Annotated in this window: 44 protein-coding genes and 1 pseudogene (2 of these 45 cut by a window edge); 38 read left to right on the top strand and 7 right to left on the bottom strand. The window is 68.1% G+C overall.

What is annotated here, in order from left to right:
• The 14 genes from FAB82_RS19075 to FAB82_RS19010 all read left to right on the top strand — a co-directional run.
• Window positions 1-1,234 carry the 3' portion of a replication-associated recombination protein A gene (locus FAB82_RS19075; RefSeq protein ID WP_136536131.1) on the top strand. The gene continues 134 nt to the left of window position 1, outside the view, so only the last 1,234 of its 1,368 coding nucleotides appear in the window; the start codon falls outside the window, past its left edge; it ends in the stop codon at window positions 1,232-1,234.
• Window positions 1,231-1,809: a hypothetical protein gene (locus FAB82_RS19070; RefSeq protein WP_136536130.1), complete on the top strand. Its 579-nt coding sequence runs from the start codon at window positions 1,231-1,233 to the stop codon at window positions 1,807-1,809. The genes FAB82_RS19075 and FAB82_RS19070 overlap by 4 nt, the downstream gene beginning before the upstream one ends.
• A 173-nt stretch (window positions 1,810-1,982) precedes the next feature.
• A complete protein-coding gene (locus FAB82_RS19065; RefSeq protein ID WP_136536129.1) occupies window positions 1,983-3,062 on the top strand; it encodes an RNA-guided endonuclease InsQ/TnpB family protein in 1,080 nt (359 codons plus the stop codon).
• Between the two features lie 163 nt (window positions 3,063-3,225).
• Window positions 3,226-3,732: a DUF948 domain-containing protein gene (locus FAB82_RS19060; RefSeq protein WP_136536128.1), complete on the top strand. Its 507-nt coding sequence runs from the start codon at window positions 3,226-3,228 to the stop codon at window positions 3,730-3,732.
• A 15-nt stretch (window positions 3,733-3,747) separates the two neighbouring features.
• Window positions 3,748-4,038 carry a hypothetical protein gene (locus tag FAB82_RS19055; RefSeq protein ID WP_136536127.1) on the top strand — a complete coding sequence of 97 codons (291 nt, stop codon included), beginning with the start codon at window positions 3,748-3,750 and terminating at the stop codon, window positions 4,036-4,038.
• Window positions 4,039-4,060: 22 nt separating this feature from the next.
• Window positions 4,061-6,739, top strand: a complete 2,679-nt coding sequence (alaS, locus tag FAB82_RS19050; RefSeq protein WP_136536126.1) for an alanine--tRNA ligase — start codon at window positions 4,061-4,063, stop codon at window positions 6,737-6,739.
• A 7-nt stretch (window positions 6,740-6,746) separates the two neighbouring features.
• A complete protein-coding gene (gene ruvX / locus FAB82_RS19045; protein ID WP_136536125.1) occupies window positions 6,747-7,226 on the top strand; it encodes a Holliday junction resolvase RuvX in 480 nt (159 codons plus the stop codon).
• A 96-nt stretch (window positions 7,227-7,322) separates the two neighbouring features.
• Window positions 7,323-8,513, top strand: a complete 1,191-nt coding sequence (locus FAB82_RS19040) for an endolytic transglycosylase MltG (protein ID WP_246039732.1) — start codon at window positions 7,323-7,325, stop codon at window positions 8,511-8,513.
• Window positions 8,513-9,322: a shikimate dehydrogenase gene (locus tag FAB82_RS19035; protein WP_136536123.1), complete on the top strand. Its 810-nt coding sequence runs from the start codon at window positions 8,513-8,515 to the stop codon at window positions 9,320-9,322. Before FAB82_RS19040 ends, FAB82_RS19035 begins: the two co-directional genes overlap by 1 nt.
• A complete protein-coding gene (locus FAB82_RS19030) occupies window positions 9,319-9,714 on the top strand; it encodes a thiol-disulfide oxidoreductase DCC family protein (RefSeq protein WP_136536122.1) in 396 nt (131 codons plus the stop codon). The genes FAB82_RS19035 and FAB82_RS19030 overlap by 4 nt, the downstream gene beginning before the upstream one ends.
• Before the next feature lie 111 nt (window positions 9,715-9,825).
• Window positions 9,826-10,233, top strand: coding sequence for a hypothetical protein (locus FAB82_RS19025; RefSeq protein WP_136536121.1), 408 nt, complete (start codon window positions 9,826-9,828; stop codon window positions 10,231-10,233).
• The gene (locus FAB82_RS19020; RefSeq protein ID WP_136536120.1) at window positions 10,230-11,159 is read left to right on the top strand and encodes an HTTM domain-containing protein; all 930 of its coding nucleotides are present in this window, start codon (window positions 10,230-10,232) and stop codon (window positions 11,157-11,159) included. Before FAB82_RS19025 ends, FAB82_RS19020 begins: the two co-directional genes overlap by 4 nt.
• Before the next feature lie 51 nt (window positions 11,160-11,210).
• Complete coding sequence (locus FAB82_RS19015) at window positions 11,211-12,209, top strand: ABC transporter ATP-binding protein (RefSeq protein ID WP_136536119.1); 999 nt, start codon at window positions 11,211-11,213, stop codon at window positions 12,207-12,209.
• A 44-nt stretch (window positions 12,210-12,253) separates the two neighbouring features.
• Window positions 12,254-13,051, top strand: a complete 798-nt coding sequence (locus tag FAB82_RS19010) for an ABC transporter permease (RefSeq protein ID WP_136536118.1) — start codon at window positions 12,254-12,256, stop codon at window positions 13,049-13,051.
• On the opposite strand, the pseudogene FAB82_RS19005 reads toward FAB82_RS19010, so the two are convergent.
• Window positions 13,023-14,296: pseudogene (locus tag FAB82_RS19005) on the bottom strand (RNA-guided endonuclease InsQ/TnpB family protein). The gene FAB82_RS19010 and the pseudogene FAB82_RS19005 overlap by 29 nt on opposite strands.
• A gap of 137 nt (window positions 14,297-14,433) precedes the next feature.
• Here FAB82_RS19005 and FAB82_RS19000 point away from each other — a divergent pair.
• The 17 genes from FAB82_RS19000 (at window position 14,434) to FAB82_RS18920 (ending at window position 30,604) form a co-directional block, all read left to right on the top strand.
• Window positions 14,434-15,228, top strand: coding sequence for an ABC transporter permease (locus tag FAB82_RS19000; RefSeq protein WP_136536116.1), 795 nt, complete (start codon window positions 14,434-14,436; stop codon window positions 15,226-15,228).
• 1 nt (window position 15,229) lies between these two features.
• The gene (locus FAB82_RS18995) at window positions 15,230-16,054 is read left to right on the top strand and encodes an ABC transporter permease (RefSeq protein WP_136536115.1); all 825 of its coding nucleotides are present in this window, start codon (window positions 15,230-15,232) and stop codon (window positions 16,052-16,054) included.
• Window positions 16,044-16,847, top strand: coding sequence for an ABC transporter permease (locus FAB82_RS18990; protein WP_136536114.1), 804 nt, complete (start codon window positions 16,044-16,046; stop codon window positions 16,845-16,847). Before FAB82_RS18995 ends, FAB82_RS18990 begins: the two co-directional genes overlap by 11 nt.
• 1 nt (window position 16,848) lies before the next feature.
• Complete coding sequence (locus FAB82_RS18985; protein WP_136536113.1) at window positions 16,849-17,637, top strand: ABC transporter permease; 789 nt, start codon at window positions 16,849-16,851, stop codon at window positions 17,635-17,637.
• Entirely contained in the window at window positions 17,627-18,430 is an 804-nt protein-coding gene (locus FAB82_RS18980; protein ID WP_136536112.1) for an ABC transporter permease, read from the top strand. Before FAB82_RS18985 ends, FAB82_RS18980 begins: the two co-directional genes overlap by 11 nt.
• A gap of 1 nt (window position 18,431) precedes the next feature.
• Window positions 18,432-19,256, top strand: a complete 825-nt coding sequence (locus FAB82_RS18975) for an ABC transporter permease (RefSeq protein WP_136536111.1) — start codon at window positions 18,432-18,434, stop codon at window positions 19,254-19,256.
• 1 nt (window position 19,257) lies between these two features.
• Window positions 19,258-20,043: an ABC transporter permease gene (locus tag FAB82_RS18970; protein ID WP_168801668.1), complete on the top strand. Its 786-nt coding sequence runs from the start codon at window positions 19,258-19,260 to the stop codon at window positions 20,041-20,043.
• Window positions 20,044-20,274: 231 nt separating this feature from the next.
• Window positions 20,275-21,201 carry a serine protein kinase RIO gene (locus FAB82_RS18965; RefSeq protein WP_136536109.1) on the top strand — a complete coding sequence of 309 codons (927 nt, stop codon included), beginning with the start codon at window positions 20,275-20,277 and terminating at the stop codon, window positions 21,199-21,201.
• Between the two features lie 81 nt (window positions 21,202-21,282).
• Window positions 21,283-23,178, top strand: coding sequence for an excinuclease ABC subunit UvrC (uvrC, locus tag FAB82_RS18960; RefSeq protein WP_136536108.1), 1,896 nt, complete (start codon window positions 21,283-21,285; stop codon window positions 23,176-23,178).
• Between the two features lie 81 nt (window positions 23,179-23,259).
• Window positions 23,260-24,159, top strand: coding sequence for an RNase adapter RapZ (rapZ, locus tag FAB82_RS18955; protein ID WP_136536107.1), 900 nt, complete (start codon window positions 23,260-23,262; stop codon window positions 24,157-24,159).
• Between the two features lie 155 nt (window positions 24,160-24,314).
• On the top strand, window positions 24,315-25,232 hold the full coding sequence (locus FAB82_RS18950) for a gluconeogenesis factor YvcK family protein (RefSeq protein WP_211116681.1): 918 nt from the start codon (window positions 24,315-24,317) through the stop codon (window positions 25,230-25,232).
• 3 nt (window positions 25,233-25,235) lie between these two features.
• A complete protein-coding gene (gene whiA / locus FAB82_RS18945; RefSeq protein WP_136536105.1) occupies window positions 25,236-26,222 on the top strand; it encodes a DNA-binding protein WhiA in 987 nt (328 codons plus the stop codon).
• Between the two features lie 249 nt (window positions 26,223-26,471).
• Complete coding sequence (gene gap, locus FAB82_RS18940; RefSeq protein WP_136536104.1) at window positions 26,472-27,470, top strand: type I glyceraldehyde-3-phosphate dehydrogenase; 999 nt, start codon at window positions 26,472-26,474, stop codon at window positions 27,468-27,470.
• 4 nt (window positions 27,471-27,474) lie between these two features.
• Window positions 27,475-28,671, top strand: a complete 1,197-nt coding sequence (locus FAB82_RS18935) for a phosphoglycerate kinase (RefSeq protein WP_136536103.1) — start codon at window positions 27,475-27,477, stop codon at window positions 28,669-28,671.
• Window positions 28,672-29,457: a triose-phosphate isomerase gene (gene tpiA, locus FAB82_RS18930; protein WP_136536102.1), complete on the top strand. Its 786-nt coding sequence runs from the start codon at window positions 28,672-28,674 to the stop codon at window positions 29,455-29,457.
• A gap of 207 nt (window positions 29,458-29,664) precedes the next feature.
• Window positions 29,665-29,913 (top strand): preprotein translocase subunit SecG, encoded by a 249-nt coding sequence (gene secG, locus FAB82_RS18925; protein ID WP_136536101.1) that lies wholly within the window; start codon window positions 29,665-29,667, stop codon window positions 29,911-29,913.
• 340 nt (window positions 29,914-30,253) lie between these two features.
• Complete coding sequence (locus tag FAB82_RS18920; RefSeq protein WP_136536100.1) at window positions 30,254-30,604, top strand: RNA polymerase-binding protein RbpA; 351 nt, start codon at window positions 30,254-30,256, stop codon at window positions 30,602-30,604.
• Between the two features lie 136 nt (window positions 30,605-30,740).
• Here the strand turns inward: FAB82_RS18920 and pgl are convergent, their stop codons facing one another.
• From pgl to tkt, 6 genes are read right to left on the bottom strand one after another with little or no spacing between them, the layout of a single operon-like run.
• Entirely contained in the window at window positions 30,741-31,490 is a 750-nt protein-coding gene (gene pgl / locus FAB82_RS18915) for a 6-phosphogluconolactonase (protein WP_136536099.1), read from the bottom strand.
• Window positions 31,487-32,428, bottom strand: coding sequence for a glucose-6-phosphate dehydrogenase assembly protein OpcA (locus FAB82_RS18910; protein WP_136536098.1), 942 nt, complete (start codon window positions 32,426-32,428; stop codon window positions 31,487-31,489). The genes pgl and FAB82_RS18910 overlap by 4 nt, the downstream gene beginning before the upstream one ends.
• A gap of 13 nt (window positions 32,429-32,441) precedes the next feature.
• Window positions 32,442-33,983 carry a glucose-6-phosphate dehydrogenase gene (gene zwf, locus FAB82_RS18905; RefSeq protein ID WP_136536097.1) on the bottom strand — a complete coding sequence of 514 codons (1,542 nt, stop codon included), beginning with the start codon at window positions 33,981-33,983 and terminating at the stop codon, window positions 32,442-32,444.
• A gap of 3 nt (window positions 33,984-33,986) precedes the next feature.
• Window positions 33,987-35,603 carry a glucose-6-phosphate isomerase gene (locus tag FAB82_RS18900; RefSeq protein ID WP_136536096.1) on the bottom strand — a complete coding sequence of 539 codons (1,617 nt, stop codon included), beginning with the start codon at window positions 35,601-35,603 and terminating at the stop codon, window positions 33,987-33,989.
• The gene (gene tal, locus FAB82_RS18895) at window positions 35,600-36,721 is read right to left on the bottom strand and encodes a transaldolase (RefSeq protein ID WP_136536095.1); all 1,122 of its coding nucleotides are present in this window, start codon (window positions 36,719-36,721) and stop codon (window positions 35,600-35,602) included. Before tal ends, FAB82_RS18900 begins: the two co-directional genes overlap by 4 nt.
• Window positions 36,722-36,767: 46 nt before the next feature.
• Window positions 36,768-38,849 carry a transketolase gene (gene tkt / locus FAB82_RS18890; protein WP_246039714.1) on the bottom strand — a complete coding sequence of 694 codons (2,082 nt, stop codon included), beginning with the start codon at window positions 38,847-38,849 and terminating at the stop codon, window positions 36,768-36,770.
• A 262-nt stretch (window positions 38,850-39,111) separates the two neighbouring features.
• Here tkt and FAB82_RS18885 point away from each other — a divergent pair, with 262 nt between their 5' ends.
• The 7 genes from FAB82_RS18885 to FAB82_RS18855 all read left to right on the top strand — a co-directional run.
• On the top strand, window positions 39,112-40,098 hold the full coding sequence (locus FAB82_RS18885; protein WP_136536093.1) for a heme o synthase: 987 nt from the start codon (window positions 39,112-39,114) through the stop codon (window positions 40,096-40,098).
• 48 nt (window positions 40,099-40,146) lie between these two features.
• Complete coding sequence (locus FAB82_RS18880) at window positions 40,147-43,479, top strand: DUF4132 domain-containing protein (protein WP_136536092.1); 3,333 nt, start codon at window positions 40,147-40,149, stop codon at window positions 43,477-43,479.
• A 92-nt stretch (window positions 43,480-43,571) separates the two neighbouring features.
• Window positions 43,572-46,886 carry a DUF4132 domain-containing protein gene (locus FAB82_RS18875; RefSeq protein WP_136536091.1) on the top strand — a complete coding sequence of 1,105 codons (3,315 nt, stop codon included), beginning with the start codon at window positions 43,572-43,574 and terminating at the stop codon, window positions 46,884-46,886.
• Window positions 46,887-46,905: 19 nt separating this feature from the next.
• Window positions 46,906-50,019, top strand: coding sequence for a DUF4132 domain-containing protein (locus FAB82_RS18870; protein WP_136536090.1), 3,114 nt, complete (start codon window positions 46,906-46,908; stop codon window positions 50,017-50,019).
• 9 nt (window positions 50,020-50,028) lie between these two features.
• On the top strand, window positions 50,029-53,370 hold the full coding sequence (locus FAB82_RS18865) for a DUF4132 domain-containing protein (RefSeq protein WP_136536089.1): 3,342 nt from the start codon (window positions 50,029-50,031) through the stop codon (window positions 53,368-53,370).
• A 67-nt stretch (window positions 53,371-53,437) separates the two neighbouring features.
• A complete protein-coding gene (locus FAB82_RS18860; protein WP_136536088.1) occupies window positions 53,438-56,806 on the top strand; it encodes a DUF4132 domain-containing protein in 3,369 nt (1,122 codons plus the stop codon).
• A gap of 69 nt (window positions 56,807-56,875) precedes the next feature.
• On the top strand, window positions 56,876-57,671 hold the start of the coding sequence (locus tag FAB82_RS18855; RefSeq protein ID WP_136536087.1) for a DUF4132 domain-containing protein. The gene runs 2,459 nt beyond the window's last position; only the first 796 of its 3,255 coding nucleotides appear in the window; the start codon lies at window positions 56,876-56,878; its stop codon lies off the right edge, out of view.

Genomic DNA, 57,671 nt, shown 5'->3' with positions numbered 1-57,671 from the left:
CGGCCAGGACCATCTCCTGACGGCGGGTTCGCCGCTGCGGCAGGTAGTCGAGGGCCGCCAGCCGATGTCGGTGATCCTGTGGGGCCCACCGGGATCGGGGAAGACCACGATCGCCCACCTCGTCGCGACCTCGGACGACCGGCGATTTCGGGCGATGTCCGCGCTCAACTCCGGCGTCAAGGACGTGCGCGCCGCCATCGATGAGGCCCGCCGCATCCGCCGCACCGGGGGACCGCAGACGATCCTGTTCATCGACGAGGTCCACCGCTTCACCAAGACCCAGCAGGACTCCCTGCTCGGCGCCGTCGAGGACCGCACCATCACCCTCCTGGCCGCCACCACGGAGAACCCCTACTTCTCCGTGGTCGCCCCGCTGGTCAGCCGCTGCGTCCTGCTGACCCTCCGTGAGCTCGACAACGAGGACATCGGCAAGCTCATCGACCGCGCCGTCGCGGACGAGCGCGGCCTCAGTGGCGGCGTCCACCTGACCGACGACGCCCGCGACCACCTCGTGCGCACCGCCGCTGGCGACGCCCGCAAGTCCCTCACCGCCCTCGAAGCCGCCGCCGCGACCGCAGGCGCCGAGGGCGAACCGCAGATCACGGTCGCGGTCGTCGAGGCCGCCATCGACACGGCCGCCGTGCGCTACGACCGCGACGGCGACGGCCACTACGACGTCGCCAGCGCCCTCATCAAGAGCCTCCGCGGCTCCGACGTGGACGCCGCGATGCACTATCTGGCCCGCATGGTCGTGGCGGGGGAGGACCCGCGCTTCATCTCCCGGCGCCTGGTCATCTTCGCGTCCGAGGACATCGGCATGGCCGACCCGACCGCCCTCCAGACCGCCACCGCCGCGGCCACCGCCGTCGAACGCATCGGCATGCCCGAGGCCAGGCTGGGCCTCGCCCAGGCCGTCGTCCACTTGGCCACCGCCCCGAAGTCCAATGCCGTCACCACCGCCATCGGCGAGGCCATCGACGACGTCCGCAAAGGCAAGATCGGCCCCGTGCCGCCGGACCTGCGCGACGCCCACTACAAGTCGGCCGCTCAACTCGGCCACGGCAAGGCCTACGTCTACCCGCACGACGACCCGCGCGGCGTCGTCCCCCAGCGCTACGCCCCCGACGTGGTCGCCGGGCGCGACTACTACCGGCCCACCCGCCACGGCCAGGAGGCCGAGATCGCGGGCCGGCTGGAGAAGCTGCGGCGCATCGTGCGGGACGAGGGACGATGACGCCGGACCCGACGCCGCGCCCGAGCCGCCGCCCGTCCGACCGGCTCGGGGCCGCGCTGGAGGGGACCGGCTCTCGCATCGAGCGGCTGCGCATGTCGGTCCTGGCGATCGGCGTATCCGCGATTCTGCTGGTGCTCGCGGTCCTGTGGGCGGGCCGGGCGTTCTCGCTCGATCCGACGCGCCGGGCCGCCGACGAGATCGAGGTGCCCCCCTGGGCCGCCATGAGCGTCTCCGACGAGACCTACGGGAGCCGCTGGTGCCTGGGGGAGTGCCGGGTGCGGATGCGCACCTGGACTTCCGAAGGGACCGTGGAGGACACGGCGCGCGAGTACTGGAAGGCCGTCTTGGAGGCGGGTTGGGTTCCGGCCGACAAGGAGCTGTGCGTCGGCGGCGTGGGCGAAGAGGGCTGCTACGTGCGCGACGAGCTGTACCTGGAGCTGTGGGTCGTCCCGGTCGAATGCGGGGACCGCTACGAGCTGTGCGTGGGCTCCGAGGTGACGGCCGTGGTGACCTCGCAGGCGGCGCTGCCGCGGCTGGCCGAGGACCGCCAGATCGCGCAGGAGGCCACCCGTTAGGCGACCCGGGTGTCGCCGACGATGGATAGTGGAGCGACTGCGCTCTTGGAACGGGCGCGTGATTTCGTCGCTGAATGACTGATATAGGCAAGCGTGGCGATCCCGGTCACATTGTTGCTTGATCAAGGGTCCGGACATGCGGGATTGTCACAGGCGGGTCGTAGCTTGGCGTAATGGCAAGGTTTCGCATGTATCCGACATCTGGGCAGGAGCAGCAGATGTTGCTGCACTGCGCGCAGGCTCGGTATGTGTGGAACCTCGCGGTGGAGCAGCGTTCCTTTTGGGCCCGGCATAAGGGTGCCTCGCCGGGGTATGTGGAGCTGGCTCGGCAGTTGACCGAGGCTCGGGCCGCGAGTGAGTGGTTGCGTGAGGGGAATGCGGAGGTGCAGCAGCAGGCACTTCGTGATTTCGATCAGGCGGTGAAACGCCGGTTCACTTCCGGGTTCGGTGAGCCGAGTTGGCGGAAGCGGTACCGGCACGAGGGGTTCCGGGTGATCGGGATCGACCGTATCCCCGAGTTCGAGCCGGACGGATCACCGAAACTGAACGCCAAGGGCAAGCAGGTCATGGCCCGCTCTGTGGCGGTGCAGAAGTTGAACAGGCGTTGGGTGCAGGTGAAGGTGCCCGGGTGCGGGTGGGTCCGGTTCCGGCTCACTCGCCGTGATCTTCCTGCGGCGAAGACGTTCCGGGTCACCTGGCGGCGCGGGCAGTGGCATGTGGCGTTCGCCGTCATCCTTGAATCGGTCGATCCTCCGGGTACCGGTGGAGTGGTGGGGGTCGATCGGGGCGTGGCGGTCACTGCCGCCTTGTCGGACGGTCGGAAGCTCACCTGCCCGCAGTTGAACGATCGTGAGTGCGCCCGGCTACGGAAGCACGAGCGGCGTGCCGCTCGCGCCCCGAAGGGCTCTCCGCAGAAGGCTGGGTTGAATCGGGCAATCCTCGCTCAGGGGTGGGGCCTGCTGCGCACCCGCACCGAGCAGAAAGCGCCCGGCCGGGTCGAGGATGTCCCGGCCCCGTATACCAGTCTGCGTTGCTCCGACTGTGGATGGATCGAGAAGGACTCGCGCAAGAGCCAAGCCGAGTTCTCCTGTGTCTCCTGCGGGTTCACGTGCAACGCCGACACCAATGCAGCTATGAACGTCGCGGCAGGACAGGGCGGGGTACCCCGCCCCCGGTCTTCGACCGGTGCCGGAGGGACGACAGCCCGCCAGGGTTCGAGCGTCCGTGAACCTCAGCGCCCACCACCACGGTGAGTACTGGAATCCCCATCCCCCTGGGGGATGGGAGGATGCCAATGCGTGGTCTGTCCGTCTGATCAAGGTAAGGTCGACACCGCGCCGTTCGAGCGCGACACCTGGAATTCGTCTGAGCCGCTCCGCCTGAAGCGGCCGAAGCTTCATTCACAAGGGGGAGACTGTGCCTGAGGAGACGCTGGCAGCCGACTGGACCACTGGAAGCCTGTGGGAAGTGGGCATTCTGCTCGCCGGACTCGGGTTCTTCCTGTTGTGCGTCATGCTTGCCTTTCGATTGATCGCCAAGGCGACCACGACGCTCAACCGGGTCAACAGCACTCTCGACAAGGTCGACCACGAGATCGGGCCGCTGCTGCGGAACCTGAACGTCACGGTCGACAATGTCAACGGTTCGTTGGGCCAGGTCGAGGGCGAGTTGGAGAAGGTCGGGACCATCACCGGCAATGCCGCCCACATCTCTTCGAACGTCGCCAACATCACGACCCTGGTCACCGCCGCCGTCGGTTCGCCGCTGGTCAAGGCCGCCGCGTTCGGTTTCGGACTGCGTTCGGCCGTGAAGAAGCGCGGGCAAGAGGTCGACGAGGACCAGGTTCGCCGGATGGTCGAGGCATCCAAGCAGACCAAGCGCGAGCGCAAGCAGGCCGCCAAGGCCCGCAAGCGCGCGAAATAAGCTTGAGGAGACGCAATGTTCAAGCGGATGATCTGGGTAGGCATCGGCGTGGCCGTCGGCGTCGTGGTCGTGCGAAAGCTGACCAAGGCAGCCGAGAAGGTCACTCCCGGCGGGGTCGCAGACCGCGTGAGCGGCGCCGGTGCTGAAATGAAGGAATCGTTCAGGGCTTTCTGGGCCGACGTTTCCGAGGCGAAGCGCGCCAAGGAGAACGAACTGTTCGATGCGATCGAGCGAGGCGAGGACATCACTCCCCTGCTCGAAGACGAAGACGAATACGACGCTGAGACCATCCCTGGTCGGCAGTAACAAGCACTGAGGGAGGTGCCCCATGGAGACCGCTGAAATCCGACGCCGGTTTCTGAAGTTCTTCGAGTCCAACGGCCATACGGTGGTTCCCAGCGCACCCCTGCCGGCCATTGACGACCCGAACCTGCTGTTCGTACCCGCGGGCATGGTCCCGTTCGTGCCCTACTTCCTGGGCCAGGCGACGCCGCCGTGGAAGCGGGCGACGTCGGTGCAGAAGTGCATTCGCACGCCCGACATCGAAGAGGTCGGCAAGACCTCCCGCCACGGCACGTTCTTCCAGATGAACGGCAACTTCTCCTTCGGGGACTACTTCAAGGAAGAGGCGATCCGCCAAGCCTGGGACCTGACCACCGGTCCGGTCTCCGAGGGCGGCTTCGGCCTTGACGGCGAGAAGATCTGGGCCACCGTCTACCTCGACGACGACGAGTCGATCGACATCTGGCACAAGCAGATCGGGCTCCCGCTGGACCGGATCGTGCGCCGCGGCCAGGTCGACAACATGTGGTCGATGGGCATTCCCGGCCCGTGCGGGCCGTGCTCGGAGCTGTACTACGACCGCGGGCCGGCCTACGGTCCCGAGGGCGGGCCCGAGGTCGACGAGGACCGCTACCTGGAGTTCTGGAACCTCGTGTTCATGCAGAACATCCGAGGCGAAGGCCCCGCCAAAGAGGGCTACGAGATCCTCGGCGACCTGCCGAAGAAGAACATCGACACCGGCATGGGCATGGAGCGGATGGCCGCCCTGCTCCAGGGCGTCGACAACATGTACGAGACCGACCAGGTCCGTCCGCTCATCGACAAGGCCTCGGAGCTCACCGGGAAGCGCTACGGCGTCTCGACCTCCCAGACCGCCTCCGAGTCCCACCCCGACGATGTCCGCTTCCGCGTCATCGCCGACCACGTCCGGTCGAGCCTCATGCTCATCGGCGACGGCATCGTGCCCTCCAACGAGGGCCGCGGCTACGTGCTGCGCCGCATCATGCGACGCGCCATCCGGGCCATTCGCCTGCTCGGCTACGACAAGCCGGCCCTGCCCGAGCTCCTGCCGGTCGCCCGCGACTGCATGAGCCCGTCGTACCCCGAACTCGCCGAGGACTTCGCGCGCATCTCCTCCTACGCGTACAACGAGGAAGAGGCGTTCCTGTCGACGCTCAAGCGCGGCACGGAGATCCTCGACCTGGCCGTCGCCGGGACCAAGCAGGAGGGCGGGAAGTCCCTGTCGGGTTCGAAGGCCTTCGAACTGCACGACACCTACGGCTTCCCGATCGACCTCACCCTGGAGATGGCCGAGGAGCAGGGCCTGGCGGTCGACCGCGAGGGCTTCACCCGCCTCATGGGCGAGCAGCGCGCCCGCGCCAAGGCCGACGCGGTCGCCCGCAAGAGCGGGCACGTCGACCTGTCGGTGTACCACGAGATCCGCGACGTCTCCGGCGAAAGCCAGTTCACCGGTTACCTGGAGGACTCGCGCGAGACCGACGTGCTCGCCATCGTCGGCCAAAGCGGCCGCGTCCGCGACGCCGAGATCGGCGAGGAGGTCGAGATCGTCCTCAAGTCGACCCCGTTCTACGCCGAAGGCGGCGGCCAGCAGGCCGACTCCGGACGCATCACCGTCGGTGGCGGCGAGGTCGAGGTCTACGACGTGCAGTCGCCGGTCTCCGGTCTGATCGTCCACAAGGCCAAGGTCATCAAGGGCGGCATCGTCGAAGGCGAGACCGCGTTCGCCCAGATCGACCGGCGCCGGCGCGGCGCGATCAGCCGCGCCCACACCGCGACCCACCTGGTGCACACCGCGATCCGGCACTTCCTGGGCGAATCGGCCACGCAGGCCGGCTCCATGAACGCGCCCGGGCGGCTCCGCTTCGACTTCAACACGCCCGGCCAGGTGCCCGAATCGGTGCTCCACGACGCCGAGCAGCAGGTCAACGAGATCCTGGAGAGCGACCTCGAAGTCAAGGCGTTCACCACCTCGATGGCCGAGGCCAAGGCGCTCGGCGCCATGGCCCTCTTCGGTGAGAAGTACGGCGAGGAAGTCCGAGTGGTCGAGGTCGGGGACTACGCCCGCGAACTGTGCGGCGGCACCCACGCGGACCGCTCCGGACAGCTCGGCGTGGTCAAGTTCCTCTCCGAGGCCTCCATCGGCTCCGGGGTGCGCCGCGTCGAAGCGCTGGTCGGCATCGACGCCTTCCAGTTCCTCGCCCGCGAGCACGCGCTGGTGAACCAGCTCGCCGGTCTTTACAAGGTCCCCTCGGACCAGGTTCGCGACCGCGTCGAGACCACCATCGCCCAGCTCAAGGACGCCGAGAAGGAGCTGTCGCAGCTGCGCAGCCAGATCGTGCTGTCCAAGGCCGCCGAATACGCGGCCGAGGCCAAGCAGATCGGCGGCGTCCGCGTCGCGGTCGTCAAGGCCCCCGACGGGACCAAGGGCGGCGACGTCCGCAACCTCGCGACGCAGATCCGCTCGCACCTGAGCGACGCCGAGCCGGGCGTCGCGGCGGTCGTCGCGACCGCCGGCGGCAAGGCCAGCCTCGTCGTCGGCGTCAATGCCGCCGCGAAGGCCCAGCACCTCAGCGCGGGCGAGCTCGTCAAGTCGGCCCTGTCCGGTCGCGGCGGCGGCAATGACGACATCGCCCAAGGCGGTGGCGTCCCCGCCGAGCAGGCCGACCAGCTGCTCGACGCCATCGTGCGCGCGGTCGCCGAGTAAACCCGGCATGAACGAAGAACAATCCGGCCCCGCCGCCACCCAGTGGCGGCGGGGCCGTCGTCTCGGCGTCGATCTCGGCAAGGCCCGCGTCGGCGTCGCCGTCTGCGACCCCGATGGGATTCTCGCCACGCCCGTTGCGACGGTCCGTCGCGACATGCGAACCAGCGGCGAGGACATTCCCAGCGATATTCGTGAAATCGGCGAAATTGCTGGTGAATACGATGTGGTCGAAATCGTTGTCGGCCTACCCGTTACCCTTTCGGGTGAGGAGGGTCCGGCCGCCGAGCACACCCGAAACTGGGTGCGACGGTTTGCCGACCACGTCTCTCCCGTCCCGGTTACCCTGACCGACGAACGACTGACCACCGCAGTCGCCACCCGCGCGCTGAACGCGAGCGGCGTGCGTGGAAAGCGGAAGCGCTCCATCGTCGACCAGGCCGCGGCGGTGGAGATCCTCCAGAACTGGTTGGACCATCGGCGGAGGTAACACAAGATCATGCTCGGCGAACTGGGCTCTGAACAAGGGCAAGCGAACGAGCCGCGGCGGCACCGCCGACGCGAATCGGGTACCTCCTTGATCGCCATGACCGTGGTCGTGGCCCTGTTCGCCATCCTGGGCGTCGGCGGGTGGTGGGCGTACAACAACGTCATCAAGGAACGCTTCCTCGCCGAGGACTTCGAGGGCGCCGGCAACGGCACCGAAGTCGTCGTGGACATCAAGGACGGCATGTTCGTCACCGACATCGGGGACATGCTGGCCGAGGAGGGCGTGGTGGCCTCAGCGCGGGCCTTCACGAACGCCTCCTCCGACGACGGCAACTCCGGCGAATCCATCCAGGTGGGCAGCTACACCCTCCAGGAGGAGATGTCGGGCGTGGCCGCGCTGGCGGCACTGCTCGACCCGGCGAACCGCGTCGCCGGCGGCGCCACCATCCCCGAGGGCTTCACCTCAATGGAGGTCTACGCCCAGCTCTCCGACTTCACCGGCGTCCCGATCGAGGACTTCGAGGAGGCGGCGAAGGACCCGGAGGCGCTCGGCGTCGACCCGCTCTGGTTCGAGGGCTTCGGCGAGCGACAGGTGAAGTCCGTGGAAGGCTTCCTGTTCCCCTCGACCTACGACTTCAACGAGGACTGGTCCGCCGAGGACATGCTCAAGGCCATGGTCGCCAAGTTCAACCAGACCATCGATGAGATCGGATTCCTCGACGCGCTCAAGGACATCCCCGACCCCGACCCTGATTTCGACCCCAGCGCGCTCTCCATGCCCGACCAGGAGTACGACCCGCCCACCGACGGCGAATACCGGGTCGACCCGTGGATGGCCCTGCAGATCGCCTCCATCGTCCAATCCGAGTCCGGCGTTCCCGAAGACGACGCCAAGATCGCCCAGACCATGTACAACCGGGTCAACTTCGACTGGATCACCGGCGGCGAGATCCGCTGCAACTGCTTCCACAGCGAGGCGATCTGGAACTACGGGCGCCAGCTCGACGGCGAAGAACCCATCACCTCCGGCGAGGACATCGACTGGGAGACCCTCATGCAGGACGGTGAGAACCCGTGGGCGCCGAACGCGAAGGAGAAAGCCGGCTACCTGCCCAGCGCGATCTCCAACCCCGGTGCCGTCCAGCTCGAAGCGGCGGCGAAGCCCGAGGCCGGCGATTGGCTGTACTTCGTGACCGCCTTCGAGGACGGCCGGGCCCTGTTCGCCGAAACTTATGCCGACCACCAGGACAACGTCGAAACCGCCAAGGCGAATGGAATGATCAAGTAATGCAGGCGGCAGTACTCGGCAAGCCCATCGCGCATTCGCTGTCGCCGGTCGTGCACAACGCCGGGTACGTCGCCGCGGGCCTGACCGACTGGACCTACACCCGGCACGAGTGCGACGAGCCGTCGCTCGCCTCGTTCGTCGACTCGCTGGACGAGACCTGGGCCGGGCTGTCGCTGACCATGCCGCTCAAGGAGATCGCGCTCGTCGTCGCCGACGAGGTCACGCCGGTGGCCGAGGCGATCGGCGCGGCCAACACGCTGGTGCTGCGCGGTGGGAGGTGCCTGGCCGACAACACCGACGCGCCCGGCATGGTCGACGCGCTCGCCGAGATCGGCATGGAGTCGGCCGACGAGGTCGCCGTGCTCGGCGCGGGCGGATCCGCGCGGGGCGCCCTGGCGGCCGCCGCGCAGTTGCATGCGAAGTCCGTCACGGTGTTCGCGCGCCGCCCCGAGGCGATCGCCGAACTCGAACCGGTAGCCGAGCGGCTCGGTCTGGAACTGCGCGCCGCGAGTTGGGACGAGGCCGTCATCGCCGGCCGCAGTGACCTGGTGGTCTCCACCGTTCCCAAGGGCGTCACCGACAATCTCCGCGTCGACTGGAAGCCCAGCGCCGTCCTGTTCGACATCGTCTACGACCCCTGGCCCACCCCGCTGGCGGCCTCGGCCGAGGCCGAGGGCGCCCGGGTGCTCAGCGGCCTGGAGCTACTGTTGACCCAAGCGGTCCGCCAGTGGACCCAGTTCACCGGGCTCGCACAGGCCCCGGTGGAAGCGATGCGCGAAGCCCTCTACACCGCAGCGAGGCTGAGATGACGAAGCCGGTCTTCCTCTACGACGGCGACTGCGCCTTCTGTTCCACCAGCGCGGAGTTCATCGAGCGCCGGGTGCGGAACGACGCCGACGTCAAGCCCTGGCAGTGGATGGACCTCGACGCGCTCGGCGTCACCCAGCAGGACGCCGAGGACGCCGTCATGTGGATCGAACCGGGCTTCGTCAAGTCCGGGCCGGACGCGATCGCGGTCCTGCTGCGCCGCGCCCAGTGGTACTGGAAGCCGCTCGGCTGGATCGCCTCGCTCAAGCCGGTCTCGTGGGCCGCCTGGCCCGTCTACCGGCTCATCGCCCGCAACCGTCACCGTCTGCCCGGCGGCACCCCCGCGTGCTCGCTGCCGCAGGCCGAACGGGACCGTTTGAGCGCCGCCGAATAGGGTTCGCTCGCGGAAATCGCGGTTGCGCTGCTATGTAATACTGTCCCGGTGCCAAACGACCATACCGGGAATGCACCCCTGACTCGTACTGGGCGAGTCGTACGCGTTGCCGTGACACTCACCGTTGTCGCCCTCTGCCTTCTCACCACCTTCTGGGGCGCGGACGACCACTTCCCGTTCACGCCCTTCAAGATGTACTCGTTCTCCCAGGACCTCGACGGCTGGGCCGACTCGACCCGCCTCGAGTACATCAACACCGAGGGCGAGCACTTCGGCGTCAACGACCAGACGACCGGCTTCCGTCGCGCCGAGCTCGAAGGCCAGCTGGGCCGCTTCCGCGAGGACCCCGAACTGCTCGCGCACCTCGCCGAGGCCTACGAGAACGCGCACCCTGACCGGCCCGAGATCGTCGGCGTCGAGATCTACATCCGGTGGTACGAGATCAAGGACGGCTACCAGACCGGCGCCGAGGAGAAGGTCCTCGAAGTGGCCTGGTACGAGGAGGGCTACCAGCCGTGACCACGCTGAGGACCGCGACACGGAACTGGTTCTTCCCGCCCACCGCGCTCGGACGCGTCGCCGCCATGCGCTTCCTCGCCGGCGTCTTCCTGATGGTCGAGTGGTGGGCGTACATGCCCTACATCTTCATGCACCGCTTCGTGCCCGAAGAGCTCTACCAGCCGCTGATGATCGGGCGGCTCCTGCCGATCCCGGCCCCGAACTACTGGATCGTCACCGGCACGCTCATCGTCATCCTCGCCTCCGCGCTGCCGATGATGTTCGGATACAAGCCGCGCCTGTTCGGCTGGATCCTGTTGGCCGCCTACATGGAGTGGATGATCATCGCCAACTCCTACGGCAAGGTCGACCACGCCAGCTTCGGCTTCATGATGCTGCTGGCCATGCTCCCGCTGATGCCCGAGGCGAAATGGGGCGACACCGAGACGCTGTCGGAACGGGTCGGCTGGGGCTTCAACCTGGTCCAGATCGCCGTGGTCTTCACCTACTTCCTGTCGGCGTTCGCGAAGTTCCGCTACGGCGGGTTCGGGTGGGTCAACTCGGGAACCCTGACCTGGGCGCTGCTGCGGCGCGGCACCGATCTCAGCTCCTGGATGCTCGACTACCCGTGGATGCTGCGGGCCTCGCAATGGGGCATCGTCATCTTCGAGCTGCTGACGCCGATCGTGCTGTTCGTCGGCAAGTGGAAGAAGATCCAGTACGCCATCGTCGCGTTCTTCTTCTGCTTCCACATCACCGTCTTCGCGGCCGTCACCATCAGCTTCCTGCCGCACGTGTTCGCCCTGTCGTGCTTCCTGCCGCTGGAGCGGATCAACCCGCGCGACCTGGCCCGCAAGGCCCGCAACCGGCTTCGCCGCAACGGCGCCGTCCCGCCCGCGCAGAGCAAGGGCGCGGAAACGAAGGAGGAGGCGGAGCTGGCGTCCTGACCGCCGGAAAACCAGTAGCCCCCGGCCACCGGTTTTCCTTATGGTCAGTGAATGCCGATTCTCGAAGCCAGCTCCCTCAGCAAACGCTTCCGCCGCCCGGACAAGGAATCCGGGTTCAAGGGTGCCGTCAAGCACCTGATGCAGCGCAAGTACAAGAACTTCACCGCCGTGGACTCGATCGACCTCCAGATCGAACCGGGCGAGGCGGTCGCGTACGTGGGTCCCAACGGCGCCGGGAAGTCCACCACCGTCAAGCTGCTGACGGGGATCCTCAAGCCCTCCGACGGCACCGTTCGGGTGATGGGTCGCGACCCGCACGTCGAGCGGGTCGCCAACGCCCACGACATCGGCGTCCTGTTCGGCCAGCGCACCCAGCTGTGGTGGGACCTGCCCGTCGAGGAGAGCCTCAAGCTCCTCAAGCACATGTACGGCGTCTCGGACGCCGACTACAAAGCGCGGCTTGAGAAGTTCGACGAACTGCTCAACCTCGGCGAGTACCTGCCGGCCCTCGCACGCACGCTCTCCCTCGGCCAGCGCATGCGGGCCGACCTGGCCTGCGCGCTCATTCACGCGCCCAAGATGGTGTACCTGGACGAGCCCACCATCGGGCTCGACATCTCCGTCAAGGACCGGCTGCGGGCCTTCCTGCGCCAGATCGTGGACGACGGCACCACCCTGCTGCTCACCAGCCACGACCTCGCCGACATCGAAGAGGTCTGCGAGCGGATCGTCGTCATCGACGAGGGCAAGATCGCCTACGACGGCCCGATCGAGGAACTCAAGGCCCACTACATCACGACCAAGGCCGTCAACCTGGTGTTGGCCGAACCGGCCGACGTGCCGGCGCTGGCCGAGAAGTTCCCCGACTACGACTGGGCCGCAGGTGAAGCCGCCAGCGAGGTCACCGTCACCTACGAGCCGGCCCGCTTCTCGACCGCCGAGGTCCTGGGCGATCTCACCGCGCAACTGCTGCCGCGCGACCTGTCGCTCTCAGAACCCAGCATCGAGGACGTCATCCGCCGCCTCTACGCGGGAGAGCTCACCAAGTAGCCCGCCACCCTTCCTCCGATCGACCGAACCGGAGATTCCGCACCGTGAGTCATACCTTTGCGATGGACCGTGCCTTCGCGGCGATCGCGCTGCGCCGCAAGCTGGCCTACAAGCTGCACTGGGTGTTCGGCATCGTCCTCGGCGGTGCCGGGCTCCTGGTCGGCCTCGCCATGTGGAGCAACCTGCTGGGCTCGGGCGAGATCGCCGGTTACGACTGGGACGCCATGCGCGCCTACCTGATCATCGGCTTCTTCACCGCGACCATCGCGTTCGGGGGAGAGGACTGGCTCATGGCCGACCGCATCCTGGACGGGCTCATCGCGGTGGACCTGACAAAGCCGGTCGACTTCCAGCGGGCCCGCGCCGCCGAGTTCATGGGCGCGCTGGTCTCCACCGTCCCGACCGCGGTATTCGGGACCGTCGGCGCGTGGCTGCTGTTTCGGCCGCCCGGACCGGTCACGCCGCTCGCGGGGGCGCTCACCGCCGTGAGCATCCTGCTCATCCTGCCGCTGTCGTTCGGGATCACGTACCTGTCGATCCTGGTGTGCTTCTGGACCAAGCGCTACCTCGGCATCATGTGGCTGCGCGAAGCCCTGCTGAGCTTCTTCTCCGGCATGATGATCCCCTTGGCGCTCATGCCGAACTGGATGCAGGTCGTGGCCTGGTCCATGCCGTTCGCGCACTTCACCACCACCCCGGCGAACATCTACCTCGGCCGCGTCGACACGTTCGGCGCGCTGGGTCTCATCGCCGCCGAGATCGCCTGGGTCGTGGGCCTGTGGTTCGCCGGACGGTTGATCTTCAAGCGGGCCATCAAGAAAGTGACGGTGCACGGAGGTTGACTTCCTCCACTCCCTGCCAGGAGGGGATTCCAGCTGTCGCCAGCTGGGATTCCTGTTTCATCGACAGTTGCACTCACCCTAGGAGGGTTCGTGTCTGACACCGTCTCCGCAGGCGTTTCGCCTCTCCGCCAGCCCGGCGGCGAGGATGTTCTTGGCGGCGTTGACGTCCCGGTCCTCGACATGCCCGCAAGTCGGGTCAGGGCAGGTGAAGGTCCGCTGCGACAGCGGCATGGATTCGACCAGGGTTCCGCACACCGAGCAGGTCTTGGACGAGGGCAGGAACCGGTATATGACCACGAGGTTGCGGCCGTACCAGTCGGCTTTGTATTCGAGCATGCGCCGGAACGTGGACCAGGAGGCGTCTTGTATCGCTCGGGCGAGCGTGTGGTTGGCCAGCATGCCGTGCACGTTCAGGTCCTCGACGGCGATCGTTTGGTTTTCGCGAACGAGCCGGGTCGTGAGTTTATGCAGGTGGTCGGCGCGTCGGTCGGCCACACGCGCGTGAGCGCGGGCGAGCTTCACCTTGGCTTTGCGGAAGTTGGCAGAGCCTTTCTGCTTGCGGGAGAGTTCGCGCTGTCGCTTGGCGACGCGGTCGCGGTCTTGGCGTTCGTGGCGCGGGTTGGTGATCTTCTCGCCGGTCGAGAGCGTGAGCAGGCTTGTGATTCCGGCGTCGATGCCGACCACCTCGTCCCGCTCGGGGAGGGCGGGGATGTCCTCTTGGGCCAGGAGGGACACGAACCAGCGTCCGGACGCGTCGCGGGTCACGGTCACCGTCGACGGGGCCGCCCCGACAGGGAGCCGGCGCGACCAGCGGATCTTGAGCGGTTCATGCTGTTTCGCAAGGGTGAGCTGCCCGCAGGACCATTTGAACGCCGAGCGGGTGTATTCGGCCGACCCCGCCAGGACCCGTTTCTTCTTCAATCTCGGGTATTCGGTGTGGCCCTTGAAGAACCCGGAGAAGCTCTTCTGGAGGTGCCGAAGGGCCTGCTGGAGCGGGACGGAGGAGACCTCGTTCTGGAACGCCAGGTCCTTGCGCTGCTTCCACTTGGTCAGCAAGGTCGAGGTCTGCGTGTAGCCGATCGATTCTCTGCGGCGGTCGTAGGCCTTGTGACGGTAGTCGAGGGCCTTGTTGTAGACCAGGCGCACGCACCCGAACGTGCGGGCCAACTGCTCGGCCTGCACGGGAGTCGGGTAGCACCGGAACCGGTAGGCCCGGTGCCTCGTCGTGACGTTCACGCTACACATTGTACGTACAAGTCTCGCAAACCGGATTCCGGGGTGGTCGGTCGGCGAAGGCGACACGTTCGCCTCTCCTCGATCTGCGCCGCAGGAGCTCGTATCCTTCCCGGCCGGAAGGCCGGAGTGTCCACGGAGGCAATCCGATGACCGCAATAGCGCACGCCGGCGGCGTCTACCGCCGCTCGATCGTCGCCCAGCTCCGCGCCATCGTGGAGTATCCGGCCGACTTCTGGATCATGGCCGCATCGGGCGCGTTCTGGCAGATCCTCCAGTTCGCCTTCCTGTCGGTCCTGTTCTCCCAGGTCCCCGTGCTGGCCGGGTGGGCGTTCCCGGAAATGCTCATGCTGGCGGGATTCCTGGGTCTCGCCGCCGGGGCCAATGCGCTCCTGTCCGACGGCGCCTGGAGCACGGGGTCGATGGTCATCAAGGGCGACATGGACTACCGGATCACCAGGCCCGCCCCCGTGCTCATCCAGGTCGCCAGCGCCCACATCGGCATGCAGGGAGTCGGCGAGTTCGCCCTGGGCACCGCCATGCTGGTCTACGGTTGGATCGCCGCCGGGGTGAGCCCGGCGTTCATTCCGGCCGCGGTCCTCTTCGTCGCCTGCGCGGCGGCCATCAACCTCGGGCTGGTGACGGCGGCCTGCGGGGCGAACTTCTGGATCAAGGGCACCGGGTCCTACATCGCGTTCCTCCTGGTCGACTTGCAGGGCAAGACGATGAGCATGCCCCTGAAGATCTTCCCCTTCGGCGTCAAGGCCTTCGTGACCTTCGTGGTGCCCCTCGCCTTCGTCAACTTCGTGCCGGTGGAGGTCCTCACCGGTCGCGCCTCCACCTGGTGGATCGTCGGCCCGCCGCTGGCCGCGGTCTTCTCGATCGGCTTGGCCGCCTTGGTGTACCGAGCCGGACTTCGCGCCTACGATTCGGCGGGTCACTGAAATGACCGTAGCCGCGTCCCCCGTCCGCCGCGGGCATCCGTTTTCTGTGGACCGCGCCCTCGCGGTCCTCTCCCTCAAACGCAAACTCGCTTACAAGACCACCTGGATCTTCTCGATAGCCGGCGGTGCTTGGCCGCTGCTGGCGGGCCTGGTCGTCTGGCAGAGCATCATCGGCGACGGCCAGGTCGGCGGCTACGACTGGGCCGCCATGCGCGCCTACCTCATCATCGGGTTCCTGACCGCGACGATCGCCTGGGGCGGCTCGGACTGGGACATGGCAGTCCGCATCCTCGACGGGCTCGTCGCGATCGACCTGACCAAGCCGGTCGACTTCCAGCGGGCCCGCGCCTCCGAATACGTCGGCAGCATGGCCTCGGTGGTGCCCACCGCGGTCCTCGGCACCGTCGCGGCCTGGTTCTGGTTCGACCCGCAGCCGCCGGTCTCCGCGACCGCGGCCGTCCTCACCGCCGTCAGCATCCTGTTCATCTTCCCGCTGGCGTTCGAAATCAGCTACCTGTCGGTGCTGCTCTGCTTCTGGACCCGCCGCTACCACGGCATCCAATGGGCCAAGGACGGATTCCTGACGTTCTTCTCCGGAATGATGGTGCCTCTCGCGCTCATGCCCGGCTGGCTCCAGGCCGTCTCCTGGTCCCTGCCGTTCGCCCATTTCACCGCGACTCCCAGCAGCATCTACCTCGGCCGCGTCGGCACGGCCGGGGCGCTGGGACTCATCGCCCTCGAGTTGGCGTGGGTGGTCGCCATGTGGGTGATCGCGCGCCTGATCTGGCGTCGCGCGGTCAAGAAGGTCACGATTCATGGAGGCTGAATTCGACATGCGGCACGCATTGGCCGTCTACGGCCGGTCGCTGGGCGCCAACTACCGGTCCATGCTGGAGTACCAGGCCGACTTCTGGATCATGGCCACCACCGGAAGCATCTGGACGATCATCCAGTTCGGCTTCATCTCGATCCTGTTCGCGAACGTCAACGCGATCGGCGGCTGGAACTACCACGAGATGCTGGTGCTGGCCGCGTTCCTGAAGGTCGCGGCCGCCTCGAACGCGCTGGTGTGGGACGGCATGTGGGGGCTCAGCGGACTCGTCATCGACGGCGGCCTGGACTACCGGATCACCCGGCCCGCCCCGGTCGCCCTCCAGATCGGCTCCAGCCGCGTCGGGATGCAGGCGTTCGGCGAGGTGGGCCTCGGGCTGGCGATGTTCGCCTTCGGGTGGATCGGCGCTGGCCTGAGCCCGGCGCTCATACCGATCGCCGTCCTCCTGTTCGCCAGCGCGATCGTCTTCCAGATCGCCATGCTGACCTGCTCGAACGCCGCGAATTTCTGGATCAAGGGCCGCCACCCGATGCTGGCGTTCCTGCTCCTCGATATGCAGTCGGAGGTCCTGCGGTTCCCGCTGACGGTCTATCCCGCCGTGGTTCGGATGCTGCTGACCTTCGGTCTGCCCCTGGCGTTCGCGAGCTTCATCCCGGTGCAGATCCTCACCGGGCGGCTCCCCTGGTGGTGGCTGATCGGCCCGCCGCTGGCCGCGGCCGCCGCGGTCGCCCTCGCGGTATTGGTATTCCGCGCGGGACTGCGCGCCTACGATTCGGCAGGTCACTGACATGAACAGAGTCGATCTCGCGCTCGCCCGCGTCACCTTCCTGCGCCGCATCGCCTACCGCGGCAACTGGATCTTCACCGTCGTCATCGGCGGCGCCGGCCTCCTGGCCTCACTCGCGTTGTGGGAGAGCCTGCTCGCCGACGGAGCCGTGGGCGGCTACGACTGGTACGCCATGCGCGGCTACCTCATCATCGGGTATTTCTCGATGACGGTCACCGTCGGCTCGGGGGACTGGCTCATCGCCCAGCGCATCCTGGACGGGCTCGTGGCGGTGGACCTGACCAAACCGGTCGACTTCCAGCGGGCCCGCGCCGCCGAGTTCATCGGCGGGCTCTTCGCGACCCTCCCCGGCGCGCTGTTCGCCATCGGCGCGGCCGCGCTGATCGCGGGAATCCCCGCCCCGGCCTCCCCACTGGCCGGTGCGCTCACGCTGGTGAGCATCGCCCTCGTCTTTCCGCTCTCGTTCGGGGTCATCTACCTCGGGACGCTGGCCTGCTTCTGGACCAGGCGCTTCCTGGGGATCGTCTGGGCGCGTGACTCGGTGCTGATGTTCTTCTCCGGGATGCTCGTGCCCGTCGCGCTCTTCCCCGACTGGCTCAAGGTCATCGCCTGGGCGCTGCCCTTCGTCCACTTCACCACCACCCCCGCCAGCATCTACCTCGGCCGAGTGAGCGAACTCGGCGCGCTCGGTCTGCTGGCCGCCGAGGCCGCCTGGGCGATCGCCCTGTGGTGGCTGGCCCGACTCATCTGGAACCACGCGGTGAAGAAGGTGACCATCCATGGCGGCTGACCTCAAGCACGGCTTTGCCATCCACGTCCGCTCCCTGAAGGCCCAATACCGATCCATCCTGGAATACCCGGCCGACTTCTGGGTCATGGCCGTCTCCGGGCTGTTCAACCAGATCACGACGTTCGCGTTCCTGGCGGTCCTGTTCGGCGCCGTCGACTCGATCGCGGGCTGGTCGTTCCATGAAATGCTCATTCTGGTCGTCTACATGAGAATGTCCGGCGCGTTCGTCGCGATCGGCTGGGACGGCATCTGGAACCTCAGCCACATGGTCGTCGACGGCGACCTGGACTACCGGCTCACCCGTCCCGCGCCGGTCGTCTCCCAGGTCGCCTCCAGCTTCGTCGGACTCCAGGCCTTCGGCGACATCGCCGTCGGAATCGTGATGCTCTGGGTGGGCTGGACCGGCGTCGGCCTCGGACTCGACCCGGCCACGCTCGGCATCGCGCTGGTCCTGTTCGTCAGCGCCATCGGCATTCAGATCGGGGTCATCACCTCGCTCAACTGCATCTGCTTCTGGATCAGGGGACGGGCGACGCCGATCGCGTTCGCGGCGGTCGAACTGCAGAACAACGTCGGCAACTACCCGCTCAAGATCTACCCGGGCGTGGTCAAGGCACTCTTGACCTTCGGGCTGCCCTTCGCCTTCATCAACTACATCCCCGCGCAGATCCTCACCGGACGACTCCCGATGGTCTGGACCCTCGCACCACCGCTGGCGGCCCTCGTAGCCCTGGCGATCATGGCCCTGATCCTGCGCGCCGGCCTGCGCACCTACGAATCGGCGGGACACTGATTTGACGACCCAATCCCTCACCACCCTGCGAGGACACTCTCCCCGGGTGGACCTGGCCCTGGCGGTCGCCTCCCTGAAACGGCGCCTGGCCTGGCGCATGCACTGGGTCGTCGGCACGCTGCTCGGCGGCACCGAACTCCTGACCGCCCTGGCGCTGTGGAGCACCGTGCTCGCCGAGCGCGGCTCGATCGCCGGATACGACTGGGACGCCATGCGGACCTACTACATCATCGGCTTCGTCACCGCCGGTCTCGCCTTCGGCGGCACCGAGATGCAGGCCCAGCGCATCCTCGACGGCATGGTCTCGATCGACCTGCTCAAACCGGTCGACTACCAGCGGGCCCGCGCGGCCGAATTCATCGGGGCGCTGGCGGCGAACCTGCCCACGCTCGTCATCGGCGTCGCGGTCGCGACGGTGCTGTTCGACCCGCTGCCGCCGGTGTCGTTCACCGCCGGGGCGCTGGCGCTGCTGAGCGTCGTGCTCATGGTGCCGCTGGTCGCGAACGTCATCTACCTGTCGCTCATGCTCTGCTTCTGGACGCGCAGGTACCAGGGCGTCGTGTGGGCCAGGCAGACGATCATCGCGTTCTTCTCCGGAATGATGGTGCCCTTGGCGTTCATGCCCGAACCGCTCCAGGTGATCGCGTGGTGCCTGCCGTTCGTCCACTTCACCACGACCCCGACCAATATCTACCTCGGCCGCGTCGGCGAGCTCGGCGCGCTGGGCCTCATCGCCGTCGAACTCGCCTGGGTGATCGCCCTGTGGTACCTGGGCCGCTACCTCTGGGGCAAAGCGGTCAAGATCGTCACGATCCATGGAGGCTGACGTGAAACGAACGAGCTCTACCTACACCCGCCTCATCGCGGCGCAGTTCCGCGCTATCACCGAGTACCCGGCCGACTTCTGGACGATGTCGGCGGTCGTCGTCATCCAGCAGATCGTGCAGGTCTCGTTCATCGCGGTGGTGTTCGCCAATGTCAGCTCCATCGGCGGCTGGGGCTTCCACGAAATGCTGATGCTGATCGGCTTCATGGTGCTGGCCGACGCCCTGACCGAGATCGGCTGGGACGGGATCTGGCAGGTCGCGTCCGAGATCGTCTCGGGGCAGCTCGACTACCTGATGACCCGGCCCGCGCCGGTGATGATGCAAGTGGGAGCCAGCGCGATCGGCATGCAGGCCGGGGCGAACCTGACCACCGGTTCGATCATGCTCGTCGTCGGCTGGACCGGAGCGGGGATCTCGCCCGCGTACATTCCCGCCGCCGTCCTCCTCTACCTGTGCGCCGTGGTCGTGCAGCTGACGATCATCTCGATGCTGTGCTGCGCCAGCTTCTGGCTCAAGGGGCCCACCGTGGTCTTCGCGTTCCTGGGCGCCCAAGTGCAGGAGAACGTGACGCGCTTCCCGCTGAACATCTACCCCAAACTGGTCCGCAACACGATGATCTGGGTGATCCCGTTCGCCTTCGTCAACTTCATCCCGGTCCAGATCCTCACCGGAGAGCTCCCGCTCAGCTGGCTGGCGATCCCGCCGCTGGTCGCGGCGGCCCTGTTCGGCCTGACGGTTCTCGTCGCCAGGTCGGGCCTGAAACGCTACGAATCCGCCGGCCACTAGGACGTGTGGGAGGCCACAGCAAAAAAGGAGTTGCGCTATTCGGGGTCGGCCGTTATTGTCATTGGAGTTCGCCCGGGCTCATCTGAGTAGCTAAGGGCCGCAGAGCGTTTGGAGGTGTGTACTGATGACTGTCGTTGTGCTTTCCCGTGTCTCGATTCTCAGTTCACCTCCCGTCGGCTCGCTCTGATCTGAACGCGTGCCGCCGGACGTCTCCACAGGAGCTCGGCACCCATGCCACGCAATTTCAGCGATACTTCCACGTTCGAATCCACTCGTCGCCGCAAGAACAAGAAGACCGAGATCTTCTCTCCCGAGGACCAGGCCCGCTACGAGGCCATGCGTTCCGAGGAGGAATACGCCCCCGCAGACGACGGACCGCCCACCGGCGACCGCTGGTCGATCTGGGACGATTCCGAACCACTCCAGCGCGGCCCCAAGCCGTGGCCGGAGTGGGTTATCACCGATCTGGGCGCCGTCGACTACGAGCTCGGCGTCCTCAAGACCGGCAAGGAGGCCGACGTCTTCCTGATCGAGCGCGCCGTGCCGGACACCGACCGGAGCACCGTGCTCGCCTCCAAGCGGTACCGCACCGCCGAGCACACGCAGTTCAACCGGGCCGGGGACTACACCGCCGGGCGCGGCGCGAAGCGTTCGCGTGACGCACGCGCCATGGCCAAGCGCACCACCTTCGGTCTCCAGCAGGCCGCGGGACGCTGGGCCGCAGCCGAATTCGAGGCGCTCACCCGCCTCTACAACGCGGGGGTGCCGGTGCCCTATCCGGTGCAGATCCTCGGCACCGAGGTCATCATGGAGTTCATCGGCACCGGCCGCACCGCCGCGCCGCGCCTGGCCGAGATCAAACCCGACGAGGCCGAGCTCGAAAACCTGTGGGAACAGGCCGCCGAGGCGCTGCGGCTCATGGTCGAGCTGGGCTTCGCGCACGGCGACCTCTCGTCGTACAACACCGTCGTCCACGAGGGCCGCCTGATCGTCCTCGACCTCCCGCAGGTGGTCGACATCTACGCCAACCCGTTGGGAATGAGTTTTCTGAACCGGGACGTGGAGAACCTGGGGTCCTGGTTCACCGCTCGCGGCATGGACCGCGTCGAGGTCGACGACCTTCTGGCGGAGCTCATCGCCCTCGCCGCACGGCCTTAGTGGTCGATACCCCGCACCGCCGGACCGGACCCCCTCCGGTCCGGCGGTGCGGCCGTCCTGTCACACCTGCGATATAGCCTTGTGCCTGTGAGCGTTGATTACCGGCCCGCGCCCGGCACCATTCCCACCCAGCCCGGCGTCTACCGTTTCCGGGACTCGGGCCGCCGCGTCATCTACGTCGGCAAGGCCAAGAACCTCCGCAACCGGCTCAACTCCTACTTCGCCGACGAGACCCGCCTCCACGAGCGCACCCGCCGGATGGTCAACACCGCCCGCAGCGTCGAATGGACCGTCGTCGGCACCGAGGTCGAGGCCCTCCAGCTCGAATGGACCTGGATCAAGGAATACGATCCGCGGTTCAACGTCATGTTCAAGGACGACAAGTCCTACCCCTGGCTCGCCGTCACCGTCGGCGAGGAGTTCCCCCGCGCCCAGGTCATGCGCGGCACCCGCCGCAAGGGCGTGCGCTACTTCGGGCCCTTCGGCTCGGCCTGGGCCATTCGCCAGACCCTCGACCTGCTCACCCGGGTGTTCCCCATCCGCACCTGCACCGACACCGAGTTCAAGCGCTGCAACCGGATCGGGCGCCCGAACCTGCTCGCCGACATCGGCAAGTGCTCCGCCCCGTGCGTCGGGCGCATCTCCGCCGAGGACTACCGCGAGCTCGTCAACGGCTTCTGCGCCTTCATGGGCGGCGACACCGCCCCGATCCGCCGCCAGCTCATCGCCGAGATGCAGGCCGCCTCCGAGAACCTCGAATTCGAGAAGGCCGCCCGCCTGAGGGACGACCTCGGCGCCCTGGACAAAGTCCTCGAACAACAGGTCGTCGTCCTCGCCGAGGACGTCGACTGCGACGTCATGGCCGTCGCCGACGACGAGCTCCAGGCCGCCGTCCAGGTCTTCCACGTCCGCGGCGGCCGCATCCGCGGCCAGCGCGGCTGGGTCGTGGAAAAGCCCGAACCGGTCGACCTCGCCGGCCTCGTCGAGCGCTTCTGCACCCAGTTCTACGGCGAGCAGGGCGAGGTCGTGCCCCGCGAGGTCCTGGTCCCGGCCCTGCCCTCGGACGCCGACGCCATCGCCGAACTGCTCTCCGAGCGGCGCGGCTCCAAGGTCGACCTGCGCGTCCCCCGGCGCGGCGACAAGCGCGCGCTGGCCGAGACGGTGGAGAAGAACGCCAACGAGTCCCTTCAACGGCACAAACTCAAGCGCGCCGGCGACCTCACCGCCCGCTCCAAGGCCCTCGAAGAGCTCGCCGACGCCCTGGATCTTCCCGAGGCGCCCTTGCGCATCGAGTGCTATGACGTGTCGCAGTCCCAAGGGGACGACGTGGTCGCGTCGATGGTGGTGTTCGAGGACGGCCTGCCGCGCAAGAGCGAGTACCGCCGCTTCATCATCAAGGGGGAGCGCAAGGACGACCTGGCCTCGCTCCAGGAGACCCTGCGTCGCCGCCTGTCGAAACTGAACGAGCAGCCGACCGGTTCCCCGGCCGGCGACGAAGAGGACGACGAGCCGAAGAAGGGCTTCCACTACCCGCCGCAGCTCCTGGTCGTGGACGGCGGGCAGCCGCAGGTCGCGGCAGCCGACCAGGTGTTCGCCGAGCTCGGCATCGACACGATCAACCTGGCCGGTCTCGCCAAGCGCCTGGAGGAGATCTGGCTGCCCGGCGAGGAGTACCCGGTGATCCTCTCGCGCACCTCCGAAACCCTGTACCTGATGCAGCGCGTCCGCGACGAGGCCCACCGCTTCGCGATCTCGCTGCACCGAAAGCGCCGGCGCAAGCGCCTGGTGGGTTCGGCGCTCGACGGGGTACCCGGGCTCGGCGAGTCCAAGCGGCGCGCGCTGCTCAAGCAGTTCGGCTCGGTCAAGAAGATCCGCGAGGCCGAGCAGTCCGAGCTGGAGGCGGTGACCGGGATCGGGCCGAAACTGGCGGAGGCCATCCAGACACATTTGCGTAATCCCGGCGACAACGCTGATTGAGACTCGAGTGGTAGCTATAGCCTTGTCAGTTCGGCGCCGTGTTGCGGCGGCAACAAGATCGATCTCGGGAATACTTGACTAATGGGTGTGGCAGCTGTGCATGCGGGTTCGAACGACCGAAGCGAATTGGAACTCGTCATCGTCACCGGCATCTCCGGTGGCGGGCGTTCGACGGTGGCGCGCGCGTTGGAGAACGTCGGCTACTACGTCATCGACAACCTGCCCGAATCGCTGGTGGGGCAGGCCGCCGAGCTCGCGGCCGCGGGCGGCGCCGAGGTCAGACGCACCGCGATGGTGCTGGATGTGCGCTCGCGGGCGTTCATGACCGACCTGGTGGGCGTCATAGAGGACCTGCGCAAGTCCGGCTTCAAACCGCACCTGGTGTTCGTCGACGCCGACGACGACGTGATCATCCGCCGCTTCGAAAAGGTCCGGCGCGCCCACCCGCTCCAGGGGGACGGCCTGCTCGCCGACGGCATCGCCGCCGAGCGGCAGCTGCTCGAACCCGCGCGCGGCTCGGCCGACACCCTGTTCGACACCACGCACCTGAACGAGAACCAGCTGCGCGCCAGGGTCGAGGAGGCCTTCCTCGCGCCCTCGACGCCGGGCATCCAGTTCACCTGCATGTCGTTCGGGTTCAAGTACGGCGTACCGCGCGACGCCGACTACGTGGCCGACGTGCGCTTCCTGCCGAACCCGTACTGGGTGCCGTCCCTGCGCGAGCACACCGGGATCGACAAGGACGTCTCGGACTACGTGCTGGGCCAGGACGGCGCCGAGGAATTCGTGGACACCTACGCCTCCCTGCTGCTGGGCACGACCGGCGGCTTCGAGCGGGAAGGCAAGCGGTACATGACGATCGCGATCGGCTGCACCGGCGGCAAGCACCGCAGCGTGGCCATCGCCGAGGACCTCGCCAGGCGCCTCGTGGCGGCCGGCTTCCCGGCCAACACCCACCACCGCGACCGCGGCAACGAGTAACGGCCGGGCCGCCGAGCGCTCTCGTCGATCGCGGCCCCACCTGCGTACACGCCGACGCTCTGCCGCGCCCGGACATTGGCTCTCTCACGTTGCTAGGCTTCCTCGACCGGAATACCCGACGTGTCAACGTCTCGCCCCGATCGATGGGACCGCGAATGGTTAAAGTCGTCGCTTTTGGCGGCGGTCGGGGTCTGTCGGCCTCGCTGCGCGCGCTCACCCGGCTCGACATCGACCTCACGGCCGTGGTCACCGTCGCCGACGACGGGGGCTCGTCCGGCCAGATCCGCTCCTCGCGGCCCGTGCTGCCGCCGGGGGACCTGCGCAAGGCCCTCGTGGCCACTGCCGACCCCGTCAGGGCCGATGCCGCCGACCTGTTCTCGCACCGATTCGGCGGCGATGACTTCCTCACCGGCCACCCGGTCGGCAATGTCATCCTCACCGCGCTGCTCGAACGCAGCGCCAATCCCGTAGCGGCCCTCGCCGAGGCCGGCGACCTCCTCGGCTGTCGCGCCCGCATCTTCCCGATGTCCAACCGGCCCTTGGACATCGAAGCCGACCTGGCCGAAGGCGACGGCGTCCGCACCATCGTCGGCCAGCACGACGTCGCCGTCGCCGACGGCCACGTCACCGAGGTCCGGCTGCTGCCCGCGAACGCCCCCGCCTGCCCCGAGACCCTCGCGACGGTCGCCGAGGCCGACTGGCACGTCTTCGGGCCCGGCTCCTGGTTCACCAGTGTGATCCCGCACCTACTGCTGCCCGAACTGCGCGACGCCATCGCCGCCGCACCGGCCAGGCGCGTCGTCGTCCTCAACCTCGCCGAGGAGAAGGAAACCGACGGCCTCACCCTCGCCGGCCATCTGGACGCCCTGGGGCGATACGCCGAAGGTGTCCGGTTTCACTACGTCATCTCAGGCGACACCCGAACCCTGGCCGAACCCGAGTCGTTGAACAGTGCGGCACAATCGTTGCAGGCCGAGCTGGTCCCAGCCGACCTCGCAGCGGACGCCGTCACTCACGACGTCGCCGCGCTCGCTGCCGTATTGGGAAATCTGTTGGTCGAAGATGGTGGTTAACGAATGGCGATGACCTCGGAGGTCAAAGACGAGCTCAGTCGCATTGAGGTCACGAAGTCCTGCTGCCAGCGCGCAGAGCTCGGCGCGCTGTTCAGGTTCGCCGGGGGCATTCACCTCGTCGGCGCGGGGAACGTGGTCGTCGAGGCCGAGGTCGACACCGGCAATGTCGCCCGTCGCGCCAAGCGCATGATCAACGACCTCTACAACTACGACTCCGAGGTGCACGTCCTGGTGGCCGCCGGACTGCGCCGCAACAACCACTACCTGCTGCGCGTCATGGCGGACGGCCAGGCGTTCTCGCGCCAGATCGGCCTCACCGACCAGCGCGGCTACCCCGTCAGGGGCCTGCCGAACCACGTCGTCGGCGCCTACCCGTGCTGCGCCGAGGCCGCCTGGAGGGGCGCCTTCCTCGCCCGCGGCACCCTCACCGAGCCCGGCCGCTCGTCCTCGCTGGAGGTCACCTGCCCCGGCCCGGAGTCCGCGCTGGCCCTCGTGGGGGCCGCCCGCCGCCTCGGCATCGCCGCCAAGTCCCGGGACGTGCGCGGGGTCGACCGCGTCGTCATCCGCGACGGCGACGCCATCGGTGAACTCCTCACCCGCCTCGGCGCCCACTCGTCGGTGCTCACCTGGGAGGAGCGGCGCGTGCGCCGCGAGGTCCGGGCCACCGCCAACCGGCTCGCCAACTTCGACGACGCGAACCTGCGCCGCTCGGCCCGCGCGGCCGTCGCCGCCGCCGCGAAGGTCACCCGTGCGCTTGAAATCCTCGGCGAGGAGGTCCCCGAGCACCTCGCCGGCGCCGGGAAGCTCCGGCTCGAGCACCGGCAGGCGTCGCTGGAGGAACTCGGCGCTCTGGCCGACCCGCCCCTGACGAAGGACGCCATCGCCGGGCGCATCCGCCGCCTCATCAACATGGCCACCAAGCGCGCGATCGAGACCGGCATTCCCGGCCCCGATGACGCTGTGGCCGAAGAAGAAGCGCTAGCGGCGTAACCCGCCCCCGCGCAGGCCGAAAGGGCTACGCTTAACCGCGATGTCACACCGCTGTGGCGAGTGTGACATGATCGGGACGCACCCAAGCCGCGACCCGGTGAACAACCGGGGCGGTAGGGTCAAAGAGTGCTCGGCGACGAGGCCGAACAGCGATCTGTTCCACCGTCGCTCTCGGCTGAATGGATCGCGTCCGAGACCACCTCTGGTCTCAGTCAGTTATACGAATCTGTTTAGCGAGGAGATGGGCACGTGACCATCCGCGTTGGCGTCAACGGCTTCGGCCGCATCGGCCGTAACTTCTTCCGGGCAATTCTGGCTTCGGAAGCCGACATCGAAGTGGTCGCTTTCAACGACCTCGGCGACGTCGAGACCATTGCTAATCTGCTGAAGTACGACTCGATCCTGGGCCGTCTGCCCTACGAGGTCAAGACCGGCCCCGGCGAGATCACCGTGAACGGCAAGACCATCAAGGCCTTCGCCGAGCGCGACCCGGCGAACCTCCCCTGGGGCGAGGTCGGCGCTGATGTCGTCATCGAGTCGACCGGCTTCTTCACCGACGGCACCAAGGCCGCGGCGCACCTCAAGGGAGGTGCGAAGAAGGTCATCATCTCCGCTCCGGCGAAGAATGAGGACATCACCATCGTCATGGGTGTCAACCATGACAAGTACGACGCCGAGAAGCACAACATCATCTCGAACGCGTCCTGCACCACCAACTGTCTGGCCCCGATGGCCAAGGTCCTCAACGAGTCCGTTGGCATCAACAAGGGCCTCATGACGACCATCCACGCCTACACGCAGGACCAGAACCTGCAGGACGGCCCGCACAAGGACCCGCGTCGCGCCCGCGCCGCCGGCCTGAACGTCGTGCCCACCACGACCGGTGCGGCCAAGGCCGTCGGCCTGGTGCTGCCCGAGCTCAACGGCAAGCTGGACGGCTACTCACTGCGCGTCCCGATCGCCACCGGCTCGATCACCGACCTCACCTTCGAGGCGTCGCGCAACGTGACGGCCGAGGAGGTCAACGCCGCGCTCAAGGCCGCCGCCGAGGGCCCGCTCAAGGGCATCATGGCGTACACCGAGGACCCGATCGTCTCCAAGGACATCGAGACCGACCCGCACTCCTGCATCATCGACGGCCTGCTGACCAAGGTCATCGACAACCAGGTCAAGGTCTTCGGCTGGTACGACAACGAGTGGGGCTTCTCCAACCGCCTCGTCAGCCTCGTCGAGCTGGTCGGCGCCTAGTCTGATGAAGACGCTGGACGAACTCCTGAAGGAGGGCGTCAATGGTCGGCGCGTACTCGTGCGCGCCGACCTCAACGTTCCTCTCGACGGTAAGAACATCACCGACGACGGCCGCATTCGCGCCGTCGCACCCACCGTCAAGGCCCTGGCGGAAGCCGGAGCCCGTGTCGTGGTGTGCTCACACCTGGGCCGCCCCAAGGGCGAGCCCGACCCGGCGTTCTCCCTGGCTCCCGTCGCGGCCCGCCTCGGCGAGATCCTGGGACGCGAGGTCGCCTTCGCGACCGACACCGTCGGCGAGGACGCTGAGAACAAGGCCGTGGCCCAGGAAGACGGCAACGTGCTGCTGCTGGAGAACCTCCGCTTCAACAAGGGAGAGACCAGCAAGGACGACACCGAGCGGGCCGAATTCGCCGGCCAGCTCGCCGCCTTCGGCGACGTCTACGTCGACGACGCCTTCGGCGCGGTCCACCGCAAGCACGCCTCCGTCTACGACGTGGCGAAGGTCCTGCCGCACTACGCCGGCTGGCTCATCGCCAAAGAGGTCGAGGTCCTCTCGAAGCTCACGGGCGCTCCCGAGCACCCGTACGTCGTGGTCCTCGGCGGAGCGAAGGTCTCCGACAAGCTCGCCGTCATCGACAACCTGCTCGACAAGGTCGACACGCTGGTCGTCGGCGGCGGCATGATGTTCACCTTCCTTGCAGCCCAAGGCTTCGAGGTCGGATCGTCGCTGCTGGAGAAGGACCAGATCGAGGTCTGCAAGTCCTACCTGGGCCGCGCCGCCGAACTCGGCGTCGAACTGCTGCTGCCGGTCGACACCGTCACCGCGGCCGAGTTCGCCGCCGACGCCGAGCCGCTCACGGTGCCGGTCTCCGGCATCCCGACCGACCGCATGGGTCTGGACATCGGCCCCGAGTCCGCGAAGCTCTTCGCCGAGCGGATCGCGGGAGCGAAGACCGTGTTCTGGAACGGCCCGATGGGCGTGTTCGAGTTCCCCGACTACGCGGCCGGTACCCGTACCGTCGCGCAGGCGCTGGTGGAATCCGACGCGTACAGCGTGGTCGGCGGTGGCGACTCCGCCGCGGCCGTGCGCACGCTCGGACTCCCCGAGGACGGCTTCAGCCACATCTCGACCGGCGGCGGCGCCAGCCTCGAATACCTCGAAGGCAAGGCGCTGCCCGGCCTGGAAGCACTGGAGAACTAAATGAGTGAGAAGCGCAAGCCGCTTATCGCCGGCAACTGGAAGATGAACCTCAACCACCTCGAAGCCATCGCGCTGGCGCAGAAGCTCGCCTTCAGCCTCAGCCGCGAGCAGCTCGAAGCGGTCGAGACCGTCGTCCTGCCGCCGTTCGTCGACATCCGCAGCGTGCAGACGCTGGTCGACGGCGACAAGCTGACCATCGGCTTCGGCGCCCAGGACCTGTCGGCCCACCCGTCGGGTGCCTACACCGGCGAGATCGCCGGTTCGATGCTCGCCAAGCTCGGCTGCTCCTACGTGGCCGTAGGCCACTCGGAGCGTCGCCAGTTCCACGACGAGGGCGACGAACTGGTGGCCGCCAAGGTCCGCCAGGCCCTCAACAACGGGATCAGCCCGATCCTGTGCGTGGGCGAGGCGCTCGACGTGCGCGAGGCCGGAAACCACGTGCCGCACACGGTGAGCCAGCTGCTGGCCGCCGTGGACGGGCTGACCGAGGAAGAACTCGGCAAGGTCGTCGTGGCCTACGAGCCGGTCTGGGCGATCGGGACGGGCCGCACGGCCACCCCCGAGGACGCCCAGGAGGTCATCGGGGCGCTCCGCGCCTCGCTGGCGGAGAAGTTCGGTGCGGTCGCAGAGCGAGTCCGCATCCTCTACGGCGGTTCGGTCAAGTCGGGGAACGTCGCCCAGATCATGGGCAAGCCCGACATCGACGGCGCCCTCGTCGGAGGCGCGAGCCTCGACGCCGAGGAGTTCGCGAAGATTGTTAGGTTCCCCGAACACGCCGGTGCTTAGGCGATAGGGGAGAAGCTTCGACCCGCGGGCCTGGCTCGCGGACTCGATGTGGGCCGCTGTACAAGGGCGTACGGTGGCCCTTTTTCGTTTCCGCAGGTGGGCGCCCGCAGACCCGAACGGTTTACTACACCTAAGTTCAGCTAGACTCAGGCCGGAATAAACGCCTGCGTCTATTCCGATCTTGTTGGAGAGGACACCCGATCACCGATGATGACGGTACTGAGTTACGCCCTTCTGATCATGCTGATGCTCAGCAGTGTCGTGCTGATCATGCTCGTGCTCCTGCACAAGGGCAAGGGCGGCGGTCTGTCGAGCATGTTCGGGGGCGGCATGTCCTCAATGGCCTCCGGCTCCTCCGTGGCCGAGAAGAACCTCACGCGCATCACGATCGCCATTGCGGTCATCTGGTTCGCGAGCATTGTCGCCTACGGACTGCTCATGCAGGCCCTGCTGTAAGCGACACCGACTTTCGACGGGGCCCGCCGCGCTTGATGCGCGGCGGGCCCCGTTCTTGTGTCCCAAGGCGACTGACGCAATCGCGCTGACCAGGAGCGGAGCCATCGACAGGGATCACTTCCTCCAGTGTGTATTGCGATTCGGACTCGACATCGCCTTTACAATGTGTGCGGTACGTCATAGAATCTGCTAGGGCGGTGCCCCAGCCGCCCCGACCGGTAGCGATCACGGCGACACTGTGGGGTCGTGAACCCACACTCACGGCACCCCATCCCGGAGCCGCGATCCGTGCCGGTCGAAACCACAGAAGATCCCCCATCTGTGAGGAGCGATCGCACATATGTCCTCGAACGGACACGCCATCCGTGGTACCCGTATCGGCGCTATCCAGGCCCTGCACTCGGAACGAGGGGAGCCCGTGCCCCGCCAGCGCGTCTCCTACTGGTGCGCCAACGGACACGAGACCGTCACGTCCTTCGCGCTGTACATCGAAGTCCCGACCGAATGGGATTGCACCTGCTGCGGCTGGCCGTCCAGCCGCGACCAACACAACCCGCCGCAACGCCGAACCGTCAAACCGTACAAGTCCCACCTCACCTATGTCCGCGAGCGCCGCAGCGAAGAAGAGGCCGAAGACCTCCTCGCCGAAGCTCTCGCGGCCCGCGCCGCCAGGCGCGGCGAACTGATCTGACACCACCGGGCCGACTCGCGCCCGCCGCCGAACCGGGTTGGGATTCGCCGGCGGCCTCGCGCCCCTCGCGCCACTGAAAAGGGAGAGGGCCGGGCGACCAATGGTCGCCCGGCCCTCTCCCTCTCGCTTGCCTTGCTCACAGCTCCAGGTGCTTCAGGTGAGCGGCCGCTTCGCGGTCGATCAGCCACCTGGTGTGGCCCTGCGCCTGCACCTGACCGGCCGGGAGCGTCGGGCCCATCAGGGCCTCGTCCACGGCCTCGGCCTTGCCCTCGCCCGAGGCGATGATCCACGCGGCCATCGCCGAGTTGATCGCCGGCATCGTCAGCGACACCCGCTCGGGCGGCGGCTTCGGTGCGCCGTGCACCCCGGTCACGGGAGCGTCCGTGACCGCCAGGCCCGGATTGTCCGGGAACAGCGACGCCACGTGCCCGTCCTCACCGATGCCCAGGAGCAGCAGGTCGAACGGCGGCACCCCCTCGCCCTTCGCGGCCGCGTCCAGCTCGGCCGCGTACAAGACGGCTGCTTCTGCGGGCGTGTCGACCACGTCGGCGGCCGGCATCGGGTGCACCCGTTCCGGGTCCACCCCCGGCAGCGCGTCCAGGAACGCCTCCCGGGCCTGGGTCTCGTTCCGGTCGGGGTCGCCGGACGGCAGGAACCGCTCGTCGCCCCACCAGAAGTCGACCTTCGACCAGTCCACGATCCCGCGGATCTTCGAGCCCAGCACGTTGGAGTAGACACGGGCGGCGATTCGACCGCCGGTCAGGACGATCGAGGCCTCCCCGCGGTGCGCCTGGGCGTCCGCGAGCCGGTTGATCAACCGCGCCGCGACCGCGTCCGCGAGCACCGTCGCGTCGTCGTGGACGATCACCGCTCCGCTGCGGCTCATGCGGAGGCCCTGTCGGCGTAGTGGACGCGGAACGTCTCCAGCACCTTCCGGTAGGCCGTGTCGGGGTCGAGGTGCCGCAGCTCCTCGGCCAGCAGCTGCCCGAGGGTCCGGCCCTGGAGCGACTGGCGCCGCTTCGGCAGACCGGCCTGACGCAGCACCGTCTGGCCGTCGGCGTTCCGCTCGACCTCCATCGTCTCGCCGCCGGACATCGTGAACGCCACCGACTCGATCGCCGGCAGGTGCTCCGAGTTGCGTTCGACCTCGGTGTCGATGACCGTCGGCGCCACCCCCAACCGGGTGTGGAGCCACGCGGCCATCAGCTGCGCCGACGGATCGTCGTCGTCGGCCTTGATGTCGATCTTCTCTACCTCCTGGCCCACCCCGTCGAAGGCACTCGCGATGAGCGAGCGCCACAGGCTGATCCGGGTCCAGCAGATGTCGGTGTCGCCCGTGACGTAGGACTCGGCGCGGCGGTAGAGCGAGGCGACCGGGTCGGTCGCCCTGGCGGAGTAGGTGATGCGGCGGTCGGCGAACTCCCGCAGCTCCTGCTCCAGTCCGTAGCGGACCGGGTCGAGCAGCCACCAGGTGACCACCGGGACGTCCGGGGCCAGCAGCGGCAGCACGATCGACGTCAGGTGGGCCGTCGCGGGCCCGTCCAGACGCAGGATGATCGCCTCGGCCGCGCCGAGGCGCTCCCCGAGGGTCACCTCGGCGTCGATGCGAGGCTCGGCGGCCTCGGTGTCGCGCGGGATGGCCAGGATCAACCGGTACGGGTGCTCCTGGGACGCTTGGGAAGCGGCCTGTTCGACCTCTTCGCGCTCGTCCTCGGTGGTCAGCGCCACCAGGTTGAGCGCGAGGCTGGAGGTGCCGCCGACTTCGTGCAGCAGCTCCGTGAGGGCCTTCATGACCTCGCCGGTCGTGGTGTCCTTCAAATGCATGTCCAGACCCCTTCTAGGCCCGCCGCCAGCGTCGACCGGACGCCTGCAGCATGAGATCGGCCCCGGTCGGGCCCCACGTCCCGGACTCGTACGGCTCGGGTTTGGTGCCGGCCCAGAACTCCTCCAGCGGGTCGACGACCGCCCAGGAGGCGTCCACCTCGTGCGCGTCGGGGAACAGGGTCTTGTCACCCAGCATCACATCGAGGATCAGCCGCTCGTACGCCTCGGGGCTCGACTCGGTGAAGGTCTCCCCGTAACCGAAGCCCATCGAGATGTCGCGGATCTCCATGCCGGTCCCCGGCACCTTGGAGCCGAACTTGACGGTGATGCCCTCGTCGGGCTGCACCCGGATGACCAGCTGGTTATTGCCGAGCGTCTGGGCGTCGTAGTCCGCGAACGGCATGTGCGGCGCCTCCTTGAAGACCACCGCGATCTCGGTGACCCGCTTGGGGAGCCGCTTGCCGGTGCGCAGGTAGAACGGGACGCCGTTCCAGCGCCGGTTCTGGATGCCCAACTGGACCGCCGCGAACGTCTCGGTGGTCGAGTCCGCCGGGATGTTCTCCTCGGAGTGGTACCCGTTGACCGGGCGGCCCTGCACCCAGCCGCTGCCGTACTGGCCGCGGATGGCGGTCGCCTCCAGGTTGTCCCCGAGCTTGATCGCCCGCAGCACCTTCAGCTTCTCGATGCGGATCTCATCGGCGTCGAAGCCGACCGGCTGCTCCATCGCGGTGATGGCCAGCAGCTGGAGCACGTGGTTCTGGAGGACGTCGCGGGCCGCGCCGTTGTCGTCGTAGAACCCGGCGCGGGTCCCGATGCCGACGTCCTCGGCCATCGTGATCTGCACGTGGTCGACGTAGTTGGAGTTCCAGATCGGCTCGAACATGGCGTTCGCGAAGCGCAGCGCGAAGATGTTCTGCACCGTCTCCTTGCCCAGGTAGTGGTCGATGCGGAACACGTCGGGGGCGGTGAAGACCCGGTCGACCAGGCCATTGAGCTCGCTGGCCGATGCGCGGTCGGAGCCGAAGGGCTTCTCGACCACGACGCGGCGCCAGCCGCCGCCGTCCTGGCGGTTGTCCGACATGCCGGTGCGCTGCAACTGCTTGAGCACCGTCGGGAAGGCTCCCGGCGGGATCGAGAAGTAGAACGCGGCATTGCCGACGATGCCGTGCGACTCGCGCAGCTCGTCGACCGTCGCGTCCAACTTGTCGAACGCGGCGTCGTCGTCGAACGAGCCGGGCACGAACTTGAAGTTGCCGGCCAGGCGCTCCCACACCGTCTCGCGCCACGGCGTGCGGGCATGGCTCTTGGCGGCCTCGCGGGCCATCTCCTCGAACGTCTCGTTGCCCCAGTCGCGACGGGCGAAGCCGACGATCACGAACGACGCCGGGAGCAGGCCCCGGTTGGCCAGGTCGTAGACCGCCGGGATGAGCTTCTTCTTCGCCAGGTCGCCGGTGACGCCGAAGATCACCAGCGCGCACGGCTCGGGGATGCGGGGGAGCCGGCGGTCGGCCGGGTCCCGCAGGGGGTTGGCGAGTCGGGCTGCTTCCGAATCCATCTGCTAGCTCAACTCCCTCACGGCGTGCAGCAGCTGGGTGATGCCCCGCTTGCGGTCGGTGAGGTGCAGGCGCACCAGGGGACGCTCGCGCGACTCCAGCGCCTGACGGTCGCCGGCGGCCTGCGCCGCCTGGAGCCCGGCGAAGGTGAACTCGCGGTCGGGCACCTCGACGTCCTGGCCCACCGCTCCGGTGATCTGGAGGAACAGCCCGGTCTGGCGGCCGCCCTTGTGGAACTGCCCGGTCGAGTGCAGGAACCGCGGACCCCAACCCCAGGTGACCGGGGAGTTCGTGCGCTCGGCGATCTCGGAGCGCAGCTGCGCGACCGGGGCGTCGTCCAGGCGGTCCAGGTAGGCCATGATCGCCACGTAGGCGTCCTTGGAGTCGGCGTCCAGCAGCAGCTCGCCGAGCGCTCCTGACACGGTCTTGGCGTGCGAGCCGAAGATCTCGATGTCGCCGTCGACCGCGGTCGGACGCTCATCGGGAAGGCCGTCGGCCAGGATCCGGTTGGTGTTCTCCTTGGACTCGGTGACGTTGGGCTGGTTGAACGGGTCGATGCCGATCAGGTAGCCCGCGTACGCGGTGGCCAGCTCCCAGGCGAGGAACTGCGCGCCCAGCGGGCCGTTGACGACCACGTCGGGCATGGCCAGCTGCGAACCGCCCGCGGGCAGGCCGGTCGAGGAGCCCCCGACGGTGGCGTACACCCGGTCGGAACCGCGAGCGCCGGCGGCGGCGGGTCCCTCGAGGACGACCGGCAGCGTGCCCTTGCCGTCCTTGCCGAGGGACTCGGCGATGAGCTGCTCGGCCCAGTCGCCCAGGCCGACGATGCCGGTGCCGTCGTCGGCGATGGTGATGGTGGGTCGGGCCGCGATGACCGCGCCGAGGACCACCGCGGGGTTGTCGCCCTCGCCGGTGGCGCTGGCGGCCAACGCCTCGGCCTGTTCGATGAGCTCGGCGATGTCGGCGCCGGCCAGCGCGGTCGGGACGAGCCCGAACGCGGTCAGCGCGGAGTAGCGTCCGCCGACGGTCTCGTCGGCCTCGAACAGGTGCGAGCCCTGCTCGGTGGCGAGTTCGACCAGGCGCGAGCCGGGGTCGGTGACGAACACGAAGCGCCCCGCGAAGTCGGTGATGCCGACGCCCTTGAAGGCGGCCTCGAAGGCGCGCCGCTGGGAGTCGGTCTCGACCGTTCCGCCGGACTTGGAGGAGACGACGACGGCGGTGCGCCGCAGGGACTCCTCGCCGATCTCGGCCAGGATCTGGCCGGGGTCGGTGGTGTCCAGGACGCTGATGCCCAGGTCCAGGGTCCGGGAGATCACCTCGGGCGCGAGCGAGGAACCGCCCATGCCGCACAGCGCGATGTGGTCGATGCCCTGCTCGCCGAACTCGGCGCGGAGCTTCGCCAGGGGAGCGATGAGCTCCTTGGACTTCTCGAAGGTGTCGACCCAGCCCAGCCGGATCGCCGCTTCGGCCTCGGCCTCGGGGCCCCACAGGGTGGCGTCCTTGGCGAGGACCTTCGCGGGGATGCCCTCTGACTTGAGGGCCTCAACGGCCTTGTTGACATCGACGCCGGTCGTTACGGCCAATCCGCCGGCGGCTTCCATCTTTCCCATCGGATCGCTCACTTCTGCTCCCCGCCCGTCTTGAGCTTGGACTCGATCTGCTCCAACAGCTGGTTCCAGCTGACGATGAACTTGTCCACGCCTTCAGCTTCGAGGACCTTGACCACGTCGGCGTAGTCGACGCCGACCGATTCGAGCCGCGTCATGACCGCGGCGGCGTCCGCCACGAACGGGCGGATGGTGTCGGCCTCGACCTCGCCGTGGTCGGCGAAGTCGTCGATGGTCTTCTGCGGCATGGTGTTGACCGTACCGGGGGCGATGAGGTCCTCGACGTACATCACGTCCCGGTAGGACGGGTCCTTGACAGAGGTGGACGCCCACAGCGGACGCTGCGGGACGGCGCCGGAGCCGGCCAGGGTCTCCCAGCGCGGCGAGCCGAACGCGTTCTCGAATTCCCGGTAGGCCAGGCGGGCGTTGGCGACCGCCGCTTTGCCCTTGAGGGCCTTGGCCTCTTCGGTGCCGATCTTCTCGAGCCGCTTGTCGATCTCCGAGTCCACACGGGACACGAAGAAGGAGGCGACCGAGTGGATCTTGGACAGGTCGTGCCCGGCGGCCTTGGCCGATTCGAGCCCGGCCATGTACGCGTCCATGACCTCGCGGTAGCGCTCCAGGGAGAAGATCAGCGTGACGTTGACGCTGATCCCGGCCGCGATGGCCGCGGTGATCGCGGGGAGCCCGGCCTTGGTGGCGGGGATCTTGATCAGGGTGTTCGGACGGTCCACAGTCCACCACAGGGCCTTCGCCTCGGCGATGGTCGCGGCGGTGTCGTGGGCCAGTCGCGGGTCGACCTCGATCGACACCCGGCCGTCGACGCCCTCGCTGGTCTCATAGACCGTGGCGAGGACGTCGGCGGCCCAACGGATGTCGAACGTGGTGATGGCGCGAGCGGCTTCGTCGACGCTCACCTTTCGGACTGCCAGGTCGGCGATCTGCTCGTCGTATTCGTCGCCCTTGGAGATGGCTCCGGCGAAGATGGTCGGATTCGAAGTGACCCCAACGACCGAGTGTCCGGCGATGAGATCCGCCAGATTGCCCGTTTCCAGCCGCTCGCGGGAGATGTCGTCCAGCCAGACCGACACCCCCGCTTCGGAGAGTTCGGCGAGATTCGCGTTCGCGCTCATCGGTATTCCTCCAGCTTTCCAGCTAGTTCGAATAGTTCAGCGGTTGTTACTGTTGCTGTGCCTTCTTGATCGAGGAGCGGGCCGCATCCGCCACTGCCGCAGCGGTGATGCCGAACTCCTCATACAGCTTTTCGAACGGTGCGGAGGCACCGAAGTGTTCCAGGGAGACGCTGACTCCTGCGTCACCCACGATGTCGCGCCAGGACAGCGCGATGCCGGCCTCGACCGAGACGCGGGCCTTGATCGCCTTGGGCAGCACCGATTCGCGGTAGGCGTCGTCCTGCTCGTTGAACCACTCGATGGACGGCATCGAGACGACGCGGGCCGCGATGCCCTCGGCGGCGAGGGTGTCGGCGGCCTCGACGGCCAGCTGGAGTTCCGAGCCGGTTCCGATGAGGACGACGTCCGGGGTGCCCTCGGTGTCGATCAGGGTGTAGCCGCCCTTGGCGGCCCCTTCCGCGGAGGCGACCTTGGTGCGGTCGTACGTCGGGATGTTCTGGCGGGTCAGCGCCAGCGCGGCCGGACGGTCGGTCTTGCCCAGCAGGGTCTTCCAGACCACGGCGGTCTCGTTGGCGTCGCCGGGCCGGATGACGTCCAGGCCGGGGATCGCACGGAGGGTGGCCAGGTGCTCCACCGGCTGGTGGGTCGGGCCGTCCTCGCCGAGGCCGATCGAGTCGTGCGTCCACACGTAGGTGACCGGGGTCTTCATCAGGGCCGCAAGGCGAACCGCGCCGCGCATGTAGTCGGAGAACACCAGGAAGGTGCCGCCGTACGGGCGGGTCGGGCCGTGGACCTTGATGCCGTTGAGGATCGCGCCCATGCCGAACTCGCGGATACCGAAGTGGAGGGTGCGGCCGTACTTGTGGCCGGGGAACTTCGCGGACTGGCGGTTGTCCGGCAGGAACGACGGCTCGTTGTCCATGGTGGTGTTGTTCGAGCCGGCCAGGTCGGCCGAGCCGCCCCACAGCTCGGGCAGGACCGGCGCGAGGGCGGAGAGGACCTTGCCGGAGGCGGCGCGGGTGGCGACGCCCTTCTCGGAGGCCTCCCACTCGGGGAACGCGTCCTCGAAGCCCTCGGGGAACAAGCCGGCCCACAGGCGGTCGTGCAGGGTCTTGTTCTCGGGGTTGGCGGCGGCCCAGGCGTCGAACTCGGCCTGCCACTCCTTGCGGGCGGCCTGGCCGCGCTCGACGGCGCTGCGGGTGTGCGCGAGGACGTCGGCGGCGACGGCGAAGGACTCGTCCGGGTCGAAGCCCATGACCTTCTTGGTGGCGGCCAGTTCTTCACCGCCGAGCTTGGAGCCGTGGACGCCGCCGGTGCCCTGCTTCTTCGGGGCGGGCCAGCCGATGATGGTCTTCAGACGGATCAGCGAGGGCTTGTCGGTGACGGACTTGGCCGCCTCGATGGCCTCGAACAGCGCCTTCGGGTCCTCCTTGTATTCGGACCCGGCCTTCCAGTCGAGGGTCTGGACGTGCCAGCCATAGGCCTCGTAGCGGGCCGCGACATCCTCGGAGAGGGCGATCTTGGTGTCGTCCTCGATGGAGATCTCGTTGTCGTCGTAGATCAGGACCAGGTTGCCCAGCTCCTGGACGCCGGCGATCGCCGAGGCCTCATGGGTGACGCCCTCTTCGATGTCGCCGTCGGAGGCCAGCACGTACACGTGGTGGTCGAACGGGCTGGCGCCATCGGCGGTCTCGGGGTCGAACAGGCCGCGCTCGCGGCGGGCGGCCATCGCCATGCCCACTGCGGTCGCCAGGCCCTGGCCAAGGGGACCGGTGGTGGTCTCAACGCCGGCGGTGTGGCCGTACTCGGGGTGGCCGGGGGTCAGCGAACCCCACTGGCGCAGGTTCTTCAGGTCCTCGAGCTCCAGGCCGAAACCGGCGAGGTAGAGCTGGACGTACAGGGTCAGGCTGGAGTGTCCGCAGGAGAGCACGAAACGGTCGCGGCCCTCCCAGTCGGGGGCGCTCGGGTCGTGCCGCATGACCTTCTGGAACAAGGTGTGGGCGACCGGAGCGAGACTCATGGCCGTACCGGGGTGGCCGTTGCCGGCCTTCTCGACCGCGTCGGCGGCGAGCAGCCGCGCCGTGTCGACCGCCTTCTGATCGAGGTCAGTCCACTCGAACTGTGCCACTGCGATTCTCCTCATTTGTGTTTGTCGTACGCGGGCCGCCGAGCAACATTCGGCGACACTTCGCAACTCGTCGTGTTTGGGCCTGTGACGTGTGCCTTTCGACCCTACCTACACAGCCCGAACTTTATGCGCAGTCTCTCGGAGGGCGAAATTACTCGTCGTGTGAACCCGCACACGAGATAGATTCTCATCATAAAGGCGCAGGTAGAAGCCGTTGCCCCGAGCCCGTGACCCCACCTCACTGCCCGTAGTGTGGGCGGTGATGAACGAGCACTCGACCCGTGCCGCCGGAGTCGCCCCGCAGCCCGAGGCCCCCAAGCGAATTGAACTGCCCGCACCCGACGACGCGGATACGCCCCCGCCGAGTCTCCGGACGGTCATCGGCGCCTACGTTTCACTGACCAAGCCGCGCATCATCGAGCTGCTGCTGGTCACCACCATCCCCACCATGCTCGTCGCCGCCCGGCTCGAAAACGGCGGGCTCCCCGGCCTGCTCGAAGTCATCGCCACCTTCGTCGGCGGCGCTCTCGCGGCCGGGTCGGCCAACGCGATCAACTGCTACATCGACCGCGATATCGACAAGCTCATGCGCCGCACCAACCGGCGCCCGCTGGCCCGCCACGAGATCCCCCCGCGCAACGCGCTGATCTTCGGCCTGGTCATCGGCGCCGTCGCCGTGGTCGGCATGGGCCTGCTGGTGAACCTGCTCGCCGCCGCGCTCACCTTCGGCGCGATCGTCTACTACGACGTGGTCTACACGATCTGGCTCAAGCGCACCACGCCCTACAACACGGTGTGGGGAGGCGCCTGCGGCGCCGCCCCGATCCTCATCGGCTGGGCCGCCGTCACCGGGCACATGTCCTGGATGGCCTGGGTCCTGTTCGCCATCGTCTTCCTGTGGCAGCCCCCGCACTTCTACGTCCTGGCAATGAAGTTCAAGGACGACTACGCCGCCGCCGGCATCCCGATGCTCCCGGCCGTCGCCCCCGCCAAGCGCGTCGCGGTCGAGTCGGTCGTCTACGGCTGGCTGACGCTCGCCGTGTCGCTCGTGGCCGTCCCGCTCGGCGCCACCTGGTTGTACGGGTCCGTCGCCCTCGTCACCGGCGCCATGTTCGTGTGGGAGTGCCACAAGCTCCTCGGTCGCGTCAACCGCGGCGAGGACCCCAAGCCGATGCGCCTGTTCCACTGGTCCACCAGCTACCTGACGCTGCTGTTCCTGGCCCTCGCCATCGACTCGTTCCTCATGTAGCCCAACGGGACCGGGAGAAAAGTCGCACCCGCCCCCTAAAGTTGGCGCATGACGGAGACCCCCGCCCTCCCCAACGAGGACCAGCTGCACTTCCCTTCATCCTGGAACCGCCATATCCGGCCCCGCCGCGGGCACGGCAAGCCCCGCGAGGTCGTCCTCGATCCCGAGCCCGGTCGGAAGCTGCTCGCCGAACACGAACCCTGGCTGCGCGGGATGCTGGCCCGGCTCGACAACGCCAAGTTCGCCCGCCCCACCCTCGCCTTCCTCGACGGCGATCGCGACGACAAGGGCGCGGCCGGCGTCATGACGCTGCTCGCCTGGCGCCGCAACTGGCGCGAACGCACCCCCAGGCCGCTGCTTGACCTGCTCATCGCCGATTACGGACTCCCCTTCGCCGCCGCCGCCGTGGCCCGCTCCCTGACCCTCGGAATCGCCACCCGCAAGGTGGCGGGCGAACGCATTGTCACGCTGCACCGCATGAAGGTCGGCAGCAGCGAGTGGCAGGGACTCGACACCGACCGGTACCTCGGCGACCTCCGCTCGCTCCTGGCGGTCGCCCCCGAGGACCAGTACGCCGCGATCGTGGCCGAGCTCGCCCAGCTGCGCGACGGATCCGTCGCGCGGTTCGCCACCTGCCTGGTCGCCCCCGACCAGACCGACTGGGTCACCGAGTCGTGCCGTGAGCACCCCGAGCTCCGGGGAGGCTCGTTCGACTACACCACCGAGCTGCTGCTGGAGACCGTCACCACCGCCGAACAGCTCCGAGAGTTGGGCGAGATGCGCCTGCCGGGCTATCAGGTCGAAGCCGCGTACGTCGCCGACCTGCTCCACCGTCTCGGCGCCGACGCCCTGCCGGTGCTCCGGAACTCGGTGGACGACTACTACTACACCAATAGCGACCTCAAACAGGCGTACAGGGCGATCGCCGCCATCCCCTCCGACGAGGCAGTCGCCTACCTGTTCGACCAGCTCGAAGACGAACCCGTCGCCATCGGCGCCGCGATGGAGGCGGCCGCGCGGTTCCCCCGGCGCGCGCTGCGCGCCATCGCAGCGAGGGCCCAGGGCGCCACGCCCGAGGTCCGCAAGCGCCTGACGTTCCTGCTCCACTGCGACCCGGTCCTGATCGACGCCGCCCTGCCGACGATGGACACCTCGGTGCGCAAGATCGTCGAGCCGCTGGCCCGCCGGGAACGGTGCGTTCCCGGCGCCGAGGCCGAAGCGCTCCCGCGACTGCTGCGGGAACCGCCATGGACCAGCAAGGGCCCCAAGCGCAAGCCCGTCGTGCTCGACCTGCCCGAACCGGAGCTCGAACGCATTGTCTGGGCCGAAGGCGAGCACGATGAATGGCTCGATAACGGGTATTACGCCGGTTACGACCGCCACTCCGCGAATCAATGGGGGCACGAGATAGCCGCCTGGGGCGAACACGGCACCACCGACGGCCTCCAGTGCCTCGCCTACGGACCCCTCGAACGGGTCGAGCACCTGGTGCCGAAGTGGGACGGGTCGGTGCTGCCCTGGTACGCCGGCAAGCTCGAGATGCGGCGCATCCTGGCCCGCTTCGGGACCGACTGCCTGCCCGGATACCTCGCCTGCGTCAAGACCGAGGCGCCGATGCGGAAGCTCCTCCTGCCGGTGCTCAGCCTCGGGGCGGCCCGCCTGATGGCCGACGCGCTGGCCCGCCTCAAGACCGCCCGCGCCGCCGCCCGCGACTGGTTCGACCGCCACGGCACCGCCGCCGCCCCGCTCCTCATTCCCGACGCCCTCGGCAGGGACAAGCGGGCCCGCACCAGCGCCGAGCTGGCGCTGCGCTACCTCGCGATGCGGCACGGCGCCGATGCCGTCGCCGCGGAGGCCGAGGCGTTCGGCGACGAGGCCGCCGCCGCGATCCGGGCGCTGGTCGACCTCGACCCGCTCGAACCGGTCGGCGTGAAAGTGCCCAAGGTCGGCCCGTGGGCCGCCCCCGCCGCGCTCCCGCAGGTGCTGCTGGCCGGGCGCGAGTGGGCACTGCCGGGCGAGGCCGTGGCGCACCTCATCACGGTCCTGGCCGTCGGAACGCCCGAGTTCCCTTACGCCGGAGTCGATGTCGTCGCCGAGTCCTGCGATCGCGACTCGCTGAACCGCTTCTCGTGGGCCCTGTTCGAGCAGTGGCTGCTGGCCGGTGCGCCGTCGGCCGACGGGTGGGCGCTCACGCAGCTCGCGCTCTTCGCCGACGATCACACCGTGCGGGCCCTGACCCCGCTGATCCGCGAATGGCCGGGGGAGAACCAGCACGCCAGGGCCGTGCGGGGCCTGGAGGTGCTCGGCGCGATCGGCACCGAGGCGGCCCTGCGGGCCATCCACGGCATCTCCAGGAAGGTCGATTTCCAGGGCATCAGGTGGAAGGCCTCGGCCCAGATCGAGGCGGTCGCCGCGAATCTCGGCCTGAGCGCCGAGCAGCTGGCCGACCGCCTCGTCCCGGACTTCGGGCTCGGCGAGGACTCGGCCCTGGTGCTCGACTACGGGCCGCGGCGGTTCAGGGTCGGGTTCGACGAGCAGCTGCTTCCCTTCGTCCAAGACGACGACGGGAAGCTCCGCAAGAGCCTGCCGAGGCCCGGTATCAAGGACAACGCCGAGATCGCCAACGCCTCCCGGAGCCGGTTCACGTTGCTGAAGAAGGAACTGCGCACCGTCGCCACCGACCTCGTCAAGCGCCTGGAGAGGGCGATGGGCAGTGGCCGCACCTGGACCAAGGCCGAGTTCGACCGGTACTACGTGCACCACCCCCTGGTCTGGCACCTCGCCGGGCGCCTGGTGTGGATCGCCGAGTTCGGCGGCGAGACCACCGCCTTCCGCCTCGCCGAGGACCGCAGCTACACCGACGTCGCAGAGGACGAACTGAAGCTCCCCGACGACGCCTCGATCAGGCTGGCCCACCCCGTCCTGCTGGGGGACGACGTGTCCGCCTGGGCGGACATCCTGGCCGACTACGAGATCATCCAGCCGTTCGCGCAGATCGACCGCCCGGTCTTCAGGTTGACCGACGACGAGCTGCGGACCGGCCGCCTCTCCCGCTTCGAGGGCGCCGAGGTCCCGACCGGCAAGTTCCTCGGACTCATCCACCGGGGATGGCGCCGCGCGGCGCCGCTCGACGCCGGGGTGGAACCGGGCGTGTACCGGCGGATTCCGGGCATCGGATATCTGGTGGTCAATCTGGATCCGGGGATCTTCGCCGGGGCGGTGGAAGTTCACCCGGAGCAGGTCATCCGCGATGTCCGCCTGAACGAGAACGGTGAGTTCCACTTCCCTGAGGTGCCCGTCCCACCCAAAATGACCAATGTGGATCCCGTCGTGGTCTCCGAGGCCCTGGCCTCGCTCGCCAAACTGACCAAGACCGATTGAGCCGCAACGCCACCGCCCCGGACGCGCCGTCCGGGGCGGCGGCGTGAGCGCGGTCCGGAGGGGTGTCGCAGCCCGCGCCTATCATGCTGGGGATGACTCCTCCAGGTGCGACACCGAACCCCGGCCTCCCCGACGAGCACCGACTCGAGCTGCCGCCCGAATGGCTCGATGTGGCCTTCCCCCGGCGCGGCAAGCCCTCCGCGAGACCCGTGACCCTCGACCCGACCGCATCCGACCGCCTCGCTGGTCGCATCAAATTCTGGCGCGACGACGTGCTGAAGACGCTCGAACACCGGAAGACCGATCCGGACCTCGCGGCCGTCGCGAGGGAACACCTCGCGGGCCGGTCGAACCCGACCGGCGCTGCCGCCGTGGCCGGGCTGAGCTTGACGGTCGCCGACCGGCCGTGGAAGCAGGACGTCTTCTCGGAGGTCGATGCCTGGATCGCCGACCACGGTCTGGTCTTCGCAGCCTGCGCGGCCGTCGAACTCATCGGCATGGCCGTGTTCACGAGCCACCTGGCCAATGTGAGAGCGCGAGGCCTCAATGGGATGCCGGACTCGGGTCGCGCCGTAGCGGAGATCAAGCGAGCCCGCGCGCACCTCGCCGTCGCCTCCGAAACGGAATACCGATCCGCCGTCGCGGCGATCGGTAGCCACCGGACCTGCCCTCTCAGGCGCGTCGCCGCCGCCTTCATCGCTCCGACCGAACAGGACTGGGTGAACCAGGTCTGCCGGGACGCGCGCGCGATCGGGTATTACGACCACTACGGTTCGCTCGGTTGGCTCCTGTACTCGACGGCCACCGAGCCCGGTCAGCTCGCCGCGGCGGGCCTGAAGCACTTCGGACCGTGGGAGGACGATCCCTCCAGCGCCGCGTCGCTCATCGAAGGCATGGAATCCGAGTCACTGCCGTTCCTGACCGGGAACCTCGGATTCGGCCGCACCCACGAGGCGCGCCAGATGGCGCTCGAAGCGATCTCGCTGCTCCCCTCCGACGAGGCCATGCGATTCCTGCTGGAGCACCACGTGGAGGACGGCACCTTCGCCGCATCCAAGGCCGCCGCGGCCCGGTTCCCGGTGCGCGCATTGCGGATCACTGCCGCTCTGGCCCCGAATGCCTCCGCCGCGCACCGCGCCCGGCTGGCCGGGATCGCCCGGACGAACCCGCATCTCGATGCCGCGCTGGCCGAACTGGACGGGGACTCCAGGGGCGTCATCGAAGCGCTCGTCGGCGACGCCGCTCCAGTGGCATCGGTTGAATGCCTACCCCGACTGCTGGCCGCCCCGCCGTGGACGGTCAAGCGCCCCAACCGTAAGGCTGTGGTGATCGAAGGACTGGAAGCACCCGCCGGGCTGCGGTTGGCTTGGGCCGAAGGCGAACGCGAACAGTGGAAGACCGCCGGAGAGCACTGGGACGAGGAGTTCTGGGACCAGGACGTCGAGCACCGCCGAGACGAGGCCGTGCGAGATGCGAGGTTCTACGCCTATGCCTCCGCCGAGGTGGCGGCTCCGCTGCTCTCGGATTGGGACGGCAGTTCCAGATACCGTGAGTACACCGACGTGTACCAGCGGATCCTCGCCCGCCACGGCGATGCGGCGACGCGGCCCGTCCTGGCCGCCATGGCATCGGACACCGACCTGCACGAACTGCTGCCCCCGATCTCGGGTTTGGAGGCTGCCCGCCTCGCCGCCGACTGGTTGCGGCGGAAGAAGTCCGCACGCAGGTCGGCGCAGGACTGGCTCGACCGGCACGGCGAGGACGCCGCTCGTCAGCTCATCCCGGACGCGCTCGGCAAGGCCAAGGCCCTTCGAACAAACGCCGAGGCGGCGCTGCGATATCTGGCGGAAAGCCGAGGCGCGGACACCGTCCTCATTGCCGCAGAGACGTACTGCGCCGAAGCCGCTGACGCGTTGCGGCCGTTGACGGAGATCGATCCACTGGAGATCGTCGGCGGCAAGGTCCCGAAGCCCGGCGACTGGACCGACCCCGGAATGCTGCCGCCGGTCCTGCTGCGCGAGAACGGAGCAGCACTGCCCGAGGGCGCCCTTCGACACCTGATGACCACGTTGGCGCTGAGCACACCCGACGAACCGTATGTCGGCGTCGACGTCCTCGCCGAACACTGCGACCCTGACTCGCTCGCGCGGTTCTCCCTGGGGCTCTTCGAATTGTGGATGGGCATCGAGGCGCCGTCCAAGGAAGGGTGGGCACTGCGCCAGCTCGGCAACTTCGGCGACGACGAGGCGGTGCGGCGCCTCACCCCGCTGATCCGCCGCTGGCCGGGAGAAAGCCAGCACAAGCGGGCCGTCACCGCTCTCGGCGTGCTCGGCGCGATCGGCAGCGAAGCGGCATTGCGGGCGATCCACGGTATCTCCCAGAAGGTGAAGTTCAGCGGGATCAAGGACGAAGCGGCCCAGCAGATCGAGGCGATCGCCACCGGCCTCGGTCTCAGCGCCGACCAGCTGGGCGACCGCCTCGCCCCCGACTTCGGGCTGGGGGAGGAGTCGGTTCTGGTGCTGGACTACGGGCCGCGCCAGTTCAAGGTCGGCTTCGACGAGCAGCTCAAGCCGTTCGTCACCGCCGCGGACGGTAAACCGCTGAAGAGCCTGCCGAAGCCGGGGGTCAAGGACGATGCCGAGATCGCCGAGGCCTCCCGGAAGCGCTTCACCCAATTGAAGAAGGACGTCCGAGCCGTCGCTTCCGAACAGATCCGGCGCCTAGAACGGGCCATGATCAACGGTCGCACCTGGACGTCGGAGGAATTCCGGACACTGCTGGTCGACCACGCGCTGGTCCGGCACTTGGTCCGCCGCCTGGTCTGGGTCTCCGAAACCGAGGATGGCCGCACGGCCTTCCGCGTCGAGGAGGACCGCACCTTTGCAGGGCCCGAGGACGAGCGCTTCGAGCTGCCGAGCGCGGCCCGGATTCGCCTGGCCCACCCGATGCTCTTGGACGAGGAGGTCCAGACCTGGGCCTCGATCTTCGCGGACTATGAGATCCTGCAACCGTTCGCGCAGCTGGCACGTACCGTCATGGTCCTCACCCCGGAGGAGCTGGCGACCGGACGCCTCGCCCGCTTCGAAGGTGCCGAAGTTTCGACCGGGCGCGTATTGGAGCTGACCGACCACGGCTGGCACCGCATACAGTCCGGCCCGGACGACGGCGAACCGGGTCTGAGCCGCGAGCTGGCCGATGGCGGTTGCCTCAATGTCGAGCTGTCCCCCGGACTCTTCCCCGGATACCTCGACCGCCATGAGGTGCATACGCTCACCCGGGCCTACCACTCGCCCCGGGACCTCGACTGGAACGGTGACGAGGAGCGGGCCCGAGCCTTCGGCGAGATCGACCCTGTGGAGGCGTCGGAATCGCTGCTCGCCCTGACGAAGCTGACCGAAACTCGCTGATCCCTAGGAAGCCACCCGCATGAAGCCCGATCCGACCCTGCCGGATGAGGACCGCCTCGCCATCTCCCAGAACTGGCTGCGCCTCGTCCGGCCCCTGCGCGGCCGCACCAAACCGCGCGAGGTCAAGCTCGACCCCGAGGCTGGGCGCGAAAGGCTCGCTTCCGCCGACCAAGTGCATCGCGAATTCCTCGCCCTGCCTCTCAACCACGAGTACGCCGCTGCCGCACTGGCGTTCATGGACGGTGAGTCCGACGTTGCCGGAGCCGCCACCGTGCTGGTGCTGACCGCAACCGCGAACCCCGGCGAACCCCTCCACAAGCCTCGATATCGTCCTGTATTCGACCTGCTCGTCGCCGAGCATGGACTGCCGTTCGCAATGAGCGCCGTCGCCGAATCGCTCACGCTCGAAAAGCGCACGAACGAGACTCCCGGCGTCGCGATCATTCCCCTGTCTCATCAGAACTTCTGGTGGTCTACCGCGCGGAGCGAGGAAGACCTCATCTGTTTCCGGGCCCTACTGGCTGCCGCCTCCGACGCCGATTACGCCGCTGTGGTCGCCGAACTCGGCACCCGTCGCACCGATCTCATCCGGCGCGTCGTGGTGAGCGCTCTGCTGCCAGGTGAGAAGGACTGGATGGACGAGGTGTGCGTGGAAGCCGCCGCGACCCGGCCAGGCAGCCTCCCACCGTTGCTGGCGCAGTCGATCACCACCGAGAAGCAGCTCAACACGCTGGGGGGCGTTGGCAAGCTCCCAGAGCCGCATCACCCGCACGACTACGCCGACCTGCTGGTCCGGTTCGGCACCGGGGCGCTGCCCCTGCTGCTAAAGCGGGCGACCTGGTCCAGCGGCGACGTCGCGAACCTTCGCGCCATCGGGGCGCTCCCATCGGATGCGGCCATGGAATTCCTGGTCGACAACCTGGACAAGCGGAGAGTCCTGAACGCCGCCAAAGAGTCCGCGACTCGATTCCCCAAGCGGATGCTCCGCGCGGTCGCTTCCAGAGTCGAAGGTGCGGACGCGGACCAGCGCAAGCGGCTCGCCGTGATCGTCCACTCGCACCCGATCCTGCTCGACGCCGCGCTGCCCGAACTCGATGCGGAGATCCAATCGGCGCTCGAGCCGTTGGTGGACATGGGGAAGCAGCTCCCGGAGGCTCCGTCCGAAATGGTTCCCGAACTGCTGACGGCGCCACCGTGGCGGGAACCGCTCATTAAGGGCAGACCGACATTGGTTTCGGGTCTGACGCCCCCGCAAATCCAAGAGATCCGCTGGGATCCAGACGAACAGCGAGATTGGGCCGAGCCCACGCCGCCATACGTCGGCAATATCGCCCATGCGGAGTGGAAGAAACGCGCAGAGAGCGACCCGTTGCTCGACGGCACGGCCGTGATCGTGATGGCCTTCGCGCCGGATGAATTCGCGGAACCGGTCATGCGGCGGTGGCGGTTCGGCGGGTATTGGTGCGACCCGGACTACGTGCGCGCGGCCCTGGCCCGGTTCGGTTCCGACCTGCTCGAACAGGTCCTCGCCGTCGCCCGCGCAGACGTCCTCCACCATCGGGCGCTGCTGCCGATCGTCAGTCTCGACGTCGCCAGGATCATGGCGAATGCCCTCGTCTGGAGCAGGCCCACCCGCCCGATCGCCCGCGCCTGGCTGGAGCGCCACGCCGAGGACGCAGCCGCACTGCTCATTCCCGATGCGCTCGGCGAGGACCGGCGCGCGTGGAGGTGCGCGGGTGAGGCCCTGCGCTTCCTAACGATCCGACGCGGCCCCGACCTGGTGTGCGCCGCCGCCGAGCAGTACGGCGACGAGGCGATCGCGGCGATCCGCGAACTGGTCGACTTCGATCCGCTCCGCCCGGTCGGCGTTCGGATACCGCGAACGATCCCCTGGGCAACGCTGCCGCTGCTCCCGCAGGTGGCCCTGCGCGGGGGCGAGGCGGCCCTGCCGGACGCCACGATCCGCCAACTGCTCAATGTCATGGCCGCGGACGCGCCCGACTGCCGTTATGCCGGCACCGACCACGTCCTCCGCAGCTGCGACCCGACCTCCTTGGCGCGGTTCTCCTGGGCGGTGTTCGAGCAGTGGACCGAGGCCGGCAGCCCCGCCAGCGGCCGCTGGGCGCTCACCCAGCTCGCGCGCTTCGGCGACGATGAGACGGCCCGCCGCCTCGCCTCGCGGGCGCTGGCCTGGAAGCGGGGCGAACAGGATCACCGGGTCCTGCGCGAATTCGCGGTGCTGGCCGCGATCGACGGCGATGTCGCGCTGCGCGGCGTCGGTCGGATCGTGGATCGGACCGAATGCGAGTCGCTGCGCGAAGCCGCGGTAGCGCGCTTCAAGGCGACCGCCAAAGCACGCGGTCTGAGCCCGGACCAGTTGTCGGATCTGCTCATCCCCGAATCCGGGCCGGATGTGAAGATGGCGGTCGAGGATCTGGCGGACCGCCTGGAGCGGCACATGATCGATGGCCACATCTGGGCCATGGAGGACTTTCACCGCAGCCTGGTACGCCAGCCCCTCGCGTGGCCACTGACGCGAAACCTATTGTGGCAGGCCAAGATCGGCCGCGATTGGACCTCCTTTCGGGTGGCCGAGGACCGGACATTGTCCGACGTGGCCGAGCGCGAGGTCAGGTTCTCCGCGCGGACCCTCGTCCGGCTCGCGCACCCGGCCAACCTCGGTGCCGAACTCGACCGCTGGGCCGAGATCTTCGCCGACTACCTGGTGGTGCAGCCGATCGAGCAGCTGAGCCGCCCCGTTCTGACCTTCACCGAGGAGGAGCTGAAGACCTCGCGCCTGACCCGCTTCGAAGGCGTCGAGGTCGATATCGAGCACGTCCTCGAACTGATGAGTCGCGGCTGGCGGCGTGACTCCAGCCAGCACGAGTGGCTGCCGACCGGACTGGCGAAGCGCATGCGCGGCACCGGGTACGCGATCCTGCACCTGACTCCCGGCATTGCGGGCGGAACCCGAGCGTCGCTGCCGCTCCAGTGCCTCGGAATCGTCACGCTGTCCAGAATCGCGCGCTTCGACGTTCCGAAAGATCCGCGGCCCCTGCGGGAGGTCGATCCCGTATCCGTCGCCGAAGCCCTGGCCGACCTGGCTCGGCTCGGCTCCCATCGCTCGAACTAAGGAACCCGCATGACCAAGCTTCCAGACGAGACCCTGCTTGACCTCCCGACCGGATGGGGGACGCTCGCACCCGAACCGGTTGCGGCCGAAGCGGACCCGACGGCTCCGCAGCAAGTGCGCCAATGGATCGAAGAGCACCGCGCGGACCTCCGCTTTGCCCTGAACAGCCCCGACAACTTCGAATACGAGCAGCCCGGCCGTGACTACATGGACGGCAAGCCGGATCCTCTCGGCGCTGCGGTTGTCGCCGAACTCCTGGGCAGCTACTGCCAAGACCAGGGCTCCACGAACCTCGCGATCGATGCTTGGAGGATCGAGCACGGGCTCGAATTCGCCGCCGCCGCGCTGGTCGCGGGTGCGGGCGTCTGCGCGTGGCGGAGGCCCCAATGGACCCGGACCAGCAATGCCCGGGTCTATGAGCGGGATGCGAAGATTCTCAATGACGGGCTCTGCTCCACTGTCGCGGGTCGATTTCGAGACCGGACGCGAACGGCCGCCCTCCTAGCCGCCATTGAACAGTGTGGCGACGCCGAATACGACCGGGTGCGCGCGGCAGTGGAGGAGCAACGCACCACCCCGGTCCGGCGCTTGATCGCAGCCCTGCTGCTCCCGCGCGAAGGCGACTGGATGTTGGAAGCCTGTGCCGAGTACCCCGTCCAGGCGGGGGCGACCGACGGTGGACTGTGGCCCTTCATCAAGACCGTCGAGCAGCTCGACGCGCTCTCGTCCAAAGCCCTGCTGCCCACCTATGTCAGCATGATGACGCTCGGGACGCTCCTGTCCAACCTGGAGACCGCGAGTCTGCCCGCGCTCACGGCGACACTCGGACAGTCGTTCGCCTTCGGAGGGACCCACGGCCACAATAAGAACGGTCCCGACTGGGTGCTCCAGGCAATCGCGATGGTGCCCACCGACGAAGCGGTGAACTATCTGATCGCCCGGCTAGACTCGCCGAGGGCCTTCAACGCGGCCTGCGAGGCGGCCCGGCGCTTCCCGGTCCGCTCGCTCCGCCTCGCCGCTGCCACGAGCGCCACGGCCGACCGGGAGGTGAGGCGCCGCCTCGCCGGATTCATCGACGCGATCGACCCGGCGCTGTTCGAAGCGGCGCTCGTCTCCCTGTCCGATGACGAGCGCACCGAGATCCGCAGGATCGTCGACCGCGTCGACTGGGTGCCCGATGCAAACCCGGAGGATCTGCCTGGACCGCTGGCCGAACCGCCCTGGGCCGCAAAGAAACCGGCCAATAAACGCCAGGCCGTGCTTGAGCTGGAGGCCGAGGACCAGACCGTCCTGGAATGGTTGGAAGGGGAACAGGAGGAGTGGGCGAACCTGGAGCCCTCTTACTGGCCCAACGGGTCGGCGTCCCACGATTGGGCCGGGGCACTCGAATCGAATCTCGCCCCGGGCGAGGGACGTCTGGGGGGCAACGTGGTCGCCTTCGCTCCGCTTCCGTTGGCACGGCGCATGCTCGACGAATGGAACCATCCCTATCGGATCAGCTACAACATGGACACCGCTCCTCGTGCGCTTGCCCGCTTCGGCGAGGACGTCATGGATGATGTCATCGCCTCGGTCGAGAAGGACCGCGGTCTCTGCGATGTACTGCTGCCGCTGGAGAACTTGGCGATCGCCAGGATGGTCGCCGAATGGCACTCGAAGCTTAAGTCGATGCGCCCCCAGGCCGGACGGTGGCTCGACCAACACCAGGAGGGCGCGGCCAGACTGCTGATTCCCGATGCCGTCGGCAAGCGCGGGAGGCGCCGCACCACTGCCGAGAAGACGCTCGCGCACCTGGCGAGGACTGTCGGCGCGCAGGTCGTCACGCAAGCGGCCGAGCGGTACGGTCCCGAAGCGCTCGAAGCCGTGCAGCCGATCCTCGCCGAGGCCGCGACCGAAGGCAGCGAGATCAAACCGCCGAAGGTCGGCTCGTGGGCGATCCCGGCCTTGCTTCCGCAGGTGCTGCTTGTCGATAGCGAGCGGGCCCTGCCCGACGCCTCGGTCCGGCACCTGATGTCCATCCTGGCGCTTGGCGACGGGCGCTACCTGGATGTCATTGCGCAGCAGTGCGATCCGGCTTCGCTCGCGGCCTTCTGCAATGCCCTGTTCGCGCAGTGGATCGATTCCGGTGGCGACTCCAAGGACATGTGGGTCCTGGACCGCCTGGGGAGGTTCGGCAATGCCGAGACCGTCAGGGCGCTCGCCCCGCTGATCCTTACCTGGCCGGGACAGAGCTTCCACGAACGCTCCATCCGAGCCTTGAAGGTGCTGCGCTCCATCGGAACTGAGGAGGCGCTGAGGGAGATGCACCGGGTTTCGTTGCGGTGCAAGTACCAGGGAGTTCGGGACCATGCCGAGGAGATGGTCGCCGCCGTCGCCTCCGACCTGGGGCTCACCGGGGAGCAACTGGCCGATCGCCTCGTCCCGGATCTCGGGCTCGGCGAGGACGCGTCCCTGGTGCTCGACTACGGGCCGCGCCAGTTCAAGGTCGGCTTCGACGAGCAGCTCAAGCCGTTCGTCCAGGACAGCGACGGCAAGCCCCGCAAGTCCCTGCCGAAACCGGGCGCCAAGGACGACGCCGAGGTCGCCGAGGCCAGCCGGAAACGCTTCTCCCTGTTGAAGAAGGAACTGCGGACCGCCGCCTCGGACCTGGTCAAGCGCTTGGAGCGGGCCATGGTCGAGGATCGCACCTGGACCAGGGCCGAGTTCGACGCGTCCTTCGTGAACCACCCGCTGGTCTGGCACCTGACCCGTCGGCTCGTGTGGACCGCCGAGATGAACGGGAAGCGATTCGCCTTCCGCGTCGCCGAGGACCGCAGCTTCGCCGATGCCGAGGACGAAGTACTGGAGGTGCCCCAGGACGCCGTGATCCGGCTGCCGCACCCGCTCAGGTTCGACGGCGACGTCGACAAGTGGGGCGAGACCCTGGCGGACTACGAGATTCTGCAACCGTTCGAACAGCTTTCCCGCCCGAGCTACGCCTTCACCGCCGAGGAGCTGGAGACCGGGCGCCTGACGAGGTTCGAGAAGGCGGAGGTCCCCGTCGGTGCGCTCATTGGGCTGACCTCCGCCGGCTGGGATCGCATGCTGCCCGAGGACGGCGGGGTCGAGCCCGGCATGTTCAAGGAGCTCGGGCACGCCGGCTACCTGGTGATCCACCTCGACCCGGGCATCTGGGTCGGCGCCATCAGCGAATGCCCGGACCAGACGCTGGAAGCGGTCTTCCTCACCCACAGTCGCCCTTCCGCGTACGACCTCCAGTTCGATCTGGACTCGTTCCGCGGCAATCGGATCGACCCGGTAGAGGCCTCGGAGATCCTGGCCTCGCTGTCCAAAATCACCAAGACCGCCTGATCTAAGGAAAATTGTCGCAGCCGGTTCCTAAGCTACGGGTGTGAATCACCCCGATGCGAAGGCAGACATGCAACTGCCAGACGAGAACCGGCTGCGACTCCCCACCGAATGGCTGGACGAGGCCTTCCCCAGGCGGGGCAGCGCCTCCGTCCGCCCCGTGGAGCTCGACGGGAACGCCAAAGCCCAATCGGCCGCCAGACTCGACCGATGCCGCACGCCCGTCATCGAATCGATCGACCACCCCGGCAGCGAAGCGACCATCGCCGCCGCCGCCCACGAATACCTTGGCGGCGAGGCGAATCCGGTCGGAGCCGGAGCGGTGAACGCCGCGATCACCGCGATCACCACCTCAGTGGCCGTCGCCCAGGGAACTCCAAGAGAAGCGGACGTGCTTCAGATCGACGCCTGGATCGCCGAACACGGCCTGAGCTTCGCCGCATGCGCAGCCATCGAAGGCATCGGCGTCAGCGCCCTCGAATTCGGCTCGAGGCTTCCCTACACCCGCCATATCCGTCGCCAATCCTCCAATGACATGGTTATCGATTGGGCCAAGGTCGGACACATCAACTGGTCATGGATCAGAAGTGACGGGATACCGGAACTGGTGCGAATCCGCAGGATCCTCGACGCTTCCACCGACGAGGAATACCGGGACGCCATTGCCGCGATGAGTCACCACCGTGACACCGTCGTCAAACGGATCGCCGCCGCCTTCATCGCGCCGACCGAACGGGAGTGGGTCGACGAGGCCTGCCGGGACGTCCTCGCCACGCGCTACGCCTACGGCTCGCCGGACTGGTTGGTGTACGCGTCCGTCACCAGCGGCGGCCAGCTCGCCGCCGCCGGCTTGAAGTCGTTCGGCGAATACACCCTCAGCCCCGCCAGCCTGGCCTCACTGATCGATGGCATCGGAGCTGAAAGCCTGGAATTCCTCACCGCGACCCTCAATCAGTTCCGCAGTGCGGCGGACCGGATGCTGCTGAACCCCGGGATCTCGCTGCTCCCCTCGGACCAGGCCATGCGCTTCCTGCTGCAGAACCTGGTCGAACATCGGACCATGGAGGCCGCAGTCGAGGCCGCGGAGCGCTTCCCGGTCCGCTCCCTTCGCACCATCGCCGCACTCGCGCCGACCGCCGACGCGGGGCATCTTGTCCGACTGGCCGGGGTCGCCCGGACCAATCCCTTCCTCGAACCCGCGCTGGCGCAGCTCGAAGCGGCCGAGCGCGACATCATCGACGGACTCCTGGGCGACCCCCCGCAGGCCGCCCCGAACGAACAGCTGCCGCAGCTGCTGGTCGCCCCGCCGTGGACGGTCAAGCGCTCCAAGCGAAAGGCGGAGGTCATCGACGGGATCGAAGCACCCGCGGAGGCGCGCCCGGTTTGGTCCGATGGCGAACAGGCGACATGGGCCGCGCTCGCCGAACCGTGGGACCGCACCGGAGCCGAGAATGTCTGGTGGGAGAGGATGGCCGATGAGATTCGCAGGGGAGATCGCAAGGATGTGCCTCCCAAACTGATCGCCTTCAGCTCGGATGAAACCGCGCGCGAGATGCTGGGGCGGTGGGACGGCGAATACCGTTACCCGGATGCCTATGTGATGCAGAGGATCCTCGCGCGTTTCGAGGAGGAATCGCTCCCGAAGATCATGGCCTTGGTGAGCCGCAACGTGAACACTCAAGAGGTGCTGGCGCCGATCCTCAGCCTCGAAGCCGCCCGGCTCGCAGCGGACTGGCTCGTCAGGCTGAAGTCCGCCCGCCTCACCGCGCACGCCTGGCTTGAGCGCCACGGCGTCGAGGCGGCGCGACTGCTCATTCCGGACGCGCTCGGCAAGGCCAAGAAGCTCCGCGCGAACGCGGAGGCCGCGCTGCGCCAACTTTCCGACCTGCACGGCCCCGAATGCGTGCTGAACGCGGCAGAGGATTACGGCCCCGGGATCGCCGACGCGCTGCGGCCCTTGCTGGACGCCGACCCGCTCGAACCGCTCGCCAAGGTCCCGCACATCGGGGACTGGGCCAATCCGGGAATGCTGCCGCCGGTGTACCTGCGGGACAGCGAGCAGTGCCTTCCCGAAGGCGCCGTTCGCCACTTGATCACCGTGGTGGCGATCGCGACCCCGGACCTGCCGTACCGAGGAGTCGAGGTCATCGCCGAGCACTGCGATCCGGGCTCGCTCGCGCAGTTCTCTCTGGCACTGTTCGAGCTTTGGCTCGCCTCGGAATCGCCCTCGAAGGACGGTTGGGCGCTCACCCAGTTGGCCCACTTCGGCGACGAGCAGGCGGTGCGGCGGCTGACTCCGTTCATCCGCATCTGGCCGGGGGAGGGCCAGCACAAGCGGGCAGTGACCGGCCTCGGCGTGCTCGGGGCCATCGGATCCGAGGCCGCCCTGGCGGCCATCCACGGCATCTCGCAGAAGGTGAAGTTCAAGGCGCTCAAGGCGGAGGCGGCCAGCCAGATCGAGGCGATCGCCGCGGGACTGGGACTGAGCGGCGAGCAGTTGGCCGACCGTCTCGTCCCGGACTTCGGGCTCGGAGACGAGGAGGCCCTGGTGCTCGACTTCGGGCCGCGCCAGTTCAAGGTCGCCTTCGACGAACAGCTCAAGCCGCTGCTCCACGACATGGACGGCAAGCCCCGCAAGAGCCTCCCGAAGCCGGGCGCGAAGGACTATCCGGAACTCGCCGAGGAGTCCCGCAAACGCTTCGCGCAGTTGAAGAAGGACCTGCGCACCGTCGCGGCCGACCAGGTCAAGCGCCTGGAGAAGGCGATGATCGAGGGCCGGAGCTGGACGACGGCCGAGTTCGGGGAGTGCTTCGCGACCCACCCGCTGGTGTCCCACCTGGCACGGCGGCTGGTGTGGCTGGCCGAGTCCGGCGGTGGCCGGGTCGCCTTCCGCGTCGCCGAGGACGGGAGCCTGGCCGACGCGGAGGACGAGGAGCTGGAACTGGCGGAGGACGCGGTCATCCGGCTCGCCCATCCGCTCCGGATGGAGGAGCAGGAGAGCCAGGCGTGGGGGGCGATCCTGGGCGACTACGAGATCCTCCAGCCCTTCGACCAATTGAACCGGCCGGTCATGGCCCTGACCGATGAGGAGCTGAAGACCGGCCACCTGACCAGGTTCGAGGACATCACCGTCGACTACGGACGCATCCTCGGCATGACCAAGAAGGGTTGGGTGCGGGGCGAACCGCAGGACGCCGGGATCGAACCGGGGATCCACTACGAGCTGCCGACCGCGGGTTACGTGTGCATCCATCTGGATCCCGGTCTGGTGGTCGGATACACCGACTGGGCGGAACGGCAGACCCTGCGGACGGTCCGATTCTGCGATACGGCGTACGGCTGGTACGGCGGTGCGAGCGACTTGGTCCTGAGCGAGATCGACCCGGTGGTCGCCTCGGAGGTACTGATCGCCCTGACCGGTCTGACCGCCGAGGCCTGATAGGAGGGCGGGACTGTCGCACCCTCCGCATATCCTCGATGCGACAGTCCCGCCTCCGGAAAGACGGATATGACCGATCACGCTGTGCCGCAAGAAGATCGACTTGACATCCCGCCCGAGTGGGCGGCGAAGGTGCTGCCCCGCAGGAGCAATGGCGCCCGCGGCCGGTTCGAGCTCGATCCCGATGCGTCGGCCCTCGTGCGGGAGCAGATCGAGAAGTTCCGCTCCGAGCTGGTGTCGGCGCTGGAGAAGACCAGCGGTGACCCCGACCTGGCCGGGGCCGGCCTCGACTTCCTCGACGGCAAGCCGAGCCCGACCGGCGCGGCCGTGGTGACCGTGCTGCTCCGGTACACCGACCGCTACCGCGACTGGGGAAACCGGGGGAGCAGGACCGGGACGCCGCAGGACCGGGAGTTGTTCAGCGCATGGGTGATCGAGTTCGGGTTGCCTTTCGCGGTCGGCGCGGCCATTGCGGGCACCGGCATCGCCATCGGCTGGGACCGCCCCGGAGGAGCCACGGCGGGCGACCGCATCCCGTACATCGCCGCCGGGGACCCTCATGCCAACCATTGGCACGGTTCGCGATTTATCGGGGCGCTCGAGCTCTCCCGCGAGCTCACCTCCGCCGCCGAGGAGGACGAATACGATGCGGTGGTCGCTCTGGCCTCCACCTTCCGCGAGACCCTGCTACAGCGGGCCGCCGCCGCGCTCCTGCTGCCCGACGAGACGGAATGGGTCGCCTCGACGTGCGACGAGCTCGCACGGGCCGAAGCCACGGGCCTGCAACACGCGCTGTGGTCGAGCGTCGGGAGCGTTGACCACCTCGAACGCCTGGGCCGCAAGACCATCGAACAGGCCCGACTGA

The organism is Glycomyces buryatensis (assembly GCF_004912275.1).
In the GTDB taxonomy this organism is placed as follows: domain Bacteria; phylum Actinomycetota; class Actinomycetes; order Mycobacteriales; family Micromonosporaceae; genus Glycomyces; species Glycomyces buryatensis.
The sequence above is the reverse complement of the archived record's forward strand: the minus strand, read 5'-3'. Positions and strand labels throughout refer to the sequence as shown.

Bases quoted from the DNA above. Each gene is read 5' to 3' on its own strand.
- FAB82_RS18865 (WP_136536089.1), top strand. From the start codon at position 50,029: ATGACCAAGCTTCCAGACGAGACCCTGCTTGACCTCCCGACCGGATGG.
- FAB82_RS18920 (WP_136536100.1), top strand. From the start codon at position 30,254: ATGTCCTCGAACGGACACGCCATCCGTGGTACCCGTATCGGCGCTATC.
- FAB82_RS19030 (WP_136536122.1), top strand. From the start codon at position 9,319: ATGACGAAGCCGGTCTTCCTCTACGACGGCGACTGCGCCTTCTGTTCC.
- FAB82_RS18985 (WP_136536113.1), top strand. From the start codon at position 16,849: ATGAACAGAGTCGATCTCGCGCTCGCCCGCGTCACCTTCCTGCGCCGC.
- FAB82_RS19015 (WP_136536119.1), top strand. From the start codon at position 11,211: ATGCCGATTCTCGAAGCCAGCTCCCTCAGCAAACGCTTCCGCCGCCCG.
- FAB82_RS18995 (WP_136536115.1), top strand. From the start codon at position 15,230: ATGACCGTAGCCGCGTCCCCCGTCCGCCGCGGGCATCCGTTTTCTGTG.
- FAB82_RS18965 (WP_136536109.1), top strand. From the start codon at position 20,275: ATGCCACGCAATTTCAGCGATACTTCCACGTTCGAATCCACTCGTCGC.
- FAB82_RS19000 (WP_136536116.1), top strand. From the start codon at position 14,434: ATGACCGCAATAGCGCACGCCGGCGGCGTCTACCGCCGCTCGATCGTC.
- FAB82_RS19035 (WP_136536123.1), top strand. From the start codon at position 8,513: ATGCAGGCGGCAGTACTCGGCAAGCCCATCGCGCATTCGCTGTCGCCG.
- FAB82_RS19055 (WP_136536127.1), top strand. From the start codon at position 3,748: ATGTTCAAGCGGATGATCTGGGTAGGCATCGGCGTGGCCGTCGGCGTC.
- FAB82_RS18860 (WP_136536088.1), top strand. From the start codon at position 53,438: ATGCAACTGCCAGACGAGAACCGGCTGCGACTCCCCACCGAATGGCTG.
- zwf (WP_136536097.1), bottom strand. From the start codon at position 33,983: ATGGATTCGGAAGCAGCCCGACTCGCCAACCCCCTGCGGGACCCGGCC.
- whiA (WP_136536105.1), top strand. From the start codon at position 25,236: ATGGCGATGACCTCGGAGGTCAAAGACGAGCTCAGTCGCATTGAGGTC.
- ruvX (WP_136536125.1), top strand. From the start codon at position 6,747: ATGAACGAAGAACAATCCGGCCCCGCCGCCACCCAGTGGCGGCGGGGC.
- FAB82_RS18980 (WP_136536112.1), top strand. From the start codon at position 17,627: ATGGCGGCTGACCTCAAGCACGGCTTTGCCATCCACGTCCGCTCCCTG.
- FAB82_RS18910 (WP_136536098.1), bottom strand. From the start codon at position 32,428: ATGCATTTGAAGGACACCACGACCGGCGAGGTCATGAAGGCCCTCACG.
- FAB82_RS19040 (WP_246039732.1), top strand. From the start codon at position 7,323: ATGACCGTGGTCGTGGCCCTGTTCGCCATCCTGGGCGTCGGCGGGTGG.
- FAB82_RS18935 (WP_136536103.1), top strand. From the start codon at position 27,475: ATGAAGACGCTGGACGAACTCCTGAAGGAGGGCGTCAATGGTCGGCGC.
- pgl (WP_136536099.1), bottom strand. From the start codon at position 31,490: ATGAGCCGCAGCGGAGCGGTGATCGTCCACGACGACGCGACGGTGCTC.
- FAB82_RS18950 (WP_211116681.1), top strand. From the start codon at position 24,315: ATGGTTAAAGTCGTCGCTTTTGGCGGCGGTCGGGGTCTGTCGGCCTCG.
- tpiA (WP_136536102.1), top strand. From the start codon at position 28,672: ATGAGTGAGAAGCGCAAGCCGCTTATCGCCGGCAACTGGAAGATGAAC.
- tal (WP_136536095.1), bottom strand. From the start codon at position 36,721: ATGAGCGCGAACGCGAATCTCGCCGAACTCTCCGAAGCGGGGGTGTCG.
- FAB82_RS19065 (WP_136536129.1), top strand. From the start codon at position 1,983: ATGGCAAGGTTTCGCATGTATCCGACATCTGGGCAGGAGCAGCAGATG.
- FAB82_RS18990 (WP_136536114.1), top strand. From the start codon at position 16,044: ATGGAGGCTGAATTCGACATGCGGCACGCATTGGCCGTCTACGGCCGG.
- secG (WP_136536101.1), top strand. From the start codon at position 29,665: ATGATGACGGTACTGAGTTACGCCCTTCTGATCATGCTGATGCTCAGC.
- FAB82_RS18870 (WP_136536090.1), top strand. From the start codon at position 46,906: ATGAAGCCCGATCCGACCCTGCCGGATGAGGACCGCCTCGCCATCTCC.
- rapZ (WP_136536107.1), top strand. From the start codon at position 23,260: ATGGGTGTGGCAGCTGTGCATGCGGGTTCGAACGACCGAAGCGAATTG.
- FAB82_RS18880 (WP_136536092.1), top strand. From the start codon at position 40,147: ATGACGGAGACCCCCGCCCTCCCCAACGAGGACCAGCTGCACTTCCCT.
- FAB82_RS18875 (WP_136536091.1), top strand. From the start codon at position 43,572: ATGACTCCTCCAGGTGCGACACCGAACCCCGGCCTCCCCGACGAGCAC.
- FAB82_RS19070 (WP_136536130.1), top strand. From the start codon at position 1,231: ATGACGCCGGACCCGACGCCGCGCCCGAGCCGCCGCCCGTCCGACCGG.
- alaS (WP_136536126.1), top strand. From the start codon at position 4,061: ATGGAGACCGCTGAAATCCGACGCCGGTTTCTGAAGTTCTTCGAGTCC.
- FAB82_RS18885 (WP_136536093.1), top strand. From the start codon at position 39,112: ATGAACGAGCACTCGACCCGTGCCGCCGGAGTCGCCCCGCAGCCCGAG.